Origin of the sequence: Pseudomonas sp. RIT-PI-o (assembly GCF_001297215.1) — a bacterium.
Classification (GTDB): Bacteria; Pseudomonadota; Gammaproteobacteria; order Pseudomonadales; family Pseudomonadaceae; genus Aquipseudomonas; species Aquipseudomonas moraviensis_A.
In genome coordinates this window covers 1-55,850 of record NZ_LHPA01000033.1, presented here as the reverse complement: position 1 = coordinate 55,850, position 55,850 = coordinate 1, and the positions used below count along the sequence as shown (strand labels likewise).

Here is a 55,850-nt window from a genome sequence, read left to right as displayed (position 1 = left end):
GCTAAACTTAGCACCGTGGCTCTTCAGTATACCCTAGATGGTCTAGCAGGGATTGGAAAAGCGATAGGTTATGAAGCCATTCCTAATTCAGAAAAAATTAGGGCAATCGGCGAATCTTGGGAAAAGGCCAATTTTCACCAAACTGGACAATTTGATTCATTAAAGACCCACCTTCATGACACTATTGTAGCTCTTCTACCTGATGGCCCCACCACCAGAGTAGTAGTATTCATAGATGACCTGGATCGCTGCAATCCGAAGTCAGCTTTTAAGCTACTAGAAGGACTCAAAATTTATCTCAGCTTACCTAATTGCGTTTTTATATTGGGCATGAATGAAAATATCTTGTTGGATGCGATAAGGGAAGAGATATCCGCACCATCGAATGCTAGCGCAAACGACATATACCTGCGAGCAAGTCATTATATGGAGAAAATTTGTACAGACATATATAGACTTCCGCTACCTAAAACGGGTACTGAGTTCTTTTCTAAGATGCTGATGGAAGGATCGTCAAGCTCCGAAGCAGCACAAGCATTTATGCTCGCCGTTGGCGATACAATCTGTCTTCCTCCAAACCTTCGGAGATTAAAGGCGCTCGCGAATCAATGGAAGCGATTTTCTGGATGCATCGTGATTCCGACAGACATAGAGCAGCAGAAAATATGGGCAGTGAGAGTATTGATAGCTTCATACATCTATCAATTCCATAGAGACCTCTGGGAAAGATGGCATTTTGATCCTGACTTCTGGCATGAGTGCATTGCTTGGTGCTGTGGAGAACGAAGCTTCAACGCGGACGGATTAGATACGATTCCAGTGTGGGCAGTTGCTTTAAAACTTACATCTAAAACTCAAGTTGGCGACAGCGGTGCAAGACCAGCTTGGGCCGTACAGTATCCGAATCCTAGCGACATCAATTTATTCTGGATTGATGAGCTCGTTAGGGAATATAGAGACTATCTTCTTTCTGTTGATTTCCGGCCTCTTCTAGAAGGGCGCCAAGTCGCGGTAGAGACCCAATGAAAAACACTATTGATGATGTATTGAATTTGTGGAACGAACCGAAGCTTCGAGCCTATCTTGGAGAGATTCGAAGGAAGCATGGTGTTGTTGAGACTTTAGCTCTGCCTTCCCTCCGCGATTTGCCATCGGTTCAAATCGAAACTCTTTTTGTGCCTCCTCTGCTTTCGATAGCTCCTGTCCATACGGACAGCGACCCTACAGATTGGCCGGAAGGTAAAAGCCTATTAGAAGAGCTTAACGAGTCAAGGCAGCTAGTGGTTTTAGGAGACCCGGGAGGAGGAAAAACCACACTTAGTAATTGGCTGGCTTGGAGACTTACCTCTGGAGCCTCAGCTCCATTGCCAGACGCTCTTGCAAACAAAATCCCTTTTCCTTGCATACTGAGGGATATGCCTACTGAATGCTTCTCACAGGGTTTTACCGTATCCGATCTAGCAGTTGCTACAGCAATCAAACTGCTCGGAGAAGCCAAAGCGGAACCGCTTGAAATAATCATCAGAAAGTGGGTAGTTACTGGTGATTACGTTCTAATACTCGACGGAATTGATGAAGTTCCGGTTCATCGCCGGCCACTAATTTCTTCGTGGATAAACGAGGCACACCAACAAAACGCAGTTGTATTGGCGACATCTAGAATTGTGGGATATGAAGATTATCCTGTAGATTCGGCGAACGGATTGGGTGAGTCAGAGAATATCCCCCATGGCAACTTGATCGATAAAACAAAAACAATATCGAGCAAGCGTCGCAGTAAGAACAATGATTCATCAAAGAGCTTTGAGGATCACACTCGAAAGTGGGCTACTATTCGATTTCTGATGCCATTTAATCAGAATCAAATATCGGATTTCGCACGCAACTGGTACAGCCAGCGATGCGTGAGCGATGTGGAGGCAAAACAGAAGACCGCAGACCTATTAGCTTCTCTCGCGCAATCTGAAATTACCCAACAACTAGCTAGAACTCCGAATCTCCTAAGCCTCATGGCTATCGTGCACCGCGAGAGAGCACACCTGCCCGACGGAAAAGCTCTGCTTTACGAAGAAATTGTCAACGCTTACATCAACACCATTGACAATCAACGACGCATTGGATCTGAAAACAGTCTTTCTAGTTTCGGCTGGAAAGAAAAGAAGTCATGGCTCTCCTTCGTTGGCTTTAAATTACAGAGCTCAAGGGATTGGGACTCCCCCACTGCAGGAATACTCGCTTCTGAAGGCGAAATAATCGCTTGGCTCCAAGAAGCTATAGATCAATCTGGAGCTGCAGATAGCGAGATTTTAGCCAAGGAATTTCTAAATTGGGTGGCGCGTCGCAGCGGTTTGCTACTTCCGAGAGGGGAAAATCGGTACGCCTTTGTTCACTTAAGCTTCCAAGAGTATTTTTGCGCGTGTTACTTAAGTGATTGCATTGTTAGACCAGCGTTTGTAACTGGATCTATTGCTAAAGATTCATTAGTTACAAGAGATACCATTGCCGCATGGGCGCAAATTCCGGAATGGTTGGAAACGTTCATTTTCCTTTTCGAATCCCTATCTGCGGAACATGGATCTGAATGGGTGGATATTGCTGTAGCTGCTGTATTTGGGGACGGCATGGGCGATCTATCGCACCTAGGGGCTCGCTTAATCAAAAACCAGCACGTAAAACTACCTAGCTTAGCAAAAGATCTTCTCGCGTCTGGATGTATAAATACCGTATTCAACGAGCTTGATTACGATGCGGATTTCGAGTCCGATGTCGCTCGCACTATGTTAGAGACAGGATATGCAGTACTGCTATCAGGCGAGACTAATTCAGAAAGCAATAATCTTGAAAACAACCCATCATGGGCAGAAAAAGTAAAAATCCTAATTATTAATGAAGGCTTCAACCTCACTGCAAAGCAACTATCTTTATTCAACAACCTTGAAGCCATATCAACTGTTAATGCGACAATAGACCTTGCCGGGCTAAGCAACCCGGAGCACTTAGACTACTTCAGAGCTGACTCCACCAAAGTAATAAACTTTCAAAAAGTTGAAACACTTAAGAACCTTAGCACGTTAGAACTGCGAAATTCGGAAATTGCAAGCTTAGCACCGATCAGCAAACTCACCCAGCTCCACATCCTTGAAATATCCAATCTTCCGATATTGAACTTAAACCCTATCGAGAAACTTACAAACATACATCACCTGCGAATTACGACACTTAATTTATCAGACTTGAATCCCATTGGTTGCTTGAAAAAGCTCGAATCCATGTCGCTCTCTGACATTCCGGTTACTGACATAAGCTTTGTAAAAAACCTACTCAAATTGGATTATGTTCACCTATCAGGTTTACCACTCGACAATCTTGACAGCTTTTCGACGTGCAAGAAAATTGAAACACTAGACATTAATCATCTAAAAGTTAATGATCTATCCCCTATCAGCCAATTCGGCAAGCTCAACAACTTGTTCATGTCTGCAGTTGACATTAAAGATCTAACCCCATTAGGCAAACTGAAAAAACTGGTAATAATCATGATGAACGACATGAAAATCCCAGACCTTAGCCCACTTTCAAAATGCAAAAATCTATTAAACGTATTTATAAATAAATCCACAATTGATAACATTGAATCTATTGGCAACTTGAAAACCATCCATGCGCTAAGTTTGGTTGACATCCCTTCGATTACTAACATCACCTATTTGAGAGACTTTTCCAATCTCAGATATTTAGATATTTCAGGCTGCCCTATAGGCGACATCTCAATTCTTGAAAGTATGAAAACACCCTTCTCCTTGCGGCTTCGAAGTGACCACACATATGACTTGAGCTTTCTTTCCAATAAAGATGGATTTAATATTTCGTTCAAGCGACCGGTCTAACTTAATAGATAAATGTATGCTTTGTAATTAAATCAGCGCTTCCTACAATGGCTCGACCGCTCATAGTTGCTTACCAATCGAAATGCGGTTGCTGAACATGGCCGCATCAGCTCAAGGACAACCGTTATGCCAGATCGCACAAACTGCAACATCCTCACTGCAGATGCCTTGACATTGCTTCTCTACAACCAGCATGCCCTAGGTGCGGCGGTGGAAGAGATCACCCATTGGATCTCCGGGTCTGGCGCGGACACTGTTGCCGATAACGCCGTTGCGGCCCTGGAAACGCTTGATCGAAATTCGCAAGCGATTACTGACGCGATCATGCGACTTAGGCAGTTTAGTGCGCCTCGATAGATAGAACGCCGTTTATGTTCAATCGGCCCCCACGCCTGGCCCAGGTGCGGGGGCCTTTTCGTGGGGCAATGAAAACCACTTCTCCCTAGGCTGGACTACCATAGTCCCACCGTCTGGTCTGCTGCCGTCACCCTCCTCCAGGAAAGGATGCTTATGCCGTACGTCTACGAAGGTTCGGCCACCGTCACCGTGATGGCCCGCTATCTCGGCCTGGAACCCGCCGAGCTGACCACCCTTGAGTGTGCGGTGCGCCTGCCACTGATCAATGCCTTCGAGTATTAACGCAATTGAGCCAGGAGCACTATCGTGGCGCTTCGCTATTGGAGCGGAGTGTGCTACCCCGCCCAGCTCCGGACGGAGTAAGCAAGCCCGAGATCCCTCAAAACAAGCCGCCCAACGATTCTGGCGCCCAGTTCATGATCACCAGCTCACCGCTCACCTCGGCTTTGCCTTGCCGCTGATTGGTTGTGGTGTAGCGGATGTCTAAGGTTTCGAAGTGGAAGCCTTCGAACACACGGCGGATATCTGGATGGTCGTTGATGCTGACCATGACTCTGCCTTTGCAGCGGCGCATAAAGTCGGCCATCCGCTCGTAATTCTCGAACGGAAAAGCGACGCCATAACCGGCGGTCTGCCAGTAAGGCGGATCCATGTAGTGGAAGGTGTGAGCGCGGTCATAGCGTTCAGCGCATTCAAGCCAGGGAAGGTTTTCGACGTAGGTGCCGGACAGGCGCTGCCACGCAGCCGAGAGGTTTTCCTCGATCCGCAGCAGGTTGATGGCCGGGGCAGTCGTCGCCGTCCCGAACGTCTGGCCCGAGACCTTGCCGGCGAAGGCATGGTGCTGCAGGTAAAAGAATCGGGCGGCGCGCTGGATGTCGGTGAGGGTTTCAGGGCGGGTCATTTTCTGCCATTCGAACACCTGGCGCGAGCTGAGCGCCCATTTGAATTGGCGCACAAATTCTTCGAGATGGTTCTGCACGACGCGGTAAAGCGTGACCAGGTCGCCGTTGATGTCGTTGAGGACTTCGACGGGCGACGGCTGAGGCTTCATGAAGTAGAGCGCGGCACCGCCGGCAAAGACTTCAACATAGCATTCGTGTGGCGGAAAAAGCGGAATGAGGTGGTCGGCCAGGCGGCGTTTGCCGCCCATCCAAGGGATGATAGGTGTAGACATGAAAGCAAGACCTTTACTGTATGGATAAACAGGTGCTAGGCTCGCCGCGCTTTGTGCACGGAGCAAGAGCCTTGGCTGGACTTGCAGGGACCATCTGCAGGGACGGCGGTCGATTCGGATGTTGACGCATCTGTACCGGCCGCTCTTTTTCACTTCGGTGTTGAGACTTCTTTGGCGTATGCCTGACAGGCTGCGAGGGCAATCAGCCCCCGGTCGCCGTCATCGGTGACGCTGATAATTCGTTGAGCATGCGCAGGGTCAAGTTCGGCTCTTGCGGAGCCATGAACCACGCCGCCGGTGGCGGTGGTGGCTGACAACGATCCGTTGCCGGCGCCGGTGGTGGCGTCGAGTAGGACTGACAGGCGCAGATCAGCAGTGGCAAGGCGGTCGCGCAGGCGACCTTGATCACGTTGGGCATCACTCAAGGCTCGGTAATGGGTTTGTTCACTGGTTGCCAGGCGCAGCTCGAGCGCGAGACGTTTGTCCTGTTCGGCACGCTGCTGCGCGGCCGAGGCCAGATTCAGTTGGTTGAGGGTTTCGGTGTGGAGTCGGGCCTGCTCTGCGAGCCGTTTGCCGTAGCGCCAATCCTGTACTTGCCAGGTAATGGACGCAGAACCACCGACCAAGACGACTAGCAGCACTCCTTTCGCCAGCAACCGATACGGCGCCGGGATCAGTTCGCCGAGACGCATAGCACCGCCCTCGCCCGCCCCCACAACTCCAGCCGATCCTGCAGGCCATTGAGTCCGCCGTTGATCCTGCGGGTGATCGTGTTGAATTCGTTTTGATCGGCCAGCGCGTTCAGCCCATTCACTGACCAGAACCATGCGGCCGACTCGGCGGCCCACTGCGGCAGCTCCAGCAGTTCAGGCGTGCGCAGCAATCGCTCATCACCGAACAGCGCCAAGCTGCAGCGCAGGTAATTGTCGTGGCCGGTGACCTGGATCAGGCCGCGACCGCGATATCGCTGGCCATCACCATCCGCTGCCGGCGTGTTGCCCAGTTTTGCCGCCAGGCTGCCGGTGTCGTATTTGCTCAGGTACTGATCGCCGCCCAGTTCCCGGACGTACTGCAGCTGACCCGACTCGTGACCGACTTGCGCCAGAAACGCGGCTTGGCGTTTCGGCGTATTGATCTGCCGATGGGCCATGGCTGCGTTGAGAGCGGATACAAAAACGCCCGCTTGGCGGCGGGCGTTGGGCATGATGCTTTGCAGCTGTTGCTCAGTGATGGACATACAAACTCCAAACATAAAAAAACCGCACTCAGGCGGCGATGGGATGTGGCTACTGTTGCTCGATGTTCACCACCTTGAGCGGTGGTTTCGGCCCTTTCTTTTTCTTGCCCTTGGATTTACCTGCTTTGCCGGCATTGCATTCGACGGTGGTCGACCAGCCGGACTGGGTGAACACCTGCTCGACCGAATCCGCCAGGTATTCGCCATCAAGCCCGACCTTGAAACCCTGCGCGATGATGGGACGCTCGGCGAAGATGTCCGTCCGGCCGGGCATTTCAAGCCGCACATCGGCGGTCGAACGGTTGAACGCTGACAGACGGGCCTTGGCGGCCGCTTCAGCAGCCGTCTTGTTTGGGTAGATATGGCGGTCGGTATGCACTGCCGGCAGCCCGTCCGGAGCATCATCGTTGTCAATGGTGACCACCGCCAGCTTGCCGTTCTTCTTGTTCTGGTGCTTGGTGGCGACTGCCTTGTGTGAGTTGCGATCACCGAGACTGAATTGCCATCGGCTGAGGTCGCGTCGAGTCAGGGTGATGGCACCAAACGTCTTGCCGCTTGCTGTCTGGCCACCCTGGCGCGGCATCACCAACAGCTTGCCGTCGGCGACTTTGGCTGTGCAGTCGTATTGCTTGGCCAGACGCGTGATGAAATTAAAATCGGACTCGTTGAGCTGGTCGACCCGGGCGACTTTGGTCGACACTGGACACACCGGCGTCCAGCCATTGCGCGCGGCGACGTCAGCCACGATCTTTGACAGCGGCACGTCTTCCCAGCTTCCGCTACGAATGGTCTTGCCACTGCCACGCATGTCGCTGGCCTTGCCCTTGATCACGATGGTATCCGGCGGCCCTGACACCTCGACCGTGTCGACGGTGTAACTGCCCATACGCGTCAAGGTCGTTTCGGCATAACCCAGGTAGATCTCGATGGAGCTGCCACGCCGTGGCAGTTGCACCTGCCCGTCACGGTCGTCGATACGCAATTCAAACTCATCGGACTCCATGCCCGGCTTGTCAGAGGTACGCAGCTGCAACAACCGATCATTGATCTTGGCCGTGACGTCGGCCCCATCGGCGACGATTCGAAACATCGGAGTCATGGATTTTTTCCAATAAAAAACCCGCACAAGGCGGGCCAGAAAAACAAGGTGTCGTTACGCGTAACGCGACGCGGCCCCGGCGAAGACATCTCCCCGGGTCAATCCCACAAGCTGACGCCTTCATTGGTCGGGCTGGGCAGATCCGGCAGGACGATAATCACGCCCGACCGGAACGGCTGAGGTTCATCGGCCAGCCCTTGATTGGCATCGAGCACGGCCTCGACGCTGCCATTCAGATGGCCGTAAACGTTGTTGCAAATGACATCGAGAATGTCGCCGTCAGACGTCCTGCATGTCGTCGCCATAGCGCTCAAACTCCAAAGTGAACCCCTGTTTGCGAGCAATCCCGCCGTGCAGCAGTGCGGACTGTTCCTCGTTGATGTTTTTCAGACACCACGTCCCGATCACCTCGCCATAGCCGGTGGTCAGGGTCAGCGGTTGCAGCCTGGCCCCAATGGAACGCAGCGTGTCGAGCTGCTTTAAACCGCCTTTGAAGCCCGGATAGATCGTGCCCTTGAGCGTCAACTTTTCATCGCCCATACCGATGGCCTGCTTCGCCGGCCGGCGCGTCAGCCGCTCCTGCGAAGCCCAGCGGAATTCGGTCGAACGGCTCAGCTCGTCGAAAGCCGCCGTGTCCAGGTTGAAGTAATACGGCTCAATCTTCGGATCGCGCGGCTGAATGATCATCAGATGCGGGAATGGCTTCACCGCCTCCGGCGCCGGCGTGGCCTCCACGGCAAAGGAACTGGTGGGCACGATGTTGGCCAGCGACGGACTGACCTTGCCGGCGACATTGTTGATCGCCGTGGCCGCCTTGCTCGCCTGCTCCTTCAAAGTACCCAGCCGATCCTGCACTTCAGCCGCCGCGCGGGTGGCGCGGCCGTACACCGCTACCACCTGACCGACCTTGGCCTGAGCCGCGTCGACGCCGCGCATCACTCGCTGAAGTTTGGCGCCGATTGCCGGGCCAACAAACGGGATGTTCTCCAGCTCGGACGCGGCGCCGGTCAGTTCGCGGATCGCGCCGTTGACCGGGGTCAGCATGCCGTCAGCACTGCGCCGCCCGGTTTCCGCTGCCTCGACCAAATACTTCAGGCTCGATTGCATTTGCTCCATGTAAGCCATGAAACCTCCTTAGACATGGGGTTCGTCGTACAGCTTGGCGGCGTTACTCTTCGCCGCATCCGCCATCATTCGCTGCATGTGCGGCATCAGATCCTGCGCCAAAGCTTGCGGGTCTTTGACGTCGCCCTGCACCGTGACCGGCATGTTCAGCGAGTACTGAAACTGCTGATCCACCTTGGCCGGAACCGGTTTTTCTGGCTCCTTGGGTTGAATGGCGAGCGCCGCCGACTTGAGCGGCGCCGTCACCGCCATCGAGCGCGCGACATCCCCCAATACCGGACCTTGCTGGCCCGCTGACGCCATCATGAGCGGCGTGACTGGCACCGGCGCCTTTGCCGTTTGTTCGGGCTTTTCATCCTCACCACCGAACAACGACTTGCCCAACGACCCGCCCAGCGCCGCACCGCCTTGACTGCCCAGGTAAGCACCGATCATGCCGCCGATAGCCGTGCCGATGATCGGCACAACCGAACCGATGGCGGCGCCTGCTGCTGCACCGGCCATGGTGCCGGCCAGGTTGCCCGCGGCCGAACCGTAACCTTCGGCTTTTTCGTCCTTGGTTTTGGCGTTTTGAAAGGTTTCAAAAGCCATCGCGCCGGACTCCAGCAGCGTGCCGCCAGGAATGACCTTGGCTGCCTTGCCGACCTTACCGGCGGTTCCTGCGACGACGCCGAGCTTGGACAATGCCCCACTTTGAACGGAAGGGACTGATGGCGATGGGATCGAAACAGGGGAACGAGGCACAGACGCGCGAGGACCTCTCGAACTCGGCAACGTCCGACGCCGAGCGCTGCGGCTTGACCCACGTCCACGTCGGCGTGACTCGCCCGGCGCTTCCACACCGCCACCCATAGCGCCGGCATTGACGACGTAAACCTTTTGGACGCCGTCGTTACCTGCATCACTTGCAGTAACAAGGCCCCCGCCTGTTGCCGCTTCCTTCATCCGAGAAACAACATCCAGTCCAGTCCCGCCACCGCGCGAACCACGCGCAAGGTTGAACAGCCCCTTACTGATCTTGATCGCGTTGAAGATACCTTTTAAGGCGATCAGCCCCGCTCCAACCGTGGCGATACCGGCAACTACCCTGGGCGCGCTATCCGTCAGCGACGTAATGCCTTTAGTAACCTTGGTCAACGACTCGGCCACGGTGTCCGTCACCGGGCGCAGCGCATCGCCGATGCTGCGCATGGCGTCATCCATCGACTGGGCCATTTCCGCCCATTTCTGCGATGACGACTCGCGCCGCTCGGCGAGGTTCTTGTCGAGGATCCCGGTCGCGTCACGCGAATCGTTTTTGAGCTGGCTGTACAGCGCCTTGTTCTGCATGTAGGCCGACAGCGCGGCCTTGACCTGCATGTCGGCGAACAGGTCGCCGGTGCGCAGGGATTCTTCCAGCGAGGCCATCATGGCCTTGGCGTTATCGGGATTAGCTTCCTTGCTGATTTTTGACGTCGCTTCGGCCATGGCCGCCGCACGCTTCGGATCGGTCGCCTGAATGTATTTCTGAGCCAGCGCCATACTGGTTTCGAGCGTCGACATGCCGTTTTGCAAACCGGTCTGCATCGACCCCTTGTAATCAATACCGGCTTTTTCGTAGGCCTTGACCGTGTCGGTCGAGCCGATTTTGCCCATCCAGTTTTTCAGGTTGTTGGCCGCTTCGTCCGAGCTGCCGGCCTGCTTCATCTGAACCTGCAGCATGGCGCCCAATTGCGTCACCGCATCCAAGCCGGTGATGCCGTTGCTGGCCATGTTGGCCAGCAGTTCCGGAAACCACTTGGCCATGTCGGCCGCTTCAAAGCTGCCCGCCTGCCCTTGATAGGCAATCGCCTCCAGCGCCTGCTGCATCTGCTTGGGGTCGGTGATCTTGGCGTTCTGCCCCAGGGCGTTGATCATCTTGGCCGTGTCCACGCCGCTGGATCCCTGCCCCACGACAAACTTGGCCGCGACAGGCGCATATTCCAGCGCCTTGCTCAGGTCCATACCGGCACCGACCAATTGATTGACCACGTCGGCCACATCGTTGCGCGCCATGCCGGTGTCGCGCGAAGTGTCGATGATCTTGCGCGACATCTCCTGCTCTTGCGGCTTGTTGGCAATGCCGGCCTTGATCGCAATGTCACGCACAATCGCGCCAAAATCCGCGCTGACCTTAGTCGGTACCGCCATCGCACCGACACCGACCACCGCCGCACCGACGGCGCCCTTCATGCCCTTTACGCCAGAATCAATTTGCTGATGCCCCTTGGCTTTCAGCTCGGCTTTGTTGGCCGTTTGCCCCATGGAGCGATAGGCCTTTTCCAATCGGCCAACCTCGATCCCCTGCTTTTTCAAACTGTCGAGGTTCGAGTTCAAACGGTTGAGTAATCTGGACGCGCCGGCAGCGCCGGTGTCGTGAGCCTTCTTCCATTCTTCGCGCAGGCGGATGGTGTCGCCAATCGTGCGCTGCAGCACGCGCGCTTTATTGCCTTCTGCCTCGAGGCGCTTGATGCGCCCGGTCACGTCCTTGAACGCGGCGCCGACCGTTGAACTGACGGCGCCGCCGATCACCAGCCCGAGGGCGAGTTTGTTTGCCATGTGATGGCCCTCATGTGCCCAGCACTACCGGTGGCAGCTCAATCCGTGAGCCACCACACCATGTCCGCGAACGGCATCGACTGGATCTCGGCGGCGGAAAATCCGGTTTCCGCCGCCAGACGTTTCGCCGCCGACTTGATCACGCTGGGGTTAAAGCCCGTCGTCGTTGTCCATGCGAAAATAGCCGGCCTGTAAGCGGTTAAAATCCACCAGCTTCAGCCCCTCCAGATCCCCAACCGACGCGCCGGACAACGCAGCAAACAACACCAGCTCGCGCTGCTCATCATCGCCACCCACCTCACGGTTGGCCGCTCGCACGTCGCCCACGGTCGGTGAACGCAAGACCAACTTGTCGACGGTCACGCCGTTGATTTCGCTCGGGCACGACAGCGTTACCAGCACCTGATCGGTGGTCAGCGACAGCCATGCCGGCATCGAGTCCGAATAATCGGTTTTCGGTACCAGGTGCGAATACGCCGTTTGCACGCGGCGATAATCCGTCAGCTTGAGGCCTTCCAGATCCTTCAGTCCGACTTCGGCGAGACCGGCAAACAGCATCAGTTCGCGCTGTTCATCATCGCCGTTGGCAGCACGATCAGCCGCGCGCACTTCACGCACGGTCGGGTTGCGCAGGTTCAACGTCTCGACGTCGATGCTGTTGGCTTTGGTTGGCCGGGTCAGCGTCACGACCGCGCCGTGCGCGCTGAGCGACAGCCAGGCCGGCAGGTTTTGAGCGATTGCTTGAGTCATCTGGATCTATTCCTTACAGGCCGAGCGCGTTGCGCACTTCGAGCAGTTGGTCTTTGCCGTCGATCACCTGAATGCCGGCGACCATGTCGATTTCGTACATCAGGCGCCCGTCGATTTCGAGCTTGTAGTACGTGACCGCAACGGCGTGTTTGATCTCGGCAGCATCACCCGCCTTCCAGTCACCGAGATCGACCTCTTTGAGGCGACCGCGCAGGGTGGCAACGACCGCTGTCACCGCGCCCTTCTGGCCCTTGAAGGCACCACGGAACGTGGCGTTGAACGCGGTGCCGTCAGCCAGGCCGAAGTATTTGAGCGACTCGCGGCGCACGCCCTTGGTGACAAACGAGGCTTCCATTTTCTCCAACCCCTGATCCATCTCGATGGGGCCGGCCATGCCGCCCCCACGATATTCGTCAGTCTTGGTGGTCAGCTTGGGCAGCGTCAGGCTCGGCACGTCGCCGGAGAAGTTCACGCCGTCGACGAACAGGTTGGTGTTGTACAAAGTCTGAGGAATCATTGGTTACGCCCCCTTAGGCTGCTTCAATCACTTCGGTCATCCACTGATCGGTGACTTCGAAAAGGAAATTCGGGTTTTCTGCCGGCGGCACGTCGGTGAAACGGATGCGCCAATACACCTTGCCCTGGGCGATCTGGCTGGCCGTGTTCAGTTCGGTGTCGGGGAACACTTCAAAATTGATGATCGCGCCCTGGGCTTTCAGGTCGGCCATGAACGCGTTGAGACCGTTGGTGACATCGGTCACGTAGGTTTTGGTGATCGAGCGGTCGACCGCCCATTTGTGCCCGGCCTGCACCGCGTCCATGAGGATGAACAGCGTGCGAACGCGGGTAACAAACGCCCACTTCGGATCGCTCGACAACGTGCGGTTGCCCCACAGGCGGTAACCGTCATCGCGAATGATCGTGGTGATATTGGCGTTGTTGAGCAGGTTGGCCCGACAGGTTTCGTCGCCGTCCAGGTACTCGACCGCGCGGCCGGTACCGGTGATGCCGGTCAACTCCTTGTTCGACGGCGAGGCCCAGAACCCGTATTCAGCATCCGTCCAGGCGAACAGGCCCGCCGCCCAAGCTGAACCCGGCGCGTCGACGGTCTTGCTGGTGATGGTGTCCCAATACTTAACGCCCGGGTCGACCATGAACAGGTTGCGACTGCCGAAGTTATCGGCGTAGGCCATGGCGGCCTCGTCGGTGGTGCCAGGGCCGTCGATGATGCCGATTGCCCGCAGTTTCTGCGCCAAGCTATCGAGCGCTGTGGCGACCGCTTGAGTCGCGGTATGACCCGGTGCAATCAACAATCGCGGCTGCGCATTGAACAGGCTTTTACCGTCGAGCAGCGCCTGCAAACCGGTGCGCTGACCCGAGGCCAGAACGCCGCCGATGATCGCTGAGGTCTGCAGGGCGGCATCTTCCAGCTTGGGCACACCAATGGCGACGATCACCGCCTTGGCTTTGACGTAAATCGCCTGACAGGCCTTGGTGATCGCCGAATCAGCGCCGAAGGCGGCAATGGCTTCGCGCTCCGTGGTGATCAACTTCAGCTCGCCTGCCTTGGCCGTACCACCGCCCAGAACGCCAGGTTTGAAGGTGTCGCACAGACCAATGATCGAGGACGACGGCAGCGAGATGGTGCGCGCGCCAGTGTCGACCGACGTGGTCGTGACGCCGTGAAAAAAAGTCATAAGGCTCGTTCTCCAGAAACGAAAAAGCCCCGCATAAGCGAGGCTGTGAGGGTGTTCGTGTTACGCGTAACGGAAAAGAAAACGCCCCGTCAGTGCGGGGCGTCTATTGCAGCTCTGCCGGATCAGGCGGCAAGGAATCCGGCCAACCTTGCGACAGCATTTCGTCGTGATACTCGCCGGCCTCGATCGCGCGCAACAGCGCAAACTCGCGGTCAAAGCAGGCTTGAACGTGCGCCCGGACGGTCTTGGCAATCGTGATGATTTGCGCCGCGCCGATTTCGACAAAACCGTCTGCCGTCTTGAAGTTGCAGCGGTAGTCAGGATCGAGGACGGCGGACAATCCCGTACTGGCGATCAGCGCCTGGCTGTCGCGAGTTGTCTCGATGGCCAGTCCCTCGACCACGACGCCCGTACCCTCTCGGCGGAAGCGTTCGGCGGCGACCACTTCGGCGAGCGGCAGGGGGGCGACCGCCAAACCCGGCGCCGAGAACTGCCAAGCGCCGTCAACCTCTACCGCCTTCCAACCCGCCGCCGGCATCGGCTCGATGCCGTCAACACACACCCACACCATGGAAGGGTGATACAGCGCCGTGATATCGCCGTCAGTCTCGATCAGCTCAAACACCTGCTCGCCGTAGACCCGCGCATAAATACTCATGCCCACTCCTCAACATCGATCCAACCATCAGCACCGTGACCGCCGCGCAAATGCGCAGGGTATGAAGGAAGCGCAACGGCACCGCCGCCACCCGACCCCGGGTTGACCGCATCAGCACCCTGCGAACTGGTTGAGATTGAATTACCCCCCGGCCCCATTTCACTCGGGCCGCCCTCGCCAGATACGACAAAGTCAGTTTTTGGCCCAATGACGCCACCACCACCCTTGCCCTGCCCATTTTTCACAGTCGCGCCGACCGCCGGTTGTGAATTCGGGGTCTGGCCGAGGTACAGCGGCGGCGCCACGTTCGCCGACAACCCACCACCGATACCGCCCGGCGCGGTGACATGTGACCCGAACGAAGTGGCCCCGCCGTTGTTACCCGGACCAACCAGCACACCGGTGCCACCCTTGCCGATCGTGGCCATCACACCGTCGAAACCGCTGGTGATCCACGTATCAAATGGCGCCCCCGCACCGCCGCCGCAGCCGGCGGAAACCTGACCCGCCGCGGTTGATGCTGCACCACCGCCAGCAGCGCCTGCCCCCTGCCCCCTCACTCGAATTTTGATGGTTCCAGGCGTCGACCAGTAAATCTGAGTCGCCCGAATTCGACGCAGGCCGAGAAAACGCCCGGTCGCCTTGCGCACCTCATCGGCCAAAACACCGACGTCAATCACGCCTTGGTTAACCGGCGCACTCCAAGCCTTAATACACCACATCACCGCGACGTTACGCGGACGGGTTACGCCACCGGCAGACGGGAACGGGCTATAACTCACATTCGCCGAGGTGAAAGTGATCCCGACGCCCGGATAATCCGATTCGCGATATAAGTCCGCCTGCGCCTCGACTGGAGAACCTCGCACAACGTCGACCGATTGCCCGCCCGTATAGTTACTGTCGAACACGGCAAGCGTACCGAGCTGGGCGCTGCCAATCGCGCGACCCACATCGTAGCCACGACCGTGATCCCAGCCGCGCAGGAATTCAGCGCGCAGATCCGGCAAGCGGAAATTGCCGCCGCCCTCGTTACCCTTGTTGAAGGCCGTCCCGAGGAAAGCCGACAGATCCGGGTAAGCGGCGACACTCTTAACGCTGCCGTCCAGCTCCAGAAACCCGGCCGGCTGCTTGTCGACCGGGAACGACACAATGGCGCCAACCGGCATGGCCGTGGCCTTGGCAATCAGCGCGTCGACCTGTGCCGACGTATAGCTGTCGGTGATGCCCATGCCGGCGAGCGTTTCGGGGTTGTCTCCCGACACTACGATCCCACGGTCGTTAGTCTTGACCCGCGTCCACTGGCCCGGCGTTTTGTTCTTCGGCAGTACCTCCAGGATCGCCGCGTCGACGTAGGACCGCGTGGCCAGCACCACGGCTGGGTCAATCTTGAGCTGAATGTTGCCAGTGCTGGTGACGATGAAGTTCATCCGCACGATTTGCGTACGGCCCGAGCCTTGCGACAGCAACGGCTTGAAGCTGGGCGCGCAGTTGGCCACCGCCACCAGATCGCCGTCAGCATCGTAGAGGCCGATTTCGCGGATCCACTTACCGCCCTCGTCGGCCGGGATGATCTGCTCAGCGATGATCACCGCCGGGTTTTTTGGGTCGACCAGCAATTGATTCAGCGGCTGACGGCGCCACTCGTTGAGCAGTTCGGTTTGCCCGGCCGAGGGCACCGGGTTGGGCGGATCGGCCAGCCCGTTCGGGTTGGCATCCCCTACGCCCATTTGCGTGATCAGCCAGGGAATGCCGAGCGCGTCGGCGTTCGCCTGCTTGGCCATCCCCACATTCGTAAGGATCGCGAAAAACTGCGAATTCGCATCAATCATAATAAACGTCCAGGGTGTCTATGGTGTGTTCGCGGCCGACCACGCCGAAGCTGCCAGTCACCTCAATGTCACGCATGACGGGCGGGTAAACGTCGATTTCGTCGCCTTCGTAGACGGACACAGCGATATTCAAATTGCCTTGAGTTTCCAGGCTGATCGCCAGCCCGGTCAGATGCCGGGTGACGGGTTTGGCGTCGTCAATCAGGCGCTCAAGCTCCTGATACATTTCTTCGGTGATGCCGGTATCGAGCACCCCGACCTTCAGCGCGAAAGTGCCCGGCACGCCCTCGGGCACGGTCTTGAACCACTCGACAATCTCGATCAGATAGCCCAGCGGCTCGACCACGCGGCGCAGCGCACCGATCGTGCCCTTGTGCTTGTGGATATAGAACGACGCCCTGATGGCCGCGCGCTTGGTCGCCTCAGACCATCGGTAATCCCAGCGATCGACCGACCACGCCCATGCCAGGTGCGGCAGTAAATGCACCGGGCAGGTATCAGCGTTGTAGAGGTCGCGCAGAGGGACAATCGTCTTTTCGAAAAACGCGGCCTCCATGGCCCGTTCCAGTTGCGTGCTGTTGAGCGGCAGTAGACTTTTCATATCAGCCCGCCAGCCTCACGTTGTAGCGTGTACAGAACGCCGCTTGCGCCTTGGTCGGGGCCAGGTCCTGCCATCCGACCAACTCAACCCGGGCAACGCCGGCAACGTGCAGCTGGGCGTCAACAGCGGAGCGAGCGACCTCGACGCCCAGCCGCTTGCGTGGATTGATCCAGGCTGCCAAGCGGCTTTTCGCCTCGGCCAAACTGGCATCCGCTTCCGGGCCAGCGCTGGCCATGTGCAAAATGGCGTCAATCTCGTAGCGGATCACCTGCGCACTCTGCACGGTCACCCGATCACCGACCGGCCGAACGTCATCGTCATTCAACGCAGCAGCCACCGTCGCCAGCAGCTCAGGCGGCGCTTCGCCTTCCCCGTCTAGCCCCAGCACCGTGACCGTGACGTAACAGGGCGCCGGGCTTTCGGCCGTGGCATCTGCCACCAGCCCAGAGGCGTTACGTGCATGCAGGATGTAGCTGTTACGCGGGCCGGCCGTGGTCAAGCCTTCATAGGCCAACTGGATGCGCTCGCGAAACGGGTCGTCGTCTTCCATGACCTTGGGCACCGGCGGCACCGCCAGCAGATCCTCGGCCTGAATGACCAGACGCTGCAGATTGACGTTGGCCCCCAAGTGATCGAGGTCACCGCGAATGGCATGCGCCAGCAACAGCGCCTTGCCGGCGTCATTGACTCGGGCGCGGTTGCCGACCTTGTTGTAAGCCCCGACCTCGAGCACTTTGACCACTGGATCGCTTTCCAGCGCGGCCGTCCAGTTACCACCCATGTACCCGCGAAACACGCTCAGCCCGTCCTGATAAACCTCCTCGAAGTCCAGAGGCTCCAGCACGGTCGGCGCTGGCAACGACGACAGATCTACGGTACTCATGCGGCCACCTCCAACGTGACGCTGTCGCCCAGGTACTTCCCGCCGATTTGCAAATTGTTTTGCCCGCCAATGACGGAAATGACGCGCACCTGATCCAACTTCAAACGCGGCTCCCAGCGCCCGAGCGCGCGGGCGACCTCAGCCTGTACGGCGCTTTTCCAGCCTTCGTTGATGGGCAAATCGACAAACCGCCGCAGCTTGCTGCCGTATTCCATACGGTGCCTGCGACTGCCCAGCGGCGTGCTCAAGATGTCGGCAATGGATTGGCGCAGGTGCTCGATGCCGGATATGGGTAGGCCGGTCTGGCGATCCATTCCGATCATCGATGTCACTCCTTGAACGGCTCGTATTCTTCGCTGGCTTTCAGGAACTTGACCGCTTCGAGGTCGGAGGCCGGCACCACGACCGTCGCCTTGTCGACCGGATAGGAACGGTCAGTGCCGGGCACGATCAACAGTCGCGACGTGTAGAACTTGTCGCGGAATTTCAGGAGTTCGGGCGATGAAAACGGTGAGGATGCAATTGCCGGTTCCGAGGGGGCTTGCACCTCGGCGACGGTTGTATCGATCTTGGCCATGTATTTCTCCAGGCATGAAAAAGCCCGCACTGGGCGGGCTGTGGTGAATGAATTAATGCGTGTGGTGATTGCTGTTGCCGGTGGCATCAATGATCGCGCCGGCGCTGGTGATGCCCTTGGTAACGTGTAGCGCACCGTCAATCATCACCGCCGCTTTCAGATTGATGTTGCCGGTGGTCACGTTCACCGCGCTATCGGTTACGACCGCTTCGGTGCTGGCCACTTTGATGGTGACCGTACCGCTCGGCAGGGTGATGGTGTAGCTCTTGGCCTGCCAGTCGTAGATCAGCGCGCCGCCATCATCGAAGCGCCACACCTCGACATGGTCGCGGTTGTCCGGCGGCGGTCCGGCATTGCCATACAGGCCCGGGACAAACGTGCCTTGCGACACGTCGCCGCTGGGACTGATCAAGCTGCCCTGCTCGCCCAAGGAAGGTGCGCGCCAATGCCTGGCCTTACCCGCTGCGATGCTGTGCCACCGCACCCAGGCGCTAACCCATTCACTGCCGTCCGACACGCGACATACCGGCGGCGAAGCGGACAGATCCACCGCGACCACGTAGCAAGCCTTCACCGCCCCCGCGATCATGCGGTCATGCTGGGCGCTTGCGTAACTCACGGCAGATCCTCGGGCCTGAATGGCCCATCACCCGGATCAACGTCCAGCATCAACGTACCCGGCGGTTCGTCCAACCACGGCCATTCCTCAACGCCGAGATAAACCTGCTGAGTCCACTCCACCAGCCACACCGTGTATCCATCCAGATGCGGCTGGGTCCAGTCCTGCAGCGATTGCACAAACTCGGCGGGTTCAACTGCCAACCCCCACGTCTGCGCTCGCAGCAGCACCGCCAACTGCGTCGCTAACTGCACGGCCTGCTGCTGATGATTCGGCTTGATCGGGTCGACGATGATGCGCGCCTCGAACTTGCACACCAGCGAGGTTTCGCCGGTGCCGATATCGGTACCCGGCTCGATCTCGGCCACTTCCAGAAACACTGCGGGCAGCAACACGCGATCCTTAATGTCTGGCCAGGCTGTGACGGCTTGCACGCCAGCCAAGTGGGTACGCAGATGCTGTTCTACCGCCCGATAAAGCTGATCAAGGCTAAAAGGTTCCTCAGACATTGCCGATCCTCTTGAGGTATTTCTGCAGCTCAAAGTTGAGTTCCTGCTTGAGGATCTCCAGCAGGCGCTCATCCGCTTTTTTTACCCAGCTTTCGAAGTGCGGCCGGGCTTGCTCCAGCGATACCTTGGCCTTGGCCAACGGGAAACGACTACCGTTTTCGGCGACCCAGCCCGAACTCGGCCCGCGACCGGGGGAGACCGTGCTGTCAGGGTAGTCATCCGCGTTGAAATGCTTGCTGGCCGTGCGGATCCAGATGTCGGGCTTGTTGCCGTAGACCTTCTTGAGGAAAGCCCCTTGGTAACGCCGGCCCGCCACTGACACGCCGGTGCCGGTCTGCCGCGCCCGGCCGATCCGGCTGGACTCGATGGCATTCAAACCGAACCACAGTTTGCCGCTCGCGGCAGCGCCGGAAACCGGATAGCTGCGCAACCGCTGACGCACCGCTGCAACGGCGATGCGCTCTGACCGGCTGACCGCTCGTGCGATATGCGTGCGCAACCAGCCCAACGTTTTGTTGATCGCGCGCCGATGCGCCGCCGCAGCCGCTTTCGGCACCACCTTGGCAAAGTCCTGGAACGCCTGAAAGTCTGCGGCCGAAGACTGGATAGAGATCATCCCGCCCCCCGCCGAGGGTTTGAAATAGCTGCCAACACTCATGGCCGCAACCTCAGAATCAGGGCGACCAGTCCGTCGCCGCTCGGTTCGAGCTGGATCAAGTCGTAGTCACCGCCGCCATCTAGGGCAGGCAGGTCAACACTGACCAGCATGCCCTGCTCCAGACCTTGCGAATCGCTGACGCGGATCTCGAAGCGAGGCTCACGCAACCCGGTGTTGAGCTTGCCGAACTTGGGTTGCAGCCAGGGCGCGGCAAACATGCCGAACACCGGCTCTGCGCGACCCTCGATCCGCGCGGTATCGCCCAGCGTTTCGAACACCACCGCGTCGACCTCGGCGATCAGATCGCGAAAACCCACGGTCAGAGCTCCAGCAGGATCTGGGCCCGCGGTCGGGTGCACAGATGCAGCGGGTTGGACTGGGCTTCGCCAGCCATGCCTTTGTTGAAGGGCAGTGGCTCGATCATGCTGTAGTACGGAATGCCTTGGGTGTTGACCGTTTCCATGTAGTCGGCCGGCGCGAACACCGAGATGTACAGATCCGGCACGCCTTCAGGCACCAGCAGTGCCTTGTCGTCGTGGACGAAAGACACACCGGCGACCTTGCCACGATAGCGCTCCCAGATGATGCCGCCGAACTCGAAGCTTTCGCGCGCATCACCACGCAAGGCCGCCGCTTGCTGACTGTTGAGGTAGGTTTCTTTGACCGACTTGTGAACGATCAGCTTGTTCCAGAAGTTCTTGCCGCAGAAGGCGCGAGAACCGGTGCTGGTCACGCTGCCGAGCGCGTCTTCCTGCATGTCCAGCGCTTCACCGCACTTGACCCGCAGTTCCGTGCCCGCATCAGCCAGCCCCATGGACAACTTTTGGCGCTCCACACCGAAGCGATCATAGAGATCAAGCAGCACGGTTTTGCCATCGGCGTCGAGGATCTGGCCATTCAGTGCCCCCATACGCTGGAATTCGTGCGTGGCGTCCAACTGTCGCCGCGCCTTGGCCAGCCGCGCATTGACCACATCCTGCACTGCCTGAAGCTCAGTGCGAGTACCGAAGGCACGGATGCCTTGGATCTCGTCGGCCTTGATGGTGAAGCGCTCAGGCAGGTGGACGGTGTTGAACGGGATCAGGTTGCGCTTGCTCGCAGCAACCACCAGGCCAGAACCACCGCGCTCACCGGCCGGCACCAGTGCCAGGGTGTCGCCGTCCTTTTCAATCTGCACGGTCAGGGTGGTGATGCCTTCCTCGCGGAACAGGCCCAGAGCGCTGATGCGCCCTGGCAGGTACGGTTGATCATTGAGTGCAGCGGTGAGCGAAGTAACGGTAAACGCTTCGTCGTCAAAAATGGCGATATCGGCCATGGGTACTCTCCAGAAACGAAAAATCCCGCACGCGGCGGGATGCATACAAAAGAAGGATCGCCTTAGCGAACGATCACGAAATGAGTGGCGAGTGCTTTCTCGGCGGCCAGATCCAGACCGGTCAAATGCGCTTCGCTGACTTCGGCCAACCGCACCACGGCGCGACCGCGACGCACCACATCGGATTCGCCCAACGGGCCGTAGAGAATGGCGACCGCGTTTTCAGTGCCGTCCTCAGCAGTCGGTTCGTACGGTGCGAATTCGCCGGTGGCGGTCACCAGCCCGAGAATTTGGCCCGGCCACAATGCTGGACCCGCCGCGACATTGATCGCTTCGCGCGAGATCGTGCCGGCGCCCTCGGACAGCAGGAATTCGCCTGCGTGCATCGGTTCCTGTTTGATGGTCATGCTCGTGCTCCTTTCGCGCCGTGCGCGGTTCCAGTTTGAGCCGCTTGGCGAGCAGCCCAAATCGAGTTGGGGTCAGGTTGTTTGGCCAGCGCCTTGGGCGCTGGGTCATCCGCCAGCGGCAGACTGTTATCGATTTCGAAGCCTTTGCCGCTGGTGACAATCTTGTCGAACAGACGCGCCCGAACCGCCGCCACATCCAGACCGGCCGCGACATACTCGGCGCTGAATTCCGGCAGACGCGCGGCGACGCAGAGGTCGTTCACCGCCTTGGCGCGTGCCAGGCCGGCGAGAACGATTTCCTCGCTTTCGAGCTGGGTGGAGTTGAGCAGCGGCTCGACCAGGTTGCTGATGCCCGCCGCCGCGCAGCGCTGAGTGATCATCAGTGCCAACTTGGCCGAGTCCACTACAGGCGGCGCCAGTGGCGGATCGATAGGTTCGAGTTCGGGTTCCGATTCAGGCGGCTCATCGAGCTGGGCCAGTAATTCAGGCGGCGCGTTCTGGAACCGTTGCAGCACCGCGCCTTGACCGAGACAAGCTTTGACTTTGACGCCGTCGCCCACCTCATCAGCCAGGCCCAAAGCCACCGCTTCGTTGGCGGTCAGCCAGGTCTCAGCCGCCACCAAACGCCGCAGCTCCACCTCATCAATTTCGGGGGCTTTGGCCTTGTACGCGGCAATGATCGCTTCCATGGTCTGGTCGAGAACGTCGGCGACTTTGCGGAAGTCTTCAGCGTCACCGGCGGCGTAGGTCCAGGGGTTGTGAATCATCAACATCGCGTTGGAAGCGATTACCACCCGGTGCGCACCGCACACGGCGACACTGGCCGCACTGGCGGCCAGTGCATCGATTCGCCCGGTGCAGCGCTCGCCCAGACGCGACAGCGCATTGTGCATGGCCAGTCCGTCGAACAGGTCGCCACCGATACTGTTGAACGCGGCCACCACCGGAGACACACCATCATCCATGGCGCGCAGATCCTGCACGAACTGATTGGCTGTGATGCCCCACGCGCCGATCTCGCCATAGACGAAAACTTCGATCACTCGCTCGGTGGCTTCTCCGCTGGCCTGCAGGGCGTACCAGGTCCTGTCCTGAACCTCGACGCGCTTGCCCGCGCGGTTGTAAATGCGCGGTCGCGCTTGTTTGCTCATGGTTGCTCCTTGTCGTCGGTGTCTTCGACGGCATCAAGGGTGTTGTAGTTGAGGCCCAGTTTTGTGGCCCGTGCCAAATCGGCGGCGTTTTCCAGATCGACCGTTTCGGCGTCGTAGCCGGTGCGCAGGACCATCTCGCTGCGGGAAGAAAACCCGGCCTGTACTTCCATCCGGCGTGCCTGCACGTCCTGCACTGGCTGGATGTAGGCCCAGCCTTGCGGAACCCAGCGAGTGCGCAGGTACTGGCGGCGTTTCTGTGCGTAATCGTCCAACACGAGAACGCCAGATAGCACCGCCATGTCCATCCACGCCGCCCGTACAGGACGGCAAAGTTGATGGACGTACACGCTGAATTGCAGTTGTTCCAGACGGCGTCGAAATTCGTTGAGCACCACCCGAAGAGCCCGGTCGTTGATACCGCGCATGTCGCCGGTGAGGATCTCGTAAGGCGTACCCGACCCCGCTGCAGCAGCCATCAACTGCTGACGCATGAAGTCCGGATAGTTGTTGCCGGCGTCTGGCGGTTTGGAGAACTCAACCTCCTCGCCTGCCCCCAGTTCCTGCATGGTGCCGGGTTCGAGCGCGACCATCGGGGTGAAGCCATCGCGATCCAGATCGAGCGGCTGACCGGTCACCGGATCTCTGGGAAGAGGCCCCGAGTCCGGCGCTGGACGCTTGATGAAACCGGCAAAGAGGTTGGCCACTTCCTGCCGGAACAGCACCGCGTCGTCGTAATTGTCGAGACTTCGCAGGCGCTTGAGCACCGGCGACAATCGCGGCACGCCGCGCAACTGGCCTGGCTCCACCGGTTCGAAGATGTGCAGCACCTGGGCCGCCGGCACGCGGACCAACTGGTTGTAACCGGCGTTCAGCGAGGCCGCATCGCGCGGATGCGACAGGTACATCCAGTACGCCGCCCGCTTGCCACCGGGAGTGAACTCGATACCGGCGCGGATGACGTTGCCGTTTTTGGTGCTCTCGAATTTGTCGTGCGGCACGAATTCCGGTGCCAGGATTTGCAGCTGCAGCGGTACCGCCAAACCGTCATCCAGACTGCGAGGACGCAAGCGAACAAAGCATTCACCCGATGTTTCCACCGTGCGCGCCACCAGCGCCTGCTGACCGTAGAAGTCGGTGCGATCATCCGCATCCGACTCATCGACCCAATCCCCCCACAGCTCCTGCAGCAGTTTGCGCAACGCATCATCGTCGGTCGTAGGCCGAGGGGTGATGCCCGTGCCGATCAGGTTACTCACGCGCTTGTCGATGACATTGAAGGCATATGGGTCATTGCGAACCGCCGCCCGCGAGCGCGACCGCAGGTTGCGCAGTGCCGGGGTGTTGATGCTGTTGATCCCGTTGTCGGGAGCGTCCCAGCCAGTGGAACGGCGCCCTTCCCCAGCGCCTTCGTAGCTGGCCTTGATGTTGGACGGCAGGACAAATCCGTTACGGGTCAATGTTGGAAACTGTCGGGCCATCAGACCCCCTTCCCTGCATGGTAAAGCCGGACCACGCGCGAGCGTGGCCCGGCAGCGCTGGCAAGCGAAGAGCGTATTTCTTCGCGCGCCTTGAGCAGTTCATCGACAGTGCGGTATTCCACGGTGCGGTCGGTGTAGCGCACAGTTTTCTCACCGCGAGCAATGGCCGCCTCAACCGCGTCGAGGTGCTTTTTCGTAAAGGACATATCAGCGTCTCTTCAGGTAGCCGCTGGCTGAGCTGCGGCGTTGAGGGGGGGCTGCCGGTCGCGATTGTGTAACCGGTGCAGCGGGTGGTGGTGCGGATTGGGCTTGACGTACAGCAGCGGGTGCCGGTGTTTGCTCAGCATCAAGTCGCTCGCCCTGGACAGGCTCGATGCTCAAGGCGTCATCGAACAAGCCGGACTGCGCCAGGGCTTGTCGCACCCTGTCCCAATCGTGCTCCTGGTAGCGGTTGATGCCGAGGTAATGCGCCATCGCAAGGCAGTACACCATCAGGTCGAGCGCTTCGTTGCGCTCTGCCTTGCCCTTCACCCATTCGATGCGCTTGTGGCCGCGCACGTATCGCACGACTTTGCGTTCGGCGACGCACTGGGCGAAGAATTCGTCCGGCAGGTCATTGGCAAAGTGCAGCGATCCGGGACCGTCCGGGAATGGATAGCGGTTGTAGATCCAGTCTTTGGCGGTGTCGGTGCCGACGAACCACAGCTCGGCGCCGTTGCGTTCGGTCTGGCCTTTCCACGTTACGTCAACCATTGACGGGCGCTGTGCAATCACTGGCCTGCCAGGCTTGCTTGCGCCCTTGATGGCGAAGATGTTGCGCCAGCGACGAACGCGGCAGAACTGGTAGACCTCATCGGTGTGATGACCGCCGGAGTCGACGCCCACGGCGAGAATCGCCAGACCTACACCGCAGGGATGCCGGTAACGAGCCTTGAGTTTCTCGTCCAGCACCGCCCAGGTGCGTTCGTCTGCCGGGTCGCCCCAGATGATCTGGTGGTCAACAACCCAGCGCTCCATGCCGACGCCGAAGCCCATCACCATCAACTCCAGACGGTTGGCTTGGACGTCGACGGCACCGGTCAGCATCAGCACACCGATCGGCATCGAACCGAGGGTGTAGTTTTCCAGCCGCGCCCGAGCGATCAGCACCTCCGCCTTCGTCTGCTCGAGTGCGCTGTCCCAGACCTTCGCGAGACGGGTGTTGTAGAACACCTGCATCAGGCTGGTATCCCCTTGAGCCTGGGCTTTTTTGGCGTCCTCAAACTCGATGGCAAGTGAAGCCCAGTCCATCCAGCCGGTTGGCGAATACAGTGCGTTGAGATGAAAGCCAACGGTCTTTCCGTCGCCAGCTGCATGGGCACGCCACTCGCCTCGGGCAAGCATGTCGCTCTTGTGGTGTTCCTCGATCAGCACATCGCATTCAGGGGCAGCGCACTCGTAATGAACAGTGCTGAAGTCTTTGCTGTAATGCAGCCGCTCCCACTCCAGCACCTGCATGTGACCGCAGGTAGGGCATGGCACGTGGTAATAGCGCTGGTCGCTGGACTCGAACAGGTCAGCGATTCGCGAGGCGCCTTTGATCGTCGGCGAGCTGGAGAAGTAGATCTTGGCGTTGCGACCGAAGTTGGTCGCCCGCGTCTCTGCCAGTTTGATGGGGTCACCCTCTTGGCCGACGTCGTTCTCCCAGCGGTCGACTTCGTCGCCGTAGATATAACGCGCCGACAACTCCGAAAGGTTGGCCGCAGAACCGGCGGTGGTGACGTACAGCGAACCACCCTCGAATTCCTTGGTGTCCATCGTGTTGCGTGCGTCCCGCGAGCGGGTGGCCGCGACCCGCTCGCGCAGAACGGGAGTGGCCTTAATGGTCTTGCTGATTCGCCCCGAAACCCGCTTGGACAGGCCGAGGCTGGGGAGAAGCGCCAAGATGTTCGACGGTGCCATGTGGATCAGGCCACCCATCCAGTTAAGGGCGATCTGGGTTTTCATCAACTGCGAGGCCACCATGGTGACCACGCGTCTGCAAGGGTGAGCCGGCGAAAGGCAGCGCATTGGCTCGCGGGCATAAGGTGTCCGTGAGGTGCGGTACTGGCCGGGCTCAGGGGCACCGGTGTCACGCGGGATTCGCATGTACTCGTCGGCCCATTCGTCGATCCAGAGATCGGGGTCGGGACGCAGTCCACGGAAATAAGCCTCACGGTACACCTCTGCACCGTCAGGAAATTCCGTGTGCATGGGTTCAGTCCGTAGTAATGGCGTGGTCAAGGTCCGCTGCAGAGAGGCGCTCGGCTTCTTCCAGCGTTCGGCGGAAAGTGGCGGTCAGGTGTTTTTCGATCAGCCAAGGATCGGTCATGGCCGCCAGGTCATGGGACAGCTGCGGTAGCGGACCGAAAAGCTGATCGCGCAACAAGCGGCCGGCGTTATAGGCACCCGTTTCGACTGCCTCCTTGGAAACCAGCGCGCCTTGGGCTTTGCCGAGCTCGATCTCCGCGAGCTTGGCCATGTTGTGCTCGCGCAGGGCGCGGGCCTTCTGGAAGTCGGGGAGCTTGCCGTCGACGGTAAGCACCTGCGGCGGTGCAGCTGTGGAAGTCGGCTCGGCCTGGGTGGACAGTTGGCTGTAAACGTCACGCTGAATCCGGTCCTGCTGGTGACGTTCGGCGACGGCGACCTTGCTCGGGTCGGCGGTGTCACGAATCAGCGCTTCGGTGGCATGCACATCAACCTGTTTGCCGTTGGGCGATAGCACCAGACGGTTGTTGTCTTTCAGCCAGGTGATGTAACTCGGCGACCTGCCGAGCCGGGCCGCGAAGGCGCTCTTCGACAGGTAGGTTGGTTCTGTCATGAGCCCTCCTTTTTCAACATATTTCAATGAATCCTTTCAAGATTTCAATGATTGAAATTTCAGTAAGCTGAGGGCACTCCCGCTAACACTTTCCCGCGGGTTTCCGACCCCGTACCCTCCGAATAACCCCAGGGTCCCCGGCGGTTTCAGGCTGGTCCGCTGCCATTCGGCGGGACATCGCACACGCCAAGCCGCTTGGCAGCCCAGCGTTCGTACAAGCCGATGGCAACATCTGCGCCGGCCATTGCCGTGAGACAACCCAAGGCGCCCGCCGTCCAGAGCGACATGCCCGCCGCGATCATCAGCATCATTGCCGAGACTCCGCAGACAATGCAGGCACCGGATCGAAGCGCAAGCCGACGCATCAGCGCCCAGCCACGGGCACCATCCTTGTCTGCTCGCCACATCTCACCGGATACGCCGCCGACCAGAGCCAGGACGATAACCAACCAGATCGGCATTTCTGCCAGCGCTTGCTGCTCATTTGTCATGTTGTGCCTCAAGTGAAGGAGCATGCCGAACACAAAAAAGAAAACCCCGCCGGAGGGCAGGGTTTTCAATGTCGCGGCATACGCCAGGACGAAGTGCACAGCACGTGCTCGGGGAAGCGCCAAGGCGCAGAATCCATATCGTGGGGACTTTTTACCCCCTGAGTACGGAACCGAAAAGGGGGCATTTTCGGTTATCCAACTTGACGCAACTTTGACGCAACTTTGAGGAGACTTTGAGGTAACGCGCCCCGACCAACGGTAAGCCACTTACGTGCGTCCCTGCGTTCGGCCAGCACCTCAAAGAGTCGGACATGTAGACGGTGCACAAGATCGTAATAGGTTTGCTTCGCCTTTGAGACGTAGCCCAGTTCGTGCATCTGCGCTGCCCATGTCGGTGCAGGGTCTAAGCCGTAACGCATAACTGCTAACTGTTGCAGCATTTCACCCCGACTATCTTGCCGGGCAATCTCGGAAAGGGCGGCACCAATTTCCTGCGCAATTGCATCTGGACCTGCGCCACCGCCGAGAAGGATCCGAGAACCGGGTGTGCCCCTTGGCGCACAACCGCCCCACTCCATGATCGTCGCCATCGGGCTACCCATGCCTCCCGCTTCACCGGCGTGTCGGCATTGCTCGCCCCAATGTTTCAGCAATAACTCCATCGCCTCAATCATTGCCCTGCCCCCGTAAAATCCAACCCAACACAGAAAGACCGCAACCCGACACAAACCCAACACATATAAATCCCTTTAAATTCAATGCCTCAATCAAACTTGAGTTGAGTGTGTTGGGTTTGTTGGGTTTATCAGTCTTCGCATAAGAAAAATTTCGTTCCGTTGAATCCGTTGCAAAGAACGTCACGCATGCGCGTGCGCGACACAAAACCCAACACACCCCACACAACACCCGCGAAGGCATGTAACTCGGGAACTCAAATTGTGTGGGGTATTCAAAATCAACCCGACACACACTCAACACACCCAACACACTTTTAAAAATAGTCATGCTGCAAGCGCCTTAATTTGACCCCGGCTGTCCACGTGCCACCCCCCCAGCTTGGCCTTCGCCCGCCAGTTCTCCACCTGTTTGCCCAGCTCTGCCGCCTTGAGTGATGGGGGCGGGGAAGCATCCAGATCCACAGGAAAGAAAAACGCGCCGAAGCGTCGGTTATTGCCGTCAGTCCAGGGTATCGCCCGCGTTTTATCCACCTCGGAACTGATGAATAGAGAGAACTTGGTCTGACTCATCACGTGCTCTTTGTTGCGCTGGCACCATTCGAGAAACAACGAATAGAGGTCGGTCGAAAGACACGGTCCCCAAAGCCCATGCCCCAGCTCGCTGTACTTCCACAGATGCAAAAATGTTTGCCAGCCGGCCCGGCTCAAGGCCACCAAACGCTCACGCGCCTCGGTCGATGGCGGCCGCGTGCGCTGGTTGAAGTCCCCTAGATCGACAGACAGCAACCAACCGTAGAGCGCTGCCACCCCACCCTGCTCCAGTTCACGACCAATCGCCTTTTGCCTTGCGACTGGCAGGGTCTCCATAGGCCACATGACGAGCATTCGTCGATCACTGTCGCTGATTGGCCACGGAAGAATCTCGTTGCTGAGAAACACCGCGTTCATGTGGTTGGCTTCTTCCCAGCCATTAATGAATTTCGACTCCATCCGCACCGTTTTACCAGTGATCAAGTGCTTGATCTTGCCCACCTGGTTGTAACGTTGATCGCGACTGACGACCTCTTCAAATACCGACCACAATTTGCGGCTTTGCCACGCGTTGAAACTGCTTTCCAATTGCGTCTGACCAACAGTCGCCGCGTATTGGCCGTAAAGCATGCCGAGTGCGTCAGCGAACAAAAGGCTCTTGCCCGAACCTTCCATGATCGAATGCATCAACACAGCGGTATCCATCTTGGCGCCGAGGTGCTGCAGCGGATACGCCAGCCAGCGAGTTAGCCAATCGGTTGCAGCTTCATCGTGGTTACAAAGAAATGAAATCAGCCAACGCAGGTTGGCACACGCTGCATCATCCCTGACTGGCTCAAGCGGCAACCCGTCAAAGGTATTGATGTACACCGCAGGATCCTTCGTCATGGTCGGATCAAACACGATGTGTTCAACATCGACGGTGCGGCGCTCACTGCTGTTCAACCACAGCGGGTAAGTGTCACCCAGCGCCATCTTCACCGCGCCCTCGGCTATACGCCGCTTCTTTTCCCGATCCCAAACGTCTTTGGTGCCATCGATGTAAACGTAGCGATCGGTTGGAGACATCCCGAATGCACCGCCTTTCTTCCCAGCCATGCGGCGCGCCTGCTCGATCTCGCGAACATGGTCGTCAGAAATCAGCCTCTTTCCGGTGTCGTCCAACCAGGCTTTGGCCAGAGGCTTGCCCACGCGAGCTTCGAAGGCGGACTTCTTCATTACCTTCGATTGGTCGCAGTCCCACACGTGCGTGGTGCCCTCGACCAACGCAAAACGACGCAGAATGTGATCCAACGATATGACCTCCCCCGCCCCCCCGTCAGGAGCAGGAGCGGCCTCGCTGGACGGGCAAGTTTCGTCGGAGATCGGCCCGCTCAATTCACCGGATGGGGTGGGGGGAAGATCATTCGGATCTGGACGGGCGGCGTATTGCATCCCCAACATTCGCGCAGCATCCTTCACAGCCTTCGACTGATCGCCACCGTGCTCGAGTAAGCAGAACACTTCAAAGGCGTCGTTCTGATGCCCGTTCGCGAGAGGGTCAGCACCGTGGTGCGAATAAACCTTGTCCTCACTGATTGTCACCCCTGGCAGACCGGTGCTGCTTTGAGGGTACAGCCACTTATTGCCTCGCTTGATGTATCCATGGGCACGAAGAAGCTCCGCAACATCGTGACAACGGTTGAATTCATCAATTACCGAGGGCTGTTTACCGCCACCGCGTGCAGGACGCTTTTGGGCTTTGACCGGTGGCTTTGGTGGCGCAACCGCCCATGGACACGCAGCTTCGGCATCTCGCTTAAAAAACTCCCAATTCTGCCAAATGGTAAGCAGCTCGTTGGTCAGCGTCGGTAGCCCGTCAGTAGCACTTGGAGCAGTTTTCCAGGTGTAAGGTTTGCCGGTACCGGGATGAATTGATGGTGGAAATACGTCTTGCACCAATCCCGCACGTAGTTCAAAGACCGTGAAGCGTTTGAACGGCTCGGCTTCGGTTCGTGCAGCAGCTTCTGCGGCAAGATCACCTTGCTCTTTCGCAACCTTAGCCTTGTCCATCAACCCTTTGAAAATCGAACCGTCCGGGTCTTTTTCATTCGGCCATGAAAGTGAATGACGCGTGAGTTCGATGCCTTCCGGCACCTTGAACACCACCCGGATTCGCAGCGGATTCCCGACGATAGTCGGGAACACTACTGCCATCGCATCAAGGTCAAGGCCCAACAGTTCATATAGAACATGCCGCGTCCATTGAACGTCATCAACATCCAGTGAACAAACGCGGCTCGGCCCCAGCACGACGCCAAGGTTGTGATTTGGGTTTCGTTGCCAGAACGCCTCGGCCGTATCGGCGTCGGTGATATAGCCTCCGGGCTTATTCCACCCTAGGCCTTTCGGAGCCTTTTCACCTGGATCAATCGATACGAGTGCCAAGTCAAAAGTACTGATGTAACGCCTTGCCCATATAGCGATGGCTGTTCCTTTGCCCGATTCACTCATCGCCGGGCCTCCCGCAACTCCTGACAAGAGATGCAGGTCTCGCAACCTTCAACCTTCTGCTGTCGAAGCAACGGGATTGGTTCGTCGCAGTCGTCACAGAACTGCGCGCTAACGCGGCTCGATGGCATGCGGCGACTGCGATGAATAGCAATATCAAGCAGGTATTGCGCCTGCTCGTTTGCGCGGTCGATATCATCAGCCATTGATGCGATCCTCCATCGCCTGACGAGCACCCGCCATGATTCCAAGGACTTCGCGGATCACATCCATTCCGTGCTTTTCGAGATCCACGACTTCATGAAGCTCCCAAACGTTATCCGCCGCGCCGTCGTGCATCTTGGCCACGAATTCACCGGTTTCCCCGAGCAGCTTACCAACCGCTTTCAAGGCATCACGGGTTGCCGGTACGGCCACCGGCCGGTACCAAACCGCACCTGCTGGACGCATCAATGCGTCCAGCAAGCGTGGATCAGCGGTCAGCCTGATCACTTCCTCAAGCTCATCTGGATTCAGCCAGCGGCGTTCTTCATCGAGCTTGAGTTTCTTCTGGAGGGTGTCGTTGTCCAACACCATTTCAAAGGCAAGGGCGGTAATTCCGCCCTTGTAGTCACGACCAGCGCGATAGATCGCTTGGCGTAGAGGCAGGACCGGACCAGCGTCCGGCAAAAGATCTGTGCGACTCATAACCGTAAATCCCCTATTTACGGTGTAGCCATAGTTCAGGGTAAACCCTATCCTACGACCACGACCGATGTGCATGTGCTGTGTATCGTCGTAGCTGGGCTGGGGGATTCTTTGGTGAGAGGCCCCAGCTCAGCACCTTTAAGCTGCCGACTTAAGATCGGCCGCTTCTTTCTCTTGGGTGTATAGGCATTCGATTGCCTTACCCGTTACGTACCGAACATCTGCACCTTTCGCGGCACGATTGATGGTCGGCTGTGTTGTTCCTACGCGATCTGCAATAACTCTCTGGGACAAACCAGACCGCAGCAGCTCTGCAAGCATTTCTTGGATAGTCATACCGTTTACCGATGCGCTTTCGCATTGGCCGCTACAATACACAAACGTATTGAATGATTCAATACACTCGGCGATACGTTTTTGAATCAAGGCAGAGAAAAAGTGATCGGAGACCGCATCGCCCAACGCATGCAGGAATTGGGGCTGTCAGAAGGCGAACTCGGCCGACGGTCCGGCGTTCCGCAACCGACGATTCATAGAATTGTGACGAACGCGGTAACCAGCCCTCGCCATGAAAATATCGAAAAGATCAGCAAAGCTTTGAAGGTCAGTAGCAACTGGCTTTGGAAGGGAGGCGAACACAAAGACCCGATGATTGATCAGGGCGCGCCATCTGCGAATGAGACCAACGTTGAACCTGGGCCAGCTATTAAAGGCTATGTCCCTCTCATCTCATGGGTTCAGGCAGGCGCATGGTGTGAGATTGAAGATGTTAGGACCCTTGATGATGCAGAGATATGGCTGCCATGCGCCGCTTCCCATAGCAGCCAGAGCTATGCCTTGCGAGTACGTGGACTATCCATGTTCAATCAACATGAACGTCGATCCTTTCGAGACGGAGACATCATCTTTGTTGATCCCGCGAAAGATGCGGAAAATGGTTCTCTTGTGATTGCCAAGCTCGTGGATAGCCAAGAAGCAACTTTCAAGCAATTGGTGATGGAGGGCAGCCGCCGGTTTCTGAAACCGCTGAATCCAGCGTGGCCAGAGCCAATCATTGAGTTAGGGGCCGACGCGATCATTTGTGGCGTAGTATTTTCGAAGCTCGAAATTTTCTAATACATAACCCCTTAACAGGCCCGCAGCGATGCGGGTCTTTTTTGTGCCATGAAAAATCAATTCAAATACGTATTGACTGAATCAATACGTATTTGTATCGTTTGCATCGTAAATCTCTCACCAAAGAGTACGAACATGCAAACAACACAGCACAGCAACACTCGCTGCCCGGTGTACCTACACCCGTCAGCCTGCACTAACCCGGAAGCCGTGAAAGAGATTCAAAAACGCACCGGCCTACTGGTAGTCATCACGCCAGGCACTCGCTTAGCACCGACAAAAGTAAATGTAATTACTCACGAATGCGGACCGTTCGGGGGTGATGCAGCATGAAACCTCTACTAATTGGCCTCGCTGGCGTCGCCCGCTCTGGCAAAGACACCGCCGCGCAGCATCTGGTCAGCCACCATGGATTCCAGGCTTACGCATTCGCTGATCCACTGCGTGACGGTCTGATGCACATCCTCAACTTAAGCCCTTGCGACTTCGAAGGTGCCCAGAAGGAACTGCCACTGCCATGGCTCGGCCGTTCCCCTCGCCAGTTAATGCAATCACTTGGCACCGAGTGGGGTCGCAACAACGTACATCCCGAACTCTGGCTGCTGCTTGCGGAACAGAACCTCGACCTACTCGCTCGCACCCACGACGAAACACGTAGCTTTGTCGTCAGCGACGTGCGGTTCGAAAACGAAGCGGACTTCATCCGTAAGCGTGGCGGGGTGGTGATTCACATAGAGCGAATAGCCGCTGTGACCGTCAACCAGCACATCAGTGAAAACGGCGTCATACGCGCGCCGGGAGATATCTGCGTACCGAATGATGGGTCCTTCGAAGAGTTCTTCACCAACCTAAATCATATTGTGGACACCCTGCACACCCGTGCTGCGGCGGCCTGAGGCAGCGTTATGACAAACCGCACCCTGGACGAATCCGCCGCATTGCTCGGACTCAAGCCCCGCGCCTTCCGCACCAGGTTGCGGGAGCTGGGCATTCTCAACAGCAGTGGCGATCTAGCCAGCCAGTACCGTGATCGAGGCTATATGTATTCGGATCCGCGCAGCACCGTGATTCCGTCCCTAAACAAGTGCCGTCATTACGCCGTGGTGATGGTGAAGGAAGAAGGGATCGAATGGCTGGCCAAGAAGCTAGGAATCATCATTACCAAAAAGGACGCCGCTGCATGAAAACCAACAACCTCAATGCCTACACGCAGGCCCTCGGCGCCCTGAAGCTGATCCCGATCTACTTGAGCTGCCCGGGGGTAGTCAGCCGCGCAACGCTCGTTGGCGCCTCAACGGAAGCCATCCAATTACTGGAAAGCATGCCCGTACTGAGCACCGAACTGGCCGAGGTATTCCGCTGCGTCAACAACGTGATCCTTGATGGGCAAGTCGCCTACGTTACGCCGACCAACTCGCCTGAGTATCCATTCGGAGCGGTAGTGGCTGACGCCAAGGGCAACATTTGTGCGGCTGCAATGGGCAAAAGTAAGGACGGCCTGGCCGAACTGATTCGCCTTAAGTTGCTGCCCCCATCGGAGGGGTACGGGGAGAACGCAGCATGAACAACACACTAGAACAATTGCGACGTCAATTCGCTACTCCATGCCCGACCCTGGCCGCTGTTCGAGAACAGTACTTCGCTCACATTCGCACCGACCGCTACCTACTTGCCGAGATAAAGGCAGGTCGTATCGCGCTGGTCGTGAAGCGTCTGCACGGGTCGGCTCGCGCCCAAAGAGTGGTGTACCTGCACGACCTGGCCGAGTTCCTCGACACCCAAGCGGCTAAGCAAGCAGCTTGATTTGAACTCGGGTTATCACTTCCCCCCCGCCGGCCTCTCACCATGCATCCCGGCGAAGGATTTTACAGAGGCTCACAGCACATGACTACAATCCAAATTTGCGCGCTAATCATCCTAATCGCTTTCACCGGCCTCCTCGTATGGGCCGGCTACAAAATGGGACGGAGCTATGGAAAGCTAGAAGCGGACGACAGTCAGCGCGCTGAGTTCGCCAAAACTATCCGTCAGTTGAAGGCTTCCGCCCAGTTCATTAGCACTGATCACCGAAATCTGGCGAGGCAGTGCAGACAACTCAGAGAAAGCCAAGCATTCGGATCAAAAGAGCAGCGAGTTCTGCTCGATATTGCAGAGCACCTCCGGGTTGCTGCTGAAACATTCAGTGCATTTCGCACAGGCAAAAAACTTGAGCGAGACACCCGGTTCCTTCGCGAGCAGGCGCTGATCATGGCCGGACTGCTGCAGGTGGTTGTGCAAGGAGAAGGCGTATGAACACCTCATTCTCCTACTTCGGACCAACTCACTATCGCATGTCAGATGAAAGCAGCGTGCGCTTACATGTTGGTGACCAAGTTCCGACTGGCAACAACAATTTACCCGCGCTACCTGCTGAGAAAAACAAGCGTTGCGATGACACTGCGGAACCGTCGCTGTCCTCTTACCACCTGGACAAAATTCCAGAAGACAAGATGGCCGAGTTGGTCGGCACCACACGCCGAGCGCTGCAAGGCAAGCGCGCCAGAGGCGTCATTCCCAAAGGTGTCTGGAACACCATCGATAGCCGCATTTACTACAGCCTGAGGAGATACGAAGCATGGCTCGAGAGCCAATGGGATTGCCCACCGGAGTTGAATTTGCTGGACAGTCCGTCCGCATTCGCTTCACCTGGAAGGGGCAACGCCGCTGCGAAACCCTCCCCTATCCCCAAACGCCGAAGGGGATTAAGGCTGCCGCCGACTTACGCGCTAACGTAACCAGTCTGATTAAGCATGGCGTTCTGGATGATCAGCGCTACGCCGAGTTGTTCCCCAATTCTACATATGCCAGCTACTCAGCGACTCCCCGTTTCGGAGAGTACGCCCAGCAGTGGCTCAACAGTCGCGAGATCGTGGCCGGAACTCGAAAGAACTATCTTGGCTCGCTCAATCTGTACTGGATGCCGTATCTGGCGATGCTACCCATGGACAGCATCACGTCGATGATGCTGCGCAAAGTGGTAGCGAACACTGAATGGCCGACGCCGGGCGTAAAGCGCGCGGCGATTCAGCGCCTGACCACGGTGTTCGGTACCGCAGTAAAAGATGGCCTGATCAACCGTAACCCGGTGGAATCCATCGAGCTGCCGGTAAAGGCCAAAAAGCCCATCGATCCGTTCACGGTTGGCGAGGCCAACCAGATCATTGATCACCTATATAAAACGCTGACCCATTCGATGCGGATCTACGCGGCCTACTTCGAGTTCGCCTTCTACACCGGCATGCGCCCCAGCGAGATCGCGGCGCTGCGCTGGGAAGAGGTCGACAAGGAAAAACGGCTGGTGAACGTGTGTCGGATCGTCGCTGATTACAAGATCGAGGAGCGAACCAAAACCCGCAACGGACGCCAGGTCATGCTCAACAGCCGAGCACTGCACGCCATCAAGCAGGCTGAACTGTTGGCGAAGCAACGTGCTTTGCCAAGCCGGCGCAAACGCACCGAATCGAGCTATGTGTTCCCACCCACCAAGAATTTCGAATTCATCCAGCAATCGAGCGTGACCGACAAACACTTCCAGTCTGCATTAACTGAATTGGGCATTCGCGCCCGCCGGCAATACAACTGCCGACACACATACGCTACCATGTGCCTTATGGCGGGTATGAACCCTGCGTTTATTGCCACTCAGCTCGGTCATAGCGTTCAGATGTTGCTATCGACTTATGCCCGATGGATCAACTCCAGTACAGACTGGAGAGAGCTAGGTAAGCTGGAGAATAGCTTGATTGCTACAGAAAACAAAAACGGGCAATCTTAGACGGGCAGCAAGTTAGATTATGGAGCAACTCGAAAAAATGGGATTTTTCATCAATTTTCGGCACCCTCCAGACATTGCTTCGGCGAAAATTTCGCCCGCGTTCAGAGCACCACCAATCGCGTGTCAATCGGATCATTACTTTACGAGACTTCCGCTACGAAGGTTCGCCTATGTGTTATTTGGTCTGTTTTGTATCTGGAAATTTGCATGAACCTGACCTTCGCTTGGTGGAATATCGGACTAAAACCCCCGGTTGCCTCCGCCAAAGAACCTGACGCCGCTTCTACGCTTCGTCCATGGTTTGGATTCTGCCACCTTAATGAGCTAATGAATCTAGACCTAATTGCATTCGGTGAGGTTTCCGATTCTTTCGTTCGTACAACAGCGCCGTCATTTAAAAGAGCTGGCTTTGACTCCTTAAGCATCACTGGCAAAGAAGGCCGAATTATATTCGATATCGCTGTATTTTTTCGAAGTGAAAAGCTTAAGTTCCTTGACAGCACAAATATAATTCACCCTCATTATTCAGGCAGTCTTAGAGTTGGAGTTAGGGTCAAATTCCTCGTAACCGACACATTAGAAACATTTTATTTCTATATATCTCACTGGCCAAGCCAAATGTCACGCCCTGAACTGGGCAGAGACGAACTTGGTTACGCGCTTAGGATGGATATAAACTCAGTATTTGATGAGGAAGGCTTCGATGCAAAAATCATACTTATGGGAGACTATAATAACGAACCATTTGATAAGCCAATTTACGACAAACTGGTGGCTACTCGCGACAGACGAGTGGTAGTAGACAAACCATTTATCATGTACAACCCATTTTGGAGAAGTTTAGGGGGACTACAACCCTACAGTCGTGACGGAAAGCTATCACCGTGTCACGGCACTTATTATTATAAATCAAGCTCTCACGTAACAAAGTGGTTCACATTCGACCAGATCATAGTATCCTCTGCATTTATGGGGCATAGTAACTGGCATTTAGATGAAGAACAAACAACCGTATTTAACTATCACGAAGATGCTTATTTGAGCGTGAGCTTTTTCAAAAGCTTCGATCATCTACCTATATTCGGAAGGGTAACAAGACATTATGAATGACTTCAAAACCGCTCTAGCTGCAGGCCTTAGTAAAGCTCATCAAATTAATTTGAACAAGGAAGAGATCGATAGAAAACTTGAGCAAATCTCCACTATGCTCTACGAAGGCACATCGGAAAATGTAGAATTATTATTTACCAAAAACTCAACCCACAATGAAGTAATTCTAGGTTACAGCGTTCAAGATGTTTACGTTGTCTTACATCGCGACAATTCAAAAGGCACTAAGATTGCCACTATCATCATAGATGAAGAATCTGGGTATCCCGTAAAAATCGAATCCTCACCCTACAAATTTGTTTGTACAAACGCTCAAGAAATAGAACTTGCATTTTCTGAAATAGTTCAATTAAACACAGTAGCCAATGCAATATTCAGCCTGTGCAACTCATAATTTTTAACGCACTAGGATTGGACATAGAAGCATGAACTCAGAGCAACTTTCCTTGCTCTCAAAAAACAACATTTAAGTAGCAGTTAAGCGACAACAACGTATTTATTAAATGTTCATATATCCGGGCGTTACTTGCTATTGAAAATGTAGAGCTTGGCGAAAAACTGAACGTTTCAAAGGCGTCCAGCACGTACAGTGAGGCTAAATTGTGTTTCCGCTAACCAGGTATCTGGAGCTCACTCGAAAACCGGGGACGAGCGATCCCCCCCTAGACTGCGTTGACCGAACTGTCGATTAGCGCCCGCCGGCAATACAACTGCCGACACACATACGCTACCATGTGCCTCATGGCAGGTATGAACCCTGCGTTTATTGCCACTCAGCTCGGTCATAGCGTTCAGATGTTGCTATCGACATACGCCCGATGGATAAACTCCAGCACCGACTGGGGTGAGCTCGGGAAGCTTGAAAACAGCTTGATTGGTACAAAATTGGTACAGGCAGAAACAGTACCCCTCTGAAACCCTTATGGAATCAGCCCCTGTGACACTGGAACAGAACTACACCGCGATTCTCGGCCAATTGGGCGAGGACGTGTCCCGCGAGGGCCTGCTCGACACGCCAAAGCGTGCCGCCAAAGCCATGCAGTACCTCTGCCGCGGTTATGCACAGACGCTCGAAGAGGTCACCAACGGTGCCCTGTTCAGCTCCGACAACAGCGAAATGGTGCTGGTCAAGGACATCGAGCTGTATTCGTTGTGCGAACATCACCTGCTGCCGTTCATCGGCAAGGCGCATGTCGCCTACATTCCGAGCGGCAAAGTGCTGGGCCTGTCGAAAGTGGCGCGGATCGTCGATATGTACGCCCGTCGCCTGCAGATTCAGGAAAACCTCAGCCGGCAGATCGCCGATGCGGTGATGCAAGTCACCGGCGCGCTGGGCGTCGCTGTAGTGATCGAAGCCAAGCACATGTGCATGATGATGCGCGGCGTCGAAAAGCAGAATTCCTCGATGATCACCTCGGTGATGCTGGGTGAATTCCGCGAAAACGCAGCAACCCGTAGCGAATTCCTCAGCCTCATCAAGTAATTCGCAACAGAAAAGAGCCGGCGTTGATCGCCGGTTTTTTTTCGCCCGTGAAAAATCGGGTAAGCTGCGCGCCCTTCTTCATTTGCACCGTGAGGCTTTCAACGTGTTCGTCAAAGCGCTTCGTGTCGGCCTCGGCCAACTGGTTGTCTTCATCGATTTCATCACTCGGCCGGCCAAGAAGAAACGCCCCGCCGCTGCTCAGGCGCAAGTCGACGCGGCCGCGAAAGATCTGACACTTTATCAATTCCACGCCTGCCCGTTCTGCGTGAAAACCCGCCGCGCCCTGCATCGCTTGAACGTGCCAGTAGCGTTGAGAGACGCGAAGAACAACGAGCAGGATCGCCAGACGTTGCTCGATCAGGGCGGCAAAATCAAAGTGCCTTGCCTGCGTATCGAAGAGAATGGGCAGACCACTTGGATGTATGAATCCAAGGTGATCATTGATTATCTGGATAAGCGGTTTGCTGCGGTCTGACATTTCCGGGGAATGCCGTAAGCGCTATCGCGAGCAGGCTCACTCCTACAGGGGGACGCATTCCAACTGTAGGAGTGAGCCTGCTCGCGATGAGGCCATTACAGGCCCCCATAATCTCAGACAAAAAACCGGTCCTTGTGCCGTTTTATTTATATTCACGCCGCCCTCTCCATCTGCGCCCGCCGCACCACCGCCGCCAATCGCTTCAACCCTTCATCCAGCCGAGCCGGATCGATGTGGCTGAAATTCAGGCGCAGATGCCCATGATGTTTGTCCGGCTCGGGAAAGAACGGCTCACCGGGCATGAACGCCACGTCGTTAGCCAAGGTCTCTTCGAGCAATGTCCGCGTATCCAGCGGTTGCTTCAGTGTCAGCCAGAAAAACAGCCCGCCCTGGGGCATGTTCCAGTCAGCCAGGTCGGCAAAATGTTGTTCCAGCGCCAACTGGAACGCATCACGCCGCTGCCGATAGAAATCACGCAATTCGCTTAAATGCTGCTGATACTTCTCTGAGCCGATCCATTGCAGCGCCTGCCACTGACCGATGCGATTGGTGTGCAGATCAGCCGATTGCTTGAGCTTGAGCAGGTGCGGAAAAAGATCCGCACTGGCAATCAGGTAACCGACACGCAAGCCTGGGAGCAAGGTTTTCGACACGGTACCGGTGTAGATCCAACTGGCTTTTTTCAGGCGGGCGGCAATTGGTGTTGCGCTGCCACCGTCGAAGGTCAAGTCGCGATACGGCTCGTCCTCGATGAGAGGGACGCCGAATTCATCAAGCAATGCGGCAACCGCGGCGCGCTTGGCCTCGCTGTAGCGCACGGCGGATGGATTCTGGAAAGTCGGGATCAGGTAAATGAATGCTGGACGATGCCGCTCGAGACGACTGCGCAGTTGCGCCAGGTTCGGGCCGTCGGGTTCTTGCGGCACGGTCAGGCAATCGGCGCCGAACAGCTGGAAGATCTGCAACGCGGCCAGATAGGTCGGTGCCTCCAGCAGAATTTCCGTGCCTTTATCGATATAAAGCTTGGCTGCCAGATCGAGGGTTTGCTGGGAGCCGCTGACCACCAGCACCTGACTCGCCTGGCATTCAAGGCCCAGCGCCCTCGCCTCTGCCGCCAACGCCTCGCGCAATGCCGGCTCGCCTTCGCTCATACCGTACTGGCCCAGCGCTATGGGCATCTCGGCCCAGTCCACTTTCGGCAGCATCGCTTCAGCGGGTAAACCGCCAGCGAACGACATCACCTCCGGACGCTGGGCCGCCGCAAGGATTTCTCGGATCAAGGAACTTTTGAGGCGTGAGACACGTTCGGAAAAAGCCATTGAGGTCACCGTAGCAAGGCATGCGGAAAATGAGTCAAACTGCTTGACTGAAATTACGGCAGCGTAAGCGAGTACGTCAATATGTTTGACCTTAAAAATCCCACCAGTCAGCAACAGGCCATGGAAGCGTTTTTCTTCGGCTACCAGGCGTTCACGGCCAAGGCTGATGAAATGCTCGAGCGCCGCGGCCTCTCACGGGTGCATCAGCGCATTGTGTTTTTCATCGCGCGCTATCCGAACCTGAGCGTGAAGGAGTTGCTGGCTTTACTCGGCGTAAGCAAACAGGCATTGAACATGCCGCTGCGCCAGTTGCAGGAAATGCATCTGGTCGACAGTGTCGCTTCACAGACGGACAAGCGTAAGCGGCTATTGGAGCTGACGGCGGAAGGTGCGAAGTTCGAGCAGGCACTGCGCCGGGAACAGGTGAAATTGCTGGAACGGGTATTTGCCGAGGCTGGCGAAGCGGCGGTGAATGGCTGGTTGGCGGTGAATCTGGCGTTGGGTGGCAGTCTGGAAACTCTTGAGTGAATCAACAGGCGCTTTCGCGAGCAGGCTCGCTCCCACATGTGAACGCAATACAAAGGTGGGAGCGAGCCCGCTCGCGAATGGCTTGATAGCCATATATCCCTATCGGCAAAAAAATCGTCGACAAAACCCAAAACAATATTTGCTTTATTTGTACACAAAAGCATAATCCACTGCGTGCGAGTTTCTGACTACACGGTCAACAAATTCGCGTATGCCTCAAAGGACCGCTGCCACCCCTCATGGGTCCGGCCCTGGAAATAACAATAAAACTCTTGAGGAGTACTCGCTGTGGAAAGCCGCAAATCCGAAGCACCGCCGCTCGAGCTCACGCCGCCATTACGCAATGGCCTGCTGGAGCGTCTGTTCAAACTCAGCTTGCATGGCACCACGGTGAAGACCGAGCTGATTGCCGGTCTGACAACCTTCATCACCATGGCTTACATCATCTTCGTCAACCCGAACATCATGGCCGATGCCGGCATCGATCACGGTGCGGCCTTCGTCGCCACCTGTATCGCTGCCGCACTCGGCTGCCTGTTGATGGGCCTTTATGCCAACTGGCCGGTCGGCCTGGCGCCGGGCATGGGCCTCAACGCGTTCTTCACCTACACCGTCGTCGGCACCATGGGTTACAACTGGGAAACGGCGCTGGGCGCGGTGTTCGTCTCGGGCGTGCTGTTCATGTTCCTGACCTTTTCGCGGATTCGCGAGTGGCTGCTCAACAGTATTCCGGTCAGTTTGCGGTTTGCGATGGGCGCCGGTGTCGGTCTGTTCCTCGGCCTGATCGGTCTAAAGACTGCCGGTATCGTCGTCGACAGCCCGGCAACGCTGATCAAGCTCGGCTCGCTGCGTGAACCCGGCCCGCTGCTCGCCGCGATCTGCTTTCTGATGATCGCGATCCTCAGTTACCACCGCGTGTTCGGTGCAATCCTCATCAGCATCATCACCGTCACCCTCGCCGGTTGGGGTCTGGGCCTGGTGCACTACGAGGGCATCATGTCCGCGCCGCCGAGCCTGGCGCCAACCTGGATGGCAATGAACGTCGCCGGCGTGTTCAACGTCAGCATGATCAGCGTCGTGCTGGCCTTTCTCTTCGTGCACATGTTCGACACCGCCGGCACGCTGATGGGCGTGGCTCAGCGCGCCAACCTCGTCGCCGCTGACGGTCGTATCGAGAACCTTTCCCGAGCGATGAAGGCTGACAGCGCATCCAGCGTATTCGGCGCCGTGGTCGGCGTGCCGCCCGTGACAAGTTACGTGGAAAGTGCCGCTGGCGTGGCTGCTGGTGGTCGGACTGGTCTTACCGCCGTCACAGTGGGTGTGCTATTTATAGCGGCCATGTTCTTCGCTCCGCTGGCTGGCATGATTCCCGCTTATGCCACGGCGGGCGCCTTGATCTACGTGGCGATGCTGATGATGGGCGGCATGGCCCACATCGAATGGGACGAAGCCACTGACGCGATCCCGGCAATCGTCACGGCGATCATGATGCCACTGACCTTTTCGGTGGCCGACGGCATCGCGCTGGGCTTCATCACTTATGTGGCGTTGAAGGCCGGCACCGGCAAGTACAAGGAAATATCCGTCAGCCTGTGGGTGCTCTGCGCGATCTTCATCGCCAAGTTCATCTTCCTGTAATCGCTGCGCGGTTCACGCTTCAAACCAGCCTCACCCTCACCGGTGGGGCTTTTGCACATATCGATAACAACAAAGGAGCAAAACGATGAGTCTGGAAACCTGGCTGCTGTTCAGTGGTGCTGCACTGGTGGTAATCCTGATCCCGGGGCCGCTGTCGCTGCTGATGATCAGCAACAGTCTGAATTACGGTCTGCGCCGCTCGTACCCGGCGTTTCTCGGCGGGGTGATTGCCTCTATCTGCCTGCTCAGCGCTTCGGCACTGGGGCTTGGCGCTTTGCTGCTGGCCTCGGAGCAACTGTTCAGCGCATTGAAAATCGTCGGCGCATTGTATTTGTTCTATCTTGCCTGGCAGAGCTGGCAGCAATCGCGTCAGCCTTCAGTGGCAGCCGAGGTGCCCCAAGCCGCACCGGTGCCACGCTTCCGCACGCTATTCGGGCGCGCTTTTGTACTGGGCGCGAGCAATCCGAAAGATATCCTCTTCTTCGCCGCGTTTCTGCCGCAGTTCCTCAGCGCGAACCAAGCGTTCCTGCCGCAGTTGCTGATCATGATCGCGACCTGGGTAGTACTCGATCTGTGCTGCAAACTGGCCTACGGCCTGGGCGCCCATGGCGCAGCGCGTTATCTGCGCAGTGGCAAGGGGCAGAGCTGGTTCAACCGAATCAGTGCCGGATTGTTTGGCGGTGCCGGCGCGACATCATTGCTCAGCAGCCATTAAGACATCGTATGGCCCACCCTCCCGACTGAACGGATTCAAATCGGGAGGGTGCTGTTTTCAATTAATCACCGCGCGCCAAGCCTGTAATCATTGACAGGCAATACATGGCAACAACCGCCTTATGTACAGCGCTGAAAAGAGCACCTTAATATCCGCTGCAATTCGATAACAACAGCCTGAACAAGGAAGTTCTCATGGCCACTTTGATACATGAAGCATCAATTCAAACCGATCCGGCAATTGACCCGAACAACCACAAAGTTACCGACACGGTTGTTGTCACGGATATGCGTTTCGAGAGCAACGAGCGCAAGCCTGCAACCATTGACGCACCTGAAGATTCATCCAAGCCGAACCAGTTGAAGTTCGCAGACAACATATTCGGACCATTGCAGATTGGCGACATATCAATAACACGAGTAGCGCTGGACCGCTTGGGCGCGACGGTCGATGGCAAACCTTTAAATGGTCGTAATACTTTCAGTCGAGTACTTAAACGCTCTTTTATCAATGCCCTGCAATTCGACCTGAACAAAGTCGAACACGCGATGAAGACCGCCACTGGCAGTGATACTTACTTGTTGCCGAACCTGCTGTTTGAAATGGCCAGTCACCGTCCTCTGACCGCGCCGGCACTGTTCAGCGAAGCCATCACCGACGAAGGTGGTCCGGGTAACTACCGCCGCAAACTCCTGAAACTTGCCAACGCCGCGCAGGCACTCGACCTGCAGCATGTGCATCTGCCCAAGCATCATCCGCGCTGGAAAACATTGACCAAAAGCTACGCAGCACTCGGCTCCAGTGTCGGCATTCAGGGCTTCGGGATTTTCATGGGCCTGCGCGGAGTCGTCGATGCGATCAAGGCCGACAACACCACGGAAATCGCGATAAACAGCGTGGGAATCGCATCCGAACTGGGTTCGATCGCTGTCGACGTTACCGTCAGTAAAATTGCCACGCAGATGCTCACCGCCGGGCAGCACGCCTACCGCGACTTCGCCAGGACGCGAATGGCGGTCAGGCTGGGACGTTCGGGCGGCCTGATCGGTGGCGCTTTGACGTTGCCATTCGATATCTACACCGCGGTGCGATCCATGAATGCCGCCGAGAATGCGACGGGCAAGGAGGCGATGGATCACTATGTCAGCGCCGGCCTGAGCATTACCAGCGCGGCCATGACCGTGATCCTTGGGACTGCGGCGATGGTCGGATTTTCGTTCGCCGGCCCGGTCGGGCTGGCTGCCGGGGCGATTCTCGCTATCGGCTCGCAGGTTTATGGTGCGGTGCGCATCGTCGACGACATTGATGACTACATCGAGCTCACCCTTGATGAGCGGTGGCGCACCGGATGGTTTGCGTTCTGCATGCTGGATATCGATCAGAACATTCAACATCGCTACGTCAAGGCCAAGACCTTGCTGCAGCACTCCGCCAAGTTGAAGGCGACGGCAAGGCAACTGCTCGATGGCCCTCTCAAGGACACCACCGAAGCCATCGTCAACGGTCAGTTCGAGGTGCGCCTGAGGCCGACCCAGGTCTGGAAGCGGAACTGGTGGACCAAACAGGATGCCTGGGAATCGGTACATGTCCCGGAAATAGTAGGCACTGACGACACCATCGATGCGCGCGAAGGGGTAACGAAGGACACGCCCGGTGCGCACCTGGGCACTGCAGCGGAGAACAAGAGCGTTCTCTGGCTGCTGACCGAAGGCGACGACTCGATCAAGGGGGTCGAAAAAAAAACGAATGTCTTTCATTACAAGTCGGGAAAAAAGGACCTGGCTGGCGGCGAGAAAGACGATCAATTCGTGTTCGAGAATGCGGCGGACTTTCTCAAACAAGGCACGGATGCCACGCACCATTCGACACTGCGAGGCGCGGATGGCAACGACACACTGGTCCTCGGCGGCCATTATTCGAGTTTCCGCACAGCGAAAACCGGTTATGACGTCGACTTGCTGGCCGGTACGCTGCAGATCATCTCAACCGATCCATCTGCCGAACAGGGCAAGCAATATGTCCTCCACAGCTTGATAGACAGCATCGAAAACGTTGAAACCGTCGACAGCGCGGCGAGCATCGTGACCGGTACAGCGCAACCCAACATCATCAAGGCGCGCGGCAGCGACGTCATCAACGCCGGCGCCGGGGACGACCAGATTTACCTGTCGCACAAGGACGCTCAGGCCTGCGGCGATGCCGGTGCCGACCAGTACTTCATCGCTCACGTGGCGGGGCGCTTCTCGATCTTCGAAGATGGCAAACAGCCGAGCTACATCGTATTGAACTGGAAGAAAGAGCTGATTGATTCCTGGAAAATTGCAGGTAACCACTTGATCATCACTTCCGGATTCGAATTCGATGACATCCCGAAGAATATCCTGACCATCCATGACGTTTACGAAGAAGACGCGGATGAACGGAAACTGATCAATAAAAACCTGACATTCATCACCCGCGACGGTTACCAGTTCACACTTGATCTGCCAGAGAAAGTCACCGAGGAAAAGACCGCCGATTTTTCCGAAACCCTTATCAAGCTCGGCCAGCCACAAAGACCCATTATCGTTTACGCAGATGAATGCTGGATCAGACATCAGCAGGAAGCGAGTTACTACCTGCCGCGCGCTAATAACATGACCACCTTCTACTCGGTACTTCGTCCTGGAATAGTCAGTAAAATCCATCTGGACTACAACAGCGATGAGTTGACAAAAGCCGAGGCGCATTTCTTTGCCGTCAAACATGAATCCTATCGGCTGACTGCAGGTTGCCATCTCGTTTATCACTTCGGCGATAAACGTATCAAGTTGAATTATTTCGCCGCCGCTCGTAATGAAGATGACCATGACAATCTGACTAAAATTCTGCGCACCATGGCGGGCCGGCCGTTTTTTCGCTATGTGCTGATCTTCAAGGACGGTGTCGCCTTGAATGCCGGCCTCACGGATGAAACCGATGCCCTGCCGGCGTTTTCCGATTACGCGGTGGCAAGGGAGTGGATCACTCCGATGACCCTGCCCCTGGCTTTTCGCTCACGGCGTTACAGTTATGCATTGCCGGAAAACCAGGCGCACGAAATGGGCAATCGACACTCCTGTGCCACGCTCACTGCCCTGACCGTGCAAACCGCCATGGAAAGCCTCATCGGTGAAGGCTCGACGTACCTGATTCATCTCGTTGCCGACACGACCCTTAAACTTTCGACACCCGGTGCACTCGCCGAAGCGAGCGTGCGGCTAGCGAATTCCTCCACGTGGGAACTCGACGCCACAAAGCTTGGTACGGTCGATATCGAACTCACCGACAACCGGTTATCCATCGGCACCTGCACCATTCATCTACCAGTGTATGAAAGCGACGACCTGATCGATCAGATCCGCGTCATCACTGCGAACGGCGTAGTGCATACGGTCGATCTGGTGTTCGATCGGGTCTACCCGGATGGCCTGGATGCACGCTTCTTCGAAGCACCCGATGCTGCGAAACCGCTACCAGCAGCGCTCGCCTCATTGGCTGCCAATGTGGTCAAGGTCAGGAACGCCGAGTGGATTTTCGATGGGACAACTGCGCTCAGTTACAACTTCGCCGCCCACGGCTGGGTACTGCGTACCGACAAGTCACGCGTTGAAGCCTGTGAGGTGCGGGTGACGAATCGCTGCAGTCACCAATCCGGCATCTTCATACCCGCGCCACAGAGCGACGTTCCACCCGCTTGACGTCGAAATATCGTCTATCGATCCCTTAGCGAATAGTGCTTTCAGCCAGGCGCCTGTGCGCGCCTGCGCCTCACCTCATGAGTTTTCACAATGGCCAGACCACCGAAAAAAATCTCTGTCACGACAAAAGCCGACGCGCCCGCCACTTCAAGTGCAGGTGCACCAACACGCAGGAACAGCGTCGGTCTCGACATGCCTGACGCGCTGTTGCTGGGCATTGACCCGACGCCCGTCAGCCGTGGCGCGAACAGCCCTGCAGCAGCCGACAGCATGCCTACCGTGAGGATTCACGAGATACCGCCGCCAGTGGACAATTCCGGCACGGCACGCAGCGCGAGCGCTTGGCCGCAGGAACGTATTCACGAGCTGGTTCCGCTGTCGGACGACAATGGACTGTTCACCGGTCCGGATCAGCGCACCTATGCACAAATCGCCGGCCAAGGACGGTTTGAGGTCGAACGGGATCAGCACGGTCACTACCATTTGCCGCTGACCTTCGCACCCGGCGTCCACGGTCCTGCCCTGGTGCGCAACGAAGGACAGCCAAGCTGGCGCATCCAGCGCCCTGACAGGCAATCGATCCGGCCCGCGCCCGCCTCAACTGACCCACTCCGCCCGACCTATCTGACACCCTCGCAAGCCAGCGGGCTGACCAAAGCAGACCTCGCGACCGATGGCATCCGCTACAACAAGCTCAAGCAGACCTTTGTGACTACGGCGGACGGCACGGTGATGGTCCGCCAAAACAAGGCCGGGGAATATCAGCAGGCATTTGCGTCAAGCCACGAGGCGCCTGATATCTATTTTGAGCAGATCCCGGGCACCGTGTTCTGGCGGCAGAAAACCAGCCGCACACAGCTCGACGACACGCCGTCGTCCGGCCGCCAACCGATCGCTGACGCAGACGAACCGATGGCCGGGCCGAGCAAACGGCCACGGCTGGAAACCGCAGCCGAACCAGCGGCAACGCACGCGGCAGCCGAGCCTGATCAGCAGACCCCGTACTTCTGGCTGTCATGGGGTCAAATGAACAAGCTTGCAGGCATCGAGTCGGTGCAGCTTGGCTGGCTGCATTATCCCATCGTGCCAATCGGCTCGAACCTCGCGCCCAACGTGTATTTCCTGCGTCACCCGGAGTTTGTGCCGGCACACTTTGAGGCTTTCGAAAACATGCTGGCCCACACGCCCGCGCTGCAGCCCGTGGCAACGTTTCGAACCGACAGCGATCCGCGCAAAATCCCTACGGGAAAACGTTTGTTCGAAGAGCCGATCAGCCAGTCTGTTGCTCGTGCATTCCCTGATTTCTCCGCCGTGACTGCACGTGCGGTTGCCAGACGGTTGTTTGAGCTGGCAGATCACTCGCCGACCATTACCGGCACCGGGCTGATGAATATCCACACCGCGCTGCATCAGTGGCTGCACCCGCAACTTTCGACGACGCCGACACTGGCCCACCCGATCAGCATGCTGGCCGTGGCGCCTGATATCGATCTCGGCAGCAAAAGGCTGATCCGGATGCCGTCCGAGGAGGCCAGTGAGTTGCAACGGCTGACCTTCGATCCGCAGCGGTTTCCCTTGGCCTGGAATCATTACAAAACCTATCCCTCCGACCTCAACCTGAGACGTCTGCTCGGCTCCTTGCTGGTAAACAGCGGCTACGACATATTCCCGCTGACGCATGAACATCGCATGCCGACGCTGGTGTTCAGACGAGCCCATCACGATCAGGTTTTCCTGCTGAAACTGGGAGCGATCGACCAGGCGGGCCTGACTCACGTGCCCGGCAATGAACTGACTGAACCGAGCTTGCCCGCGCGGATCGGGCAGGACGCCTTCAAGGTTCTCACCGAGGCCGCTGCGCAACACAAAGTGGTGTGGCTGATCGGAGGTGTATTGAAAGTTGCCGGCAAGCCTGACTCGGTGTTCATAATCCGCGAGCGCTGAGCAGCGCCCTCGAACGGCGGTCAGGAGGGCATCTTGCAACAATAAAAAAAGCCCGCAGTGTGAGCGGGCGAAAGACCAAAGAAGCTATATGCGCAGTCGCTTCCCGGTGGGGCTGCTGCTTGGGGGTCAGCTGCCGCGATACGTGGAATAGCTGTAAGGCGAAATCAGCAGGGGCACGTGGTAGTGCTCCTGCTCCGCAGAGATACCGAAACGCAGCACCACCACGTCGAGAAATGCTGGCTCGGGCAGTTGCACACCGCGGGCGCGGTAGTAATCGCCGGCATGGAACTGCACCTGATAGACGCCAGTGCGATAATCGTCGCCTTGCAGCAGCGGCGCATCGACCCGGCCATCGCTGTTGGTTGTCGCACTGGCGACCAATTCCAGGTGCGATCCTTCAACGCGGTACAGCTCGACCTTGATCGAGCTGCCCGGGCAACCGTGTGCAGCGTCCAAAACGTGTGTTGTCAAACGTCCCATTGATTCTGCGCGCCTGGCCGCCATGGGCGATCAGACTTCGCGCCTCCCGAAGTCAGGTGAAAGGAGACCGCACCGATTCGGAGCACGAAAAGTTGCGGCGAGCGACTGATTAAGACACTTTTCAAAAAAATTGTACACAATAAAAACGACATTTTTCGCTTCACCCCCGCCATCCGGGCGTTTATCGCCAATCTGCAAGTAAAGCGCCTGATCATTGAACCTTCTATTCATTAGCTGACTGGTCAGGCAGGTTTCTTGCAGGCTTGAACCGCTAACAGCAAAAGATGACGGCCGGTGAAAAATGCGAAAATTCAGGCTTACAAAATGCAAATAAAGTTGTATACAATCAGCCCATCGCTGTGACGCCAGCCTGCCAGGCCGCCACACCAATCTGTCAACGTACAAGAAGGAAGACTGCAGTGAGCGCTGACTACCCACGCGACCTGATCGGTTACGGCAGTAACCCTCCTCACCCACACTGGCCGGGCAATGCCCGGATCGCGCTGTCCTTCGTGCTCAATTACGAAGAAGGCGGCGAGCGCAATATTCTGCACGGCGACAAGGAATCCGAAGCCTTCCTGTCCGAGATGGTCGCCGCTCAGCCGCTGCAAGGCGCGCGCAACATGAGCATGGAATCGCTTTACGAGTATGGCAGCCGTGCCGGCGTCTGGCGCATTCTGAAGCTGTTCAAGGAATTCGACATTCCGCTGACCATCTTCGCCGTGGCCATGGCCGCCCAGCGTCACCCGGACGTGATCCGTGCGATGGTCGAAGCCGGCCACGAGATCTGCAGCCACGGTTACCGCTGGATCGACTACCAGTACATGGACGAAGCGCAGGAGCGCGAGCACATGCTCGAAGCGATCCGCATCCTCACCGAACTCACCGGTGAACGTCCGCTGGGCTGGTACACCGGTCGCACCGGGCCGAACACCCGTCGCCTGGTCATGGAAGAAGGCGGTTTCCTTTACGATTGCGACACCTACGACGACGACCAGCCCTACTGGGAACCGAACAACCCGACCGGCAAGCCGCATCTGGTGATCCCGTACACCCTCGACACCAACGACATGCGCTTCACGCAAGTGCAGGGTTTCAACAAGGGTGACGATTTCTTCGAATACCTCAAAGACGCCTTCGATGTGCTGTACGCCGAAGGGGCCGAGGCGCCGAAAATGCTCTCGATCGGTCTGCATTGCCGTCTGATCGGCCGCCCCGGTCGCCTCGCTTCGCTCAAGCGCTTTATCGAATACGCCAAAAGTCATGAACAGGTGTGGTTCAGCCGTCGCGTCGACATCGCGCGCCACTGGCAGCAAACCCACCCGTACCAAGGGACTGCAAAATGAGCCGCTTTCAAACCCTGCAACCGTCGACCCTGAGCCGCGACGCTTTCGTCAACGCTTTTGCCGACATATACGAACACTCGCCATGGGTGGCCGAAAAGGCCTACGACCTCGGTGCGGATGCTTCGATCGACGAGATCGAAACCCTGCACCAGCGCATGAGCGATATCCTGTTGAGCGCCGATCATGCCAGCCAGCTGGCCCTGATCAACGCTCACCCGGACCTGGCCGGCAAAGCCGCCGTCCAGGGCCAACTGACCGAAGCCAGCACCAATGAACAGGCTGGCGCCGGTATTCACCAATGCACGGCCGAAGAGTTCCAGCGCTTCACCGAGCTGAACGACGCCTACAAGGCCAAGTTCAAGTTTCCCTTCATCATGGCGGTAAAAGGCAGCAACCGGCATCAGATCCTCGCGGCGTTCGAAACGCGCATCAACAATTCGGTGGAAGCCGAATTCAAATGCGCGCTGGCGGAGATCAACAAGATTGCCCTGTTCCGTTTACTGACCCTTTAGCAAGCTTGGCCCGAGCGTGAATGAACGCGTAACGCCCAGGGCCCTGCAAGCATCCCCAGCCACTAATTCAAAGGCAGACAAGAAGAATGAAAGCTTACGCCGTACCTTTCGAAAAATACGTCAACCTGGCCGACGCCCGTCTGGGCACCAAGATCATTTCGGTCACCGATGACTGGTTCGCAGACGCCAATCGTCTGTTTCAGCCGACCCCGGCCGTATGGAAGGAGGGCGTGTTCGATGACAACGGCAAGTGGATGGACGGCTGGGAGTCGCGCCGCAAGCGCTTCGAAGGTTACGACAGCGCGGTGATCCGTCTGGGCGTACCGGGCTCGATCAAAGGCGTGGACATCGACACTTCATTCTTCACCGGCAACTACCCGCCATCGGCCTCGCTGGAAGCCTGCTTCCTGGCCTCGGGCGAGCCGGATGAAAACACCCAGTGGACCGAAGTGCTGTCGGCCGTCGAGCTGCAGGGCAACAGCCACCACTACCACGAAATCAGCAACGACCAGGCCTTCAGCCACCTGCGCTTCAACATCTACCCGGACGGCGGCGTCGCGCGTCTGCGTGTCTACGGCATTCCGTTCCGCGACTGGTCGGCAGTGGGTGACAACGAGCAAGTCGATCTGGCCGCAGCCCTGAACGGTGGCCGCGCCCTCGCCTGCTCCGACGAACACTTCGGGCGCATGAGCAACATCCTCAACCCGGGCCGTGGCATCAACATGGGCGATGGCTGGGAAACCGCGCGTCGTCGCACCCCGGGCAATGACTGGGTGATCGTCGCCCTGGGTCATCCGGGCGAGATCGAGAAGATCGTCGTCGATACCCTGCACTTCAAAGGCAACTACCCGGACACCTGCTCGATCCAGGGCGCGTTCGTCAAGGGTGGCACTGACAGCCAGATCGAAACCCAGTCGCTGTTCTGGCGCGAACTGCTGCCAAGCCAGAAGCTGGAAATGCACGCCGAGCACACCTTCGTCGAGCAGATCAAAGCGCTGGGCCCGATCACCCACATCCGCCTGAACGTGTTCCCGGATGGTGGCGTGAGTCGCTTGCGTGTATTGGGCAAGGTCGCGAAGTAATGCTGAGTCTGTAGGAGCTGCCGCAGGCTGCGATCTTTTGATCTTAAAAACAAAATCAAAAGATCGCAGGCTTCGCCAGCTCCTACAGGGATTGCGCAAGACGCACTGGCAAGTTGAACAACACAGAATTTTGGATAAGAAGAACAGCATGCGCACATTGACGATTGAACCGCTGACCAAAGAAGCCTTCGCCCCTTTCGGTGACGTGATCGAAACCGACGGCAGCGATCACTTCATGATCAACAACGGTTCGACCATGCGCTTCCACAAACTGGCGACGGTCGAAACCGCGACGCCTGAGGACAACGCAATCATCAGCATTTTCCGCGCGGATGCGCAGGACATGCCGCTGACCGTTTGCATGCTGGAACGCCATCCGCTGGGCAGCCAGGCTTTCATTCCGCTGCTCGGCAACCCCTTTCTGATCGTGGTCGCGCCAGTTGGCGATGCACCTGTATCAGGCTTGGTCCGCGCCTTCGTCACCAACGGCAGGCAGGGCATCAATTACCATCGCGGCGTCTGGCACCACCCGGTGCTGACGATCGAAAAGCGGGATGACTTCCTGGTGGTTGATCGCAGTGGCACAGGCAATAACTGCGATGAGCATTTTTTCAAAGAGGATGAGCGTCTGATCCTCGCCCCCCACCAATAAGAGAAGGTCTGATCACTCGACAACAAGAGTGACAGGCGAGAGGTAAAGACTGTGGAAGCACATCTGTTGGAATGGCTGAACCTGAGCGTGCGCTGGGTTCACATGATCACTGGCGTGGCCTGGATCGGCGCGTCGTTCTACTTCGTCTGGCTGGAGAACAACCTCAACCGCGTCAACCCGAAAACCGGTCTGGCCGGTGATCTGTGGGCGATCCACGGCGGCGGCATCTACCACCTGGAAAAATACAAACTGGCCCCACCGTCCATGCCGGACAACCTGCACTGGTTCAAGTGGGAAGCCTACTTCACCTGGATGTCGGGGATCGCGCTGCTCTGCGTGGTGTTCTACTCCAACCCGGTGCTCTACCTCGTGGCACCCGGCAGCGGCCTCAGCGGTCCTGAAGGCGTGGCCATCGGTATCGGCTCACTGATCGTCGGCTGGTTCGTCTACGACTTCCTCTGCGATTCGGCCCTGGGCAAGAAGCCCGCCCTGCTCGGCTTCATCCTGTTTGTCCTGATCATTGCCGCGGCCTATGGCTTCAGCAAAGTGTTCAGCGGTCGGGGTGCGTACCTGCACGTCGGCGCGATCATCGGCACCATCATGGTCGGCAACGTGTTCCGCATCATCATGCCGGCACAACGGGCACTGGTCGCGGCGATCGCCGAGAACCGCACGCCGGATCCGGCACTGCCGGCCAAGGGTTTGCTGCGTTCGCGTCACAACAACTACTTCACCCTGCCGGTGCTGTTCATCATGATCAGCAACCACTTCCCGAGCACTTACGGCAGCCAGTACAACTGGTTGATCCTGGCCGGGATCGCGGTGTTGGCGGTGTTGGTGCGTCACTACTTCAACACCCGTCACGACAGCCACAAGTTTGCCTGGACGCTGCCGGTCGCAGCAGTGGGCATGATCAGCCTGGCCTACGTCACCGGCCCGACGCCGATGTCGAACGCACCTGAAGTGGCCAAGGCGCCAGCCAAAATCGAATACCAACCGCTGCCGGAAACGGCACTGGGCGGTGGTGCGAAACCGGCTGAAGCGGCGGCACCTGCTGCACCGGCAGCCCCTGCAACAGCGCCAGCGCCAGCGCAAGCCTCGAATGCCGGCCCCGGGTTCGACAAAGTGCACAACGTGATTCAAGAGCGTTGCACGGTGTGCCATTCGTCTAAACCGACCAGCCCGTTGTTCAGCGCAGCCCCGGCCGGTGTGATGTTCGACACCCCCGAGCAGATCCGCCAGAACGCCGCGCGCATTCAGGCGCAAGCCATCACCACGCAGATCATGCCACTGGGCAACATCACCCAGATGACCCAGCAGGAACGTGACCTGATCGGTGCCTGGATTGCCCAGGGAGCGCAGACCAACTAAGCCACACAAAAGCCTGTGTAAAAGCAGGCTTTTGTGGCGAGGGAGGGTGCTCCCCCCCGGGCGGGCCGCAGGGCGCCCCCTCTCTTGAGGAGGGGGGCTCCGCCGCCCCACCCCGGGCCGCGGCCTCTCCCCCCCAACCGAAGCACACAAAAAAACCATAGGCAACCCGGCGCGGTGAATCACAAAATAAAAAAAAAGAAAAAGGTGGAGTAGCCTGTCGGTGCGTACGCCGCGCAC

At 57.5% G+C, this 55,850-nt stretch carries 60 protein-coding genes and 1 pseudogene (1 of these 61 running past the window's edge); 26 read left to right on the top strand and 35 right to left on the bottom strand.

Annotation, left to right across the window (positions count from 1 at the left end):
- From AEQ63_RS20835 to AEQ63_RS29105, 4 genes are all read left to right on the top strand, one after another.
- Nucleotides 1–1,026, top strand: partial view of a KAP family P-loop NTPase fold protein gene (locus AEQ63_RS20835; protein ID WP_064364605.1) — the 3' portion only. The gene continues 384 nt to the left of window position 1, outside the view; only the last 1,026 of its 1,410 coding nucleotides appear in the window; the start codon falls outside the window, past its left edge; its stop codon occupies nucleotides 1,024–1,026.
- Entirely contained in the window at nucleotides 1,023–3,887 is a 2,865-nt protein-coding gene (locus tag AEQ63_RS20830; RefSeq protein WP_082367943.1) for an NACHT domain-containing protein, read from the top strand. Before AEQ63_RS20835 ends, AEQ63_RS20830 begins: the two co-directional genes overlap by 4 nt.
- A 126-nt stretch (nucleotides 3,888–4,013) precedes the next feature.
- The gene (locus AEQ63_RS29015) at nucleotides 4,014–4,244 is read left to right on the top strand and encodes a hypothetical protein (RefSeq protein ID WP_064364603.1); all 231 of its coding nucleotides are present in this window, start codon (nucleotides 4,014–4,016) and stop codon (nucleotides 4,242–4,244) included.
- A 153-nt stretch (nucleotides 4,245–4,397) separates the two neighbouring features.
- Nucleotides 4,398–4,526 (top strand): hypothetical protein, encoded by a 129-nt coding sequence (locus tag AEQ63_RS29105; RefSeq protein ID WP_269082739.1) that lies wholly within the window; start codon nucleotides 4,398–4,400, stop codon nucleotides 4,524–4,526.
- Between the two features lie 97 nt (nucleotides 4,527–4,623).
- On the opposite strand, the gene AEQ63_RS20820 is transcribed toward AEQ63_RS29105, so the two are convergent.
- The 33 genes from AEQ63_RS20820 to AEQ63_RS20660 form a co-directional block, all read right to left on the bottom strand.
- Complete coding sequence (locus AEQ63_RS20820; RefSeq protein WP_064364602.1) at nucleotides 4,624–5,418, bottom strand: DNA adenine methylase; 795 nt, start codon at nucleotides 5,416–5,418, stop codon at nucleotides 4,624–4,626.
- A gap of 149 nt (nucleotides 5,419–5,567) precedes the next feature.
- On the bottom strand, nucleotides 5,568–6,110 hold the full coding sequence (locus AEQ63_RS20815; protein WP_064364601.1) for a lysis system i-spanin subunit Rz: 543 nt from the start codon (nucleotides 6,108–6,110) through the stop codon (nucleotides 5,568–5,570).
- Nucleotides 6,092–6,655, bottom strand: a complete 564-nt coding sequence (locus tag AEQ63_RS20810) for a glycoside hydrolase family 19 protein (RefSeq protein ID WP_064364600.1) — start codon at nucleotides 6,653–6,655, stop codon at nucleotides 6,092–6,094. The genes AEQ63_RS20815 and AEQ63_RS20810 overlap by 19 nt, the downstream gene beginning before the upstream one ends.
- A gap of 49 nt (nucleotides 6,656–6,704) precedes the next feature.
- Complete coding sequence (locus tag AEQ63_RS20805) at nucleotides 6,705–7,754, bottom strand: phage late control D family protein (RefSeq protein ID WP_064364599.1); 1,050 nt, start codon at nucleotides 7,752–7,754, stop codon at nucleotides 6,705–6,707.
- Nucleotides 7,755–7,852: 98 nt separating this feature from the next.
- The gene (locus AEQ63_RS20800) at nucleotides 7,853–8,059 is read right to left on the bottom strand and encodes a tail protein X (RefSeq protein WP_064364598.1); all 207 of its coding nucleotides are present in this window, start codon (nucleotides 8,057–8,059) and stop codon (nucleotides 7,853–7,855) included.
- Nucleotides 8,034–8,879 (bottom strand): phage tail protein, encoded by an 846-nt coding sequence (locus AEQ63_RS20795; protein WP_064364597.1) that lies wholly within the window; start codon nucleotides 8,877–8,879, stop codon nucleotides 8,034–8,036. The genes AEQ63_RS20800 and AEQ63_RS20795 overlap by 26 nt, the downstream gene beginning before the upstream one ends.
- Before the next feature lie 9 nt (nucleotides 8,880–8,888).
- Nucleotides 8,889–11,456 (bottom strand): phage tail tape measure protein, encoded by a 2,568-nt coding sequence (locus AEQ63_RS20790; protein WP_064364596.1) that lies wholly within the window; start codon nucleotides 11,454–11,456, stop codon nucleotides 8,889–8,891.
- A gap of 150 nt (nucleotides 11,457–11,606) precedes the next feature.
- A complete protein-coding gene (locus tag AEQ63_RS29170; protein WP_082367941.1) occupies nucleotides 11,607–12,206 on the bottom strand; it encodes a phage tail assembly protein in 600 nt (199 codons plus the stop codon).
- A 13-nt stretch (nucleotides 12,207–12,219) separates the two neighbouring features.
- Entirely contained in the window at nucleotides 12,220–12,723 is a 504-nt protein-coding gene (locus AEQ63_RS20775) for a phage major tail tube protein (protein WP_064364595.1), read from the bottom strand.
- 13 nt (nucleotides 12,724–12,736) lie between these two features.
- Entirely contained in the window at nucleotides 12,737–13,903 is a 1,167-nt protein-coding gene (locus AEQ63_RS20770) for a phage tail sheath subtilisin-like domain-containing protein (protein WP_064364594.1), read from the bottom strand.
- A gap of 103 nt (nucleotides 13,904–14,006) precedes the next feature.
- A complete protein-coding gene (locus AEQ63_RS20765) occupies nucleotides 14,007–14,561 on the bottom strand; it encodes a DUF4376 domain-containing protein (RefSeq protein ID WP_236705278.1) in 555 nt (184 codons plus the stop codon).
- Nucleotides 14,558–16,393 carry a phage tail protein gene (locus AEQ63_RS28685; RefSeq protein WP_161806096.1) on the bottom strand — a complete coding sequence of 612 codons (1,836 nt, stop codon included), beginning with the start codon at nucleotides 16,391–16,393 and terminating at the stop codon, nucleotides 14,558–14,560. Before AEQ63_RS28685 ends, AEQ63_RS20765 begins: the two co-directional genes overlap by 4 nt.
- Nucleotides 16,386–16,994, bottom strand: a complete 609-nt coding sequence (locus tag AEQ63_RS20755; RefSeq protein WP_064364593.1) for a phage tail protein I — start codon at nucleotides 16,992–16,994, stop codon at nucleotides 16,386–16,388. Before AEQ63_RS20755 ends, AEQ63_RS28685 begins: the two co-directional genes overlap by 8 nt.
- 1 nt (nucleotide 16,995) lies before the next feature.
- The gene (locus tag AEQ63_RS20750; RefSeq protein WP_064364592.1) at nucleotides 16,996–17,877 is read right to left on the bottom strand and encodes a baseplate assembly protein; all 882 of its coding nucleotides are present in this window, start codon (nucleotides 17,875–17,877) and stop codon (nucleotides 16,996–16,998) included.
- On the bottom strand, nucleotides 17,874–18,200 hold the full coding sequence (locus tag AEQ63_RS20745) for a GPW/gp25 family protein (RefSeq protein WP_064364591.1): 327 nt from the start codon (nucleotides 18,198–18,200) through the stop codon (nucleotides 17,874–17,876). The genes AEQ63_RS20750 and AEQ63_RS20745 overlap by 4 nt, the downstream gene beginning before the upstream one ends.
- 5 nt (nucleotides 18,201–18,205) lie before the next feature.
- Nucleotides 18,206–18,454, bottom strand: a complete 249-nt coding sequence (locus tag AEQ63_RS20740) for a hypothetical protein (RefSeq protein WP_064364590.1) — start codon at nucleotides 18,452–18,454, stop codon at nucleotides 18,206–18,208.
- A 52-nt stretch (nucleotides 18,455–18,506) separates the two neighbouring features.
- Nucleotides 18,507–19,073 carry a phage baseplate assembly protein V gene (locus tag AEQ63_RS20735; protein WP_064364589.1) on the bottom strand — a complete coding sequence of 189 codons (567 nt, stop codon included), beginning with the start codon at nucleotides 19,071–19,073 and terminating at the stop codon, nucleotides 18,507–18,509.
- Nucleotides 19,070–19,582, bottom strand: coding sequence for a hypothetical protein (locus AEQ63_RS20730; protein WP_064364588.1), 513 nt, complete (start codon nucleotides 19,580–19,582; stop codon nucleotides 19,070–19,072). The genes AEQ63_RS20735 and AEQ63_RS20730 overlap by 4 nt, the downstream gene beginning before the upstream one ends.
- Nucleotides 19,575–20,240 (bottom strand): hypothetical protein, encoded by a 666-nt coding sequence (locus AEQ63_RS20725; RefSeq protein ID WP_064364587.1) that lies wholly within the window; start codon nucleotides 20,238–20,240, stop codon nucleotides 19,575–19,577. Before AEQ63_RS20725 ends, AEQ63_RS20730 begins: the two co-directional genes overlap by 8 nt.
- Nucleotides 20,237–20,557: a head-tail joining protein gene (locus AEQ63_RS20720; protein ID WP_064364586.1), complete on the bottom strand. Its 321-nt coding sequence runs from the start codon at nucleotides 20,555–20,557 to the stop codon at nucleotides 20,237–20,239. Before AEQ63_RS20720 ends, AEQ63_RS20725 begins: the two co-directional genes overlap by 4 nt.
- Nucleotides 20,558–20,559: 2 nt before the next feature.
- The gene (locus AEQ63_RS20715) at nucleotides 20,560–21,555 is read right to left on the bottom strand and encodes a major capsid protein (protein WP_064364585.1); all 996 of its coding nucleotides are present in this window, start codon (nucleotides 21,553–21,555) and stop codon (nucleotides 20,560–20,562) included.
- Between the two features lie 62 nt (nucleotides 21,556–21,617).
- Nucleotides 21,618–21,962, bottom strand: a complete 345-nt coding sequence (locus tag AEQ63_RS20710; protein ID WP_064364584.1) for a head decoration protein — start codon at nucleotides 21,960–21,962, stop codon at nucleotides 21,618–21,620.
- Nucleotides 21,959–23,113, bottom strand: a complete 1,155-nt coding sequence (locus tag AEQ63_RS20705; protein ID WP_064364583.1) for a head maturation protease, ClpP-related — start codon at nucleotides 23,111–23,113, stop codon at nucleotides 21,959–21,961. Before AEQ63_RS20705 ends, AEQ63_RS20710 begins: the two co-directional genes overlap by 4 nt.
- Nucleotides 23,110–24,591, bottom strand: a complete 1,482-nt coding sequence (locus AEQ63_RS20700; RefSeq protein ID WP_064364582.1) for a phage portal protein — start codon at nucleotides 24,589–24,591, stop codon at nucleotides 23,110–23,112. The genes AEQ63_RS20705 and AEQ63_RS20700 overlap by 4 nt, the downstream gene beginning before the upstream one ends.
- Nucleotides 24,591–24,797: a phage head-tail joining protein gene (locus tag AEQ63_RS20695; RefSeq protein ID WP_008087653.1), complete on the bottom strand. Its 207-nt coding sequence runs from the start codon at nucleotides 24,795–24,797 to the stop codon at nucleotides 24,591–24,593. Before AEQ63_RS20695 ends, AEQ63_RS20700 begins: the two co-directional genes overlap by 1 nt.
- A 1-nt stretch (nucleotide 24,798) precedes the next feature.
- Nucleotides 24,799–26,823, bottom strand: a complete 2,025-nt coding sequence (locus AEQ63_RS20690; protein ID WP_064364581.1) for a phage terminase large subunit family protein — start codon at nucleotides 26,821–26,823, stop codon at nucleotides 24,799–24,801.
- A gap of 4 nt (nucleotides 26,824–26,827) precedes the next feature.
- Nucleotides 26,828–27,430 carry a hypothetical protein gene (locus AEQ63_RS20685; protein WP_064364580.1) on the bottom strand — a complete coding sequence of 201 codons (603 nt, stop codon included), beginning with the start codon at nucleotides 27,428–27,430 and terminating at the stop codon, nucleotides 26,828–26,830.
- Nucleotides 27,431–27,576: 146 nt separating this feature from the next.
- Nucleotides 27,577–27,921 (bottom strand): phage holin family protein, encoded by a 345-nt coding sequence (locus AEQ63_RS20680; RefSeq protein WP_064364626.1) that lies wholly within the window; start codon nucleotides 27,919–27,921, stop codon nucleotides 27,577–27,579.
- Between the two features lie 191 nt (nucleotides 27,922–28,112).
- Nucleotides 28,113–28,595, bottom strand: a complete 483-nt coding sequence (locus tag AEQ63_RS20675) for a hypothetical protein (RefSeq protein WP_064364579.1) — start codon at nucleotides 28,593–28,595, stop codon at nucleotides 28,113–28,115.
- Complete coding sequence (locus tag AEQ63_RS28370) at nucleotides 28,588–28,926, bottom strand: hypothetical protein (RefSeq protein ID WP_152972401.1); 339 nt, start codon at nucleotides 28,924–28,926, stop codon at nucleotides 28,588–28,590. Before AEQ63_RS28370 ends, AEQ63_RS20675 begins: the two co-directional genes overlap by 8 nt.
- On the bottom strand, nucleotides 28,923–31,622 hold the full coding sequence (locus tag AEQ63_RS20670; protein ID WP_064364578.1) for a DUF5906 domain-containing protein: 2,700 nt from the start codon (nucleotides 31,620–31,622) through the stop codon (nucleotides 28,923–28,925). The genes AEQ63_RS28370 and AEQ63_RS20670 overlap by 4 nt, the downstream gene beginning before the upstream one ends.
- Nucleotides 31,619–31,825, bottom strand: coding sequence for a TraR/DksA C4-type zinc finger protein (locus AEQ63_RS20665; protein ID WP_064364577.1), 207 nt, complete (start codon nucleotides 31,823–31,825; stop codon nucleotides 31,619–31,621). The genes AEQ63_RS20670 and AEQ63_RS20665 overlap by 4 nt, the downstream gene beginning before the upstream one ends.
- Nucleotides 31,818–32,306, bottom strand: coding sequence for a phage regulatory CII family protein (locus AEQ63_RS20660; protein WP_034156300.1), 489 nt, complete (start codon nucleotides 32,304–32,306; stop codon nucleotides 31,818–31,820). Before AEQ63_RS20660 ends, AEQ63_RS20665 begins: the two co-directional genes overlap by 8 nt.
- A gap of 417 nt (nucleotides 32,307–32,723) precedes the next feature.
- On the opposite strand from AEQ63_RS20660, the gene AEQ63_RS20655 reads away from it, so the two are divergent.
- The 12 genes and pseudogenes from AEQ63_RS20655 (at nucleotide 32,724) to AEQ63_RS20615 (ending at nucleotide 40,304) form a co-directional block, all read left to right on the top strand.
- Nucleotides 32,724–33,422 carry a LexA family protein gene (locus tag AEQ63_RS20655; protein WP_236705277.1) on the top strand — a complete coding sequence of 233 codons (699 nt, stop codon included), beginning with the start codon at nucleotides 32,724–32,726 and terminating at the stop codon, nucleotides 33,420–33,422.
- A 329-nt stretch (nucleotides 33,423–33,751) separates the two neighbouring features.
- Nucleotides 33,752–34,318: a deoxynucleotide monophosphate kinase family protein gene (locus tag AEQ63_RS20650; RefSeq protein ID WP_064364575.1), complete on the top strand. Its 567-nt coding sequence runs from the start codon at nucleotides 33,752–33,754 to the stop codon at nucleotides 34,316–34,318.
- A gap of 9 nt (nucleotides 34,319–34,327) precedes the next feature.
- Entirely contained in the window at nucleotides 34,328–34,606 is a 279-nt protein-coding gene (locus tag AEQ63_RS20645; protein ID WP_064364574.1) for a hypothetical protein, read from the top strand.
- A complete protein-coding gene (locus tag AEQ63_RS20640) occupies nucleotides 34,603–34,986 on the top strand; it encodes a hypothetical protein (RefSeq protein WP_064364573.1) in 384 nt (127 codons plus the stop codon). The genes AEQ63_RS20645 and AEQ63_RS20640 overlap by 4 nt, the downstream gene beginning before the upstream one ends.
- Nucleotides 34,983–35,225: a pyocin activator PrtN family protein gene (locus AEQ63_RS20635; protein WP_064364572.1), complete on the top strand. Its 243-nt coding sequence runs from the start codon at nucleotides 34,983–34,985 to the stop codon at nucleotides 35,223–35,225. The genes AEQ63_RS20640 and AEQ63_RS20635 overlap by 4 nt, the downstream gene beginning before the upstream one ends.
- A gap of 81 nt (nucleotides 35,226–35,306) precedes the next feature.
- Nucleotides 35,307–35,714: a hypothetical protein gene (locus AEQ63_RS20630; RefSeq protein WP_064364571.1), complete on the top strand. Its 408-nt coding sequence runs from the start codon at nucleotides 35,307–35,309 to the stop codon at nucleotides 35,712–35,714.
- A 322-nt stretch (nucleotides 35,715–36,036) separates the two neighbouring features.
- Nucleotides 36,037–37,236: a tyrosine-type recombinase/integrase gene (locus AEQ63_RS20625; RefSeq protein WP_064364570.1), complete on the top strand. Its 1,200-nt coding sequence runs from the start codon at nucleotides 36,037–36,039 to the stop codon at nucleotides 37,234–37,236.
- Between the two features lie 207 nt (nucleotides 37,237–37,443).
- A complete protein-coding gene (locus tag AEQ63_RS28365) occupies nucleotides 37,444–38,346 on the top strand; it encodes an endonuclease/exonuclease/phosphatase family protein (protein WP_152972400.1) in 903 nt (300 codons plus the stop codon).
- Nucleotides 38,339–38,740 carry a hypothetical protein gene (locus AEQ63_RS28360; protein WP_152972399.1) on the top strand — a complete coding sequence of 134 codons (402 nt, stop codon included), beginning with the start codon at nucleotides 38,339–38,341 and terminating at the stop codon, nucleotides 38,738–38,740. Before AEQ63_RS28365 ends, AEQ63_RS28360 begins: the two co-directional genes overlap by 8 nt.
- 275 nt (nucleotides 38,741–39,015) lie before the next feature.
- A pseudogene (locus AEQ63_RS29000) lies at nucleotides 39,016–39,261 on the top strand (site-specific integrase); the annotation flags it as partial.
- Between the two features lie 22 nt (nucleotides 39,262–39,283).
- On the top strand, nucleotides 39,284–39,829 hold the full coding sequence (folE, locus tag AEQ63_RS20620) for a GTP cyclohydrolase I FolE (RefSeq protein ID WP_064364569.1): 546 nt from the start codon (nucleotides 39,284–39,286) through the stop codon (nucleotides 39,827–39,829).
- A gap of 103 nt (nucleotides 39,830–39,932) precedes the next feature.
- A complete protein-coding gene (locus tag AEQ63_RS20615) occupies nucleotides 39,933–40,304 on the top strand; it encodes a glutathione S-transferase N-terminal domain-containing protein (protein ID WP_064364568.1) in 372 nt (123 codons plus the stop codon).
- Nucleotides 40,305–40,459: 155 nt separating this feature from the next.
- Here the strand turns inward: AEQ63_RS20615 and AEQ63_RS20610 are convergent, their stop codons facing one another.
- Entirely contained in the window at nucleotides 40,460–41,626 is a 1,167-nt protein-coding gene (locus tag AEQ63_RS20610; protein WP_064364567.1) for an aminotransferase-like domain-containing protein, read from the bottom strand.
- Between the two features lie 81 nt (nucleotides 41,627–41,707).
- On the opposite strand from AEQ63_RS20610, the gene AEQ63_RS20605 reads away from it, so the two are divergent.
- From AEQ63_RS20605 to AEQ63_RS20585, 5 genes are all read left to right on the top strand, one after another.
- Nucleotides 41,708–42,154: a MarR family winged helix-turn-helix transcriptional regulator gene (locus tag AEQ63_RS20605; protein ID WP_064364566.1), complete on the top strand. Its 447-nt coding sequence runs from the start codon at nucleotides 41,708–41,710 to the stop codon at nucleotides 42,152–42,154.
- 288 nt (nucleotides 42,155–42,442) lie between these two features.
- Complete coding sequence (locus AEQ63_RS20600) at nucleotides 42,443–43,792, top strand: NCS2 family permease (RefSeq protein WP_024012217.1); 1,350 nt, start codon at nucleotides 42,443–42,445, stop codon at nucleotides 43,790–43,792.
- Nucleotides 43,793–43,877: 85 nt separating this feature from the next.
- Nucleotides 43,878–44,507, top strand: coding sequence for a LysE family translocator (locus AEQ63_RS20595; protein ID WP_064364565.1), 630 nt, complete (start codon nucleotides 43,878–43,880; stop codon nucleotides 44,505–44,507).
- A gap of 194 nt (nucleotides 44,508–44,701) precedes the next feature.
- Entirely contained in the window at nucleotides 44,702–48,226 is a 3,525-nt protein-coding gene (locus AEQ63_RS28800; protein WP_064364564.1) for a hypothetical protein, read from the top strand.
- A 90-nt stretch (nucleotides 48,227–48,316) separates the two neighbouring features.
- Complete coding sequence (locus tag AEQ63_RS20585; protein WP_152972398.1) at nucleotides 48,317–50,170, top strand: hypothetical protein; 1,854 nt, start codon at nucleotides 48,317–48,319, stop codon at nucleotides 50,168–50,170.
- Between the two features lie 126 nt (nucleotides 50,171–50,296).
- Here the strand turns inward: AEQ63_RS20585 and uraH are convergent, their stop codons facing one another.
- Nucleotides 50,297–50,650, bottom strand: coding sequence for a hydroxyisourate hydrolase (gene uraH, locus AEQ63_RS20580; protein ID WP_041479332.1), 354 nt, complete (start codon nucleotides 50,648–50,650; stop codon nucleotides 50,297–50,299).
- A 419-nt stretch (nucleotides 50,651–51,069) separates the two neighbouring features.
- Between uraH and puuE the strand changes: the two genes are divergently transcribed.
- The 5 genes from puuE (at nucleotide 51,070) to AEQ63_RS20555 (ending at nucleotide 55,613) form a co-directional block, all read left to right on the top strand.
- Entirely contained in the window at nucleotides 51,070–51,996 is a 927-nt protein-coding gene (gene puuE, locus AEQ63_RS20575; RefSeq protein ID WP_064364562.1) for an allantoinase PuuE, read from the top strand.
- On the top strand, nucleotides 51,993–52,508 hold the full coding sequence (gene uraD / locus AEQ63_RS20570) for a 2-oxo-4-hydroxy-4-carboxy-5-ureidoimidazoline decarboxylase (RefSeq protein ID WP_064364561.1): 516 nt from the start codon (nucleotides 51,993–51,995) through the stop codon (nucleotides 52,506–52,508). Before puuE ends, uraD begins: the two co-directional genes overlap by 4 nt.
- Before the next feature lie 86 nt (nucleotides 52,509–52,594).
- Complete coding sequence (gene alc, locus AEQ63_RS20565) at nucleotides 52,595–53,590, top strand: allantoicase (protein WP_042608506.1); 996 nt, start codon at nucleotides 52,595–52,597, stop codon at nucleotides 53,588–53,590.
- 148 nt (nucleotides 53,591–53,738) lie between these two features.
- Entirely contained in the window at nucleotides 53,739–54,242 is a 504-nt protein-coding gene (locus AEQ63_RS20560; protein WP_039763801.1) for an ureidoglycolate lyase, read from the top strand.
- A gap of 51 nt (nucleotides 54,243–54,293) precedes the next feature.
- The gene (locus AEQ63_RS20555) at nucleotides 54,294–55,613 is read left to right on the top strand and encodes a urate hydroxylase PuuD (RefSeq protein ID WP_064364560.1); all 1,320 of its coding nucleotides are present in this window, start codon (nucleotides 54,294–54,296) and stop codon (nucleotides 55,611–55,613) included.
- Nucleotides 55,614–55,850 lie beyond the last annotated feature (237 nt).

What these genes read in the sequence shown, in the direction of transcription:
- AEQ63_RS20830 (WP_082367943.1), top strand. Translation starts at nt 1,023, where the DNA reads ATGAAAAACACTATTGATGATGTATTGAATTTGTGGAACGAACCGAAG.
- AEQ63_RS29015 (WP_064364603.1), top strand. Translation starts at nt 4,014, where the DNA reads ATGCCAGATCGCACAAACTGCAACATCCTCACTGCAGATGCCTTGACA.
- AEQ63_RS29105 (WP_269082739.1), top strand. Translation starts at nt 4,398, where the DNA reads ATGCCGTACGTCTACGAAGGTTCGGCCACCGTCACCGTGATGGCCCGC.
- AEQ63_RS20820 (WP_064364602.1), bottom strand. Translation starts at nt 5,418, where the DNA reads ATGTCTACACCTATCATCCCTTGGATGGGCGGCAAACGCCGCCTGGCC.
- AEQ63_RS20815 (WP_064364601.1), bottom strand. Translation starts at nt 6,110, where the DNA reads ATGCGTCTCGGCGAACTGATCCCGGCGCCGTATCGGTTGCTGGCGAAA.
- AEQ63_RS20810 (WP_064364600.1), bottom strand. Translation starts at nt 6,655, where the DNA reads ATGTCCATCACTGAGCAACAGCTGCAAAGCATCATGCCCAACGCCCGC.
- AEQ63_RS20805 (WP_064364599.1), bottom strand. Translation starts at nt 7,754, where the DNA reads ATGACTCCGATGTTTCGAATCGTCGCCGATGGGGCCGACGTCACGGCC.
- AEQ63_RS20800 (WP_064364598.1), bottom strand. Translation starts at nt 8,059, where the DNA reads ATGGCGACGACATGCAGGACGTCTGACGGCGACATTCTCGATGTCATT.
- AEQ63_RS20795 (WP_064364597.1), bottom strand. Translation starts at nt 8,879, where the DNA reads ATGGCTTACATGGAGCAAATGCAATCGAGCCTGAAGTATTTGGTCGAG.
- AEQ63_RS20790 (WP_064364596.1), bottom strand. Translation starts at nt 11,456, where the DNA reads ATGGCAAACAAACTCGCCCTCGGGCTGGTGATCGGCGGCGCCGTCAGT.
- AEQ63_RS29170 (WP_082367941.1), bottom strand. Translation starts at nt 12,206, where the DNA reads ATGACTCAAGCAATCGCTCAAAACCTGCCGGCCTGGCTGTCGCTCAGC.
- AEQ63_RS20775 (WP_064364595.1), bottom strand. Translation starts at nt 12,723, where the DNA reads ATGATTCCTCAGACTTTGTACAACACCAACCTGTTCGTCGACGGCGTG.
- AEQ63_RS20770 (WP_064364594.1), bottom strand. Translation starts at nt 13,903, where the DNA reads ATGACTTTTTTTCACGGCGTCACGACCACGTCGGTCGACACTGGCGCG.
- AEQ63_RS20765 (WP_236705278.1), bottom strand. Translation starts at nt 14,561, where the DNA reads ATGAGTATTTATGCGCGGGTCTACGGCGAGCAGGTGTTTGAGCTGATC.
- AEQ63_RS28685 (WP_161806096.1), bottom strand. Translation starts at nt 16,393, where the DNA reads ATGATTGATGCGAATTCGCAGTTTTTCGCGATCCTTACGAATGTGGGG.
- AEQ63_RS20755 (WP_064364593.1), bottom strand. Translation starts at nt 16,994, where the DNA reads ATGAAAAGTCTACTGCCGCTCAACAGCACGCAACTGGAACGGGCCATG.
- AEQ63_RS20750 (WP_064364592.1), bottom strand. Translation starts at nt 17,877, where the DNA reads ATGAGTACCGTAGATCTGTCGTCGTTGCCAGCGCCGACCGTGCTGGAG.
- AEQ63_RS20745 (WP_064364591.1), bottom strand. Translation starts at nt 18,200, where the DNA reads ATGATCGGAATGGATCGCCAGACCGGCCTACCCATATCCGGCATCGAG.
- AEQ63_RS20740 (WP_064364590.1), bottom strand. Translation starts at nt 18,454, where the DNA reads ATGGCCAAGATCGATACAACCGTCGCCGAGGTGCAAGCCCCCTCGGAA.
- AEQ63_RS20730 (WP_064364588.1), bottom strand. Translation starts at nt 19,582, where the DNA reads ATGTCTGAGGAACCTTTTAGCCTTGATCAGCTTTATCGGGCGGTAGAA.
- AEQ63_RS20725 (WP_064364587.1), bottom strand. Translation starts at nt 20,240, where the DNA reads ATGAGTGTTGGCAGCTATTTCAAACCCTCGGCGGGGGGCGGGATGATC.
- AEQ63_RS20715 (WP_064364585.1), bottom strand. Translation starts at nt 21,555, where the DNA reads ATGGCCGATATCGCCATTTTTGACGACGAAGCGTTTACCGTTACTTCG.
- AEQ63_RS20710 (WP_064364584.1), bottom strand. Translation starts at nt 21,962, where the DNA reads ATGACCATCAAACAGGAACCGATGCACGCAGGCGAATTCCTGCTGTCC.
- AEQ63_RS20705 (WP_064364583.1), bottom strand. Translation starts at nt 23,113, where the DNA reads ATGAGCAAACAAGCGCGACCGCGCATTTACAACCGCGCGGGCAAGCGC.
- AEQ63_RS20700 (WP_064364582.1), bottom strand. Translation starts at nt 24,591, where the DNA reads ATGGCCCGACAGTTTCCAACATTGACCCGTAACGGATTTGTCCTGCCG.
- AEQ63_RS20695 (WP_008087653.1), bottom strand. Translation starts at nt 24,797, where the DNA reads ATGTCCTTTACGAAAAAGCACCTCGACGCGGTTGAGGCGGCCATTGCT.
- AEQ63_RS20690 (WP_064364581.1), bottom strand. Translation starts at nt 26,823, where the DNA reads ATGCACACGGAATTTCCTGACGGTGCAGAGGTGTACCGTGAGGCTTAT.
- AEQ63_RS20685 (WP_064364580.1), bottom strand. Translation starts at nt 27,430, where the DNA reads ATGACAGAACCAACCTACCTGTCGAAGAGCGCCTTCGCGGCCCGGCTC.
- AEQ63_RS20680 (WP_064364626.1), bottom strand. Translation starts at nt 27,921, where the DNA reads ATGACAAATGAGCAGCAAGCGCTGGCAGAAATGCCGATCTGGTTGGTT.
- AEQ63_RS20675 (WP_064364579.1), bottom strand. Translation starts at nt 28,595, where the DNA reads ATGATTGAGGCGATGGAGTTATTGCTGAAACATTGGGGCGAGCAATGC.
- AEQ63_RS28370 (WP_152972401.1), bottom strand. Translation starts at nt 28,926, where the DNA reads ATGACTATTTTTAAAAGTGTGTTGGGTGTGTTGAGTGTGTGTCGGGTT.
- AEQ63_RS20670 (WP_064364578.1), bottom strand. Translation starts at nt 31,622, where the DNA reads ATGAGTGAATCGGGCAAAGGAACAGCCATCGCTATATGGGCAAGGCGT.
- AEQ63_RS20665 (WP_064364577.1), bottom strand. Translation starts at nt 31,825, where the DNA reads ATGGCTGATGATATCGACCGCGCAAACGAGCAGGCGCAATACCTGCTT.
- AEQ63_RS20660 (WP_034156300.1), bottom strand. Translation starts at nt 32,306, where the DNA reads ATGAGTCGCACAGATCTTTTGCCGGACGCTGGTCCGGTCCTGCCTCTA.
- AEQ63_RS20650 (WP_064364575.1), top strand. Translation starts at nt 33,752, where the DNA reads ATGAAACCTCTACTAATTGGCCTCGCTGGCGTCGCCCGCTCTGGCAAA.
- AEQ63_RS20645 (WP_064364574.1), top strand. Translation starts at nt 34,328, where the DNA reads ATGACAAACCGCACCCTGGACGAATCCGCCGCATTGCTCGGACTCAAG.
- AEQ63_RS20640 (WP_064364573.1), top strand. Translation starts at nt 34,603, where the DNA reads ATGAAAACCAACAACCTCAATGCCTACACGCAGGCCCTCGGCGCCCTG.
- AEQ63_RS20635 (WP_064364572.1), top strand. Translation starts at nt 34,983, where the DNA reads ATGAACAACACACTAGAACAATTGCGACGTCAATTCGCTACTCCATGC.
- AEQ63_RS20630 (WP_064364571.1), top strand. Translation starts at nt 35,307, where the DNA reads ATGACTACAATCCAAATTTGCGCGCTAATCATCCTAATCGCTTTCACC.
- AEQ63_RS20625 (WP_064364570.1), top strand. Translation starts at nt 36,037, where the DNA reads ATGGCTCGAGAGCCAATGGGATTGCCCACCGGAGTTGAATTTGCTGGA.
- AEQ63_RS28365 (WP_152972400.1), top strand. Translation starts at nt 37,444, where the DNA reads ATGAACCTGACCTTCGCTTGGTGGAATATCGGACTAAAACCCCCGGTT.
- AEQ63_RS28360 (WP_152972399.1), top strand. Translation starts at nt 38,339, where the DNA reads ATGAATGACTTCAAAACCGCTCTAGCTGCAGGCCTTAGTAAAGCTCAT.
- AEQ63_RS20610 (WP_064364567.1), bottom strand. Translation starts at nt 41,626, where the DNA reads ATGGCTTTTTCCGAACGTGTCTCACGCCTCAAAAGTTCCTTGATCCGA.
- AEQ63_RS20605 (WP_064364566.1), top strand. Translation starts at nt 41,708, where the DNA reads ATGTTTGACCTTAAAAATCCCACCAGTCAGCAACAGGCCATGGAAGCG.
- AEQ63_RS20595 (WP_064364565.1), top strand. Translation starts at nt 43,878, where the DNA reads ATGAGTCTGGAAACCTGGCTGCTGTTCAGTGGTGCTGCACTGGTGGTA.
- AEQ63_RS28800 (WP_064364564.1), top strand. Translation starts at nt 44,702, where the DNA reads ATGGCCACTTTGATACATGAAGCATCAATTCAAACCGATCCGGCAATT.
- AEQ63_RS20585 (WP_152972398.1), top strand. Translation starts at nt 48,317, where the DNA reads ATGGCCAGACCACCGAAAAAAATCTCTGTCACGACAAAAGCCGACGCG.
- uraH (WP_041479332.1), bottom strand. Translation starts at nt 50,650, where the DNA reads ATGGGACGTTTGACAACACACGTTTTGGACGCTGCACACGGTTGCCCG.
- uraD (WP_064364561.1), top strand. Translation starts at nt 51,993, where the DNA reads ATGAGCCGCTTTCAAACCCTGCAACCGTCGACCCTGAGCCGCGACGCT.
- alc (WP_042608506.1), top strand. Translation starts at nt 52,595, where the DNA reads ATGAAAGCTTACGCCGTACCTTTCGAAAAATACGTCAACCTGGCCGAC.
- AEQ63_RS20560 (WP_039763801.1), top strand. Translation starts at nt 53,739, where the DNA reads ATGCGCACATTGACGATTGAACCGCTGACCAAAGAAGCCTTCGCCCCT.